This is a genomic window from Duganella sp. OV510 (assembly GCF_900100205.1).
Taxonomy (GTDB): Bacteria; Pseudomonadota; Gammaproteobacteria; order Burkholderiales; family Burkholderiaceae_D; genus Rugamonas.
Map to the genome: position 1 here is coordinate 173015 of NZ_FNEQ01000010.1, position 57671 is coordinate 230685.

The 57671-nt window shown below is 63.7% G+C and carries 44 protein-coding genes (2 of these 44 running past the window's edge); 16 read left to right on the forward strand and 28 right to left on the reverse strand.

What is annotated here, in order from left to right; genetic code table 11:
* From BLS51_RS23800 to BLS51_RS23810, 3 genes are all read left to right on the forward strand, one after another.
* Positions 1 to 1420 carry the 3' portion of a response regulator gene (locus BLS51_RS23800; protein ID WP_090190145.1) on the forward strand. The gene continues 86 nt to the left of window position 1, outside the view, so the window shows 1420 of its 1506 coding nt (coding positions 87-1506); the start codon falls outside the window, past its left edge; its stop codon occupies positions 1418 to 1420.
* A 106-nt stretch (positions 1421 to 1526) separates the two neighbouring features.
* Positions 1527 to 3977: a TonB-dependent receptor plug domain-containing protein gene (locus tag BLS51_RS23805; protein WP_090190146.1), complete on the forward strand. Its 2451-nt coding sequence runs from the start codon at positions 1527 to 1529 to the stop codon at positions 3975 to 3977.
* A gap of 13 nt (positions 3978 to 3990) precedes the next feature.
* Positions 3991 to 4896, forward strand: a complete 906-nt coding sequence (locus BLS51_RS23810) for an SAM hydrolase/SAM-dependent halogenase family protein (RefSeq protein WP_090190148.1) — start codon at positions 3991 to 3993, stop codon at positions 4894 to 4896.
* On the opposite strand, the gene BLS51_RS23815 is transcribed toward BLS51_RS23810, so the two are convergent.
* From BLS51_RS23815 to BLS51_RS23825, 3 genes are all read right to left on the reverse strand, one after another.
* Complete coding sequence (locus BLS51_RS23815) at positions 4897 to 5475, reverse strand: hypothetical protein (protein WP_139168777.1); 579 nt, start codon at positions 5473 to 5475, stop codon at positions 4897 to 4899.
* A gap of 81 nt (positions 5476 to 5556) precedes the next feature.
* A complete protein-coding gene (locus tag BLS51_RS23820; RefSeq protein WP_090190152.1) occupies positions 5557 to 7500 on the reverse strand; it encodes a GAF domain-containing sensor histidine kinase in 1944 nt (647 codons plus the stop codon).
* An 88-nt stretch (positions 7501 to 7588) separates the two neighbouring features.
* Positions 7589 to 8077 (reverse strand): hypothetical protein, encoded by a 489-nt coding sequence (locus tag BLS51_RS23825; protein ID WP_090190154.1) that lies wholly within the window; start codon positions 8075 to 8077, stop codon positions 7589 to 7591.
* Positions 8078 to 8157: 80 nt separating this feature from the next.
* On the opposite strand from BLS51_RS23825, the gene BLS51_RS23830 reads away from it, so the two are divergent.
* Positions 8158 to 9225 carry a porin gene (locus BLS51_RS23830; protein WP_090190156.1) on the forward strand — a complete coding sequence of 356 codons (1068 nt, stop codon included), beginning with the start codon at positions 8158 to 8160 and terminating at the stop codon, positions 9223 to 9225.
* 525 nt (positions 9226 to 9750) lie between these two features.
* The gene (locus BLS51_RS23835) at positions 9751 to 10143 is read left to right on the forward strand and encodes a hypothetical protein (RefSeq protein ID WP_090190386.1); all 393 of its coding nucleotides are present in this window, start codon (positions 9751 to 9753) and stop codon (positions 10141 to 10143) included.
* Between the two features lie 3 nt (positions 10144 to 10146).
* Here BLS51_RS23835 and BLS51_RS23840 read toward each other — a convergent pair whose 3' ends face one another.
* Complete coding sequence (locus tag BLS51_RS23840; protein ID WP_090190158.1) at positions 10147 to 13161, reverse strand: CHASE domain-containing protein; 3015 nt, start codon at positions 13159 to 13161, stop codon at positions 10147 to 10149.
* The gene (queC, locus tag BLS51_RS23845; protein WP_090190160.1) at positions 13162 to 13869 is read right to left on the reverse strand and encodes a 7-cyano-7-deazaguanine synthase QueC; all 708 of its coding nucleotides are present in this window, start codon (positions 13867 to 13869) and stop codon (positions 13162 to 13164) included.
* A 189-nt stretch (positions 13870 to 14058) separates the two neighbouring features.
* On the opposite strand from queC, the gene BLS51_RS23850 reads away from it, so the two are divergent.
* Both BLS51_RS23850 and BLS51_RS23855 read left to right on the forward strand, forming a co-directional pair.
* Positions 14059 to 15816 carry an autotransporter assembly complex protein TamA gene (locus BLS51_RS23850; protein ID WP_229207743.1) on the forward strand — a complete coding sequence of 586 codons (1758 nt, stop codon included), beginning with the start codon at positions 14059 to 14061 and terminating at the stop codon, positions 15814 to 15816.
* Positions 15816 to 20522 carry a translocation/assembly module TamB domain-containing protein gene (locus tag BLS51_RS23855; protein ID WP_229207737.1) on the forward strand — a complete coding sequence of 1569 codons (4707 nt, stop codon included), beginning with the start codon at positions 15816 to 15818 and terminating at the stop codon, positions 20520 to 20522. Before BLS51_RS23850 ends, BLS51_RS23855 begins: the two co-directional genes overlap by 1 nt.
* 146 nt (positions 20523 to 20668) lie before the next feature.
* On the opposite strand, the gene BLS51_RS23860 is transcribed toward BLS51_RS23855, so the two are convergent.
* Positions 20669 to 23125 (reverse strand): S9 family peptidase, encoded by a 2457-nt coding sequence (locus BLS51_RS23860; RefSeq protein ID WP_090190165.1) that lies wholly within the window; start codon positions 23123 to 23125, stop codon positions 20669 to 20671.
* A 99-nt stretch (positions 23126 to 23224) separates the two neighbouring features.
* Between BLS51_RS23860 and BLS51_RS23865 the strand changes: the two genes are divergently transcribed.
* Together BLS51_RS23865 and BLS51_RS23870 are read left to right on the forward strand one after the other, a co-directional pair.
* The gene (locus tag BLS51_RS23865; protein WP_229207738.1) at positions 23225 to 23752 is read left to right on the forward strand and encodes a CcdC protein domain-containing protein; all 528 of its coding nucleotides are present in this window, start codon (positions 23225 to 23227) and stop codon (positions 23750 to 23752) included.
* Positions 23753 to 23808: 56 nt separating this feature from the next.
* Positions 23809 to 24036, forward strand: a complete 228-nt coding sequence (locus tag BLS51_RS23870; RefSeq protein WP_139168778.1) for a hypothetical protein — start codon at positions 23809 to 23811, stop codon at positions 24034 to 24036.
* Here the strand turns inward: BLS51_RS23870 and BLS51_RS23875 are convergent.
* The 5 genes from BLS51_RS23875 to BLS51_RS23895 all read right to left on the reverse strand — a co-directional run bounded on the left by BLS51_RS23875 (position 24033) and on the right by BLS51_RS23895 (position 30929).
* The gene (locus tag BLS51_RS23875) at positions 24033 to 26864 is read right to left on the reverse strand and encodes an ATP-binding protein (RefSeq protein ID WP_090190172.1); all 2832 of its coding nucleotides are present in this window, start codon (positions 26862 to 26864) and stop codon (positions 24033 to 24035) included. The two genes, BLS51_RS23870 and BLS51_RS23875, sit on opposite strands and share 4 nt — an antisense overlap.
* Before the next feature lie 3 nt (positions 26865 to 26867).
* Positions 26868 to 27632 carry a hypothetical protein gene (locus BLS51_RS23880; RefSeq protein WP_229207739.1) on the reverse strand — a complete coding sequence of 255 codons (765 nt, stop codon included), beginning with the start codon at positions 27630 to 27632 and terminating at the stop codon, positions 26868 to 26870.
* Positions 27625 to 28986 (reverse strand): hypothetical protein, encoded by a 1362-nt coding sequence (locus BLS51_RS23885; protein ID WP_090190174.1) that lies wholly within the window; start codon positions 28984 to 28986, stop codon positions 27625 to 27627. Before BLS51_RS23885 ends, BLS51_RS23880 begins: the two co-directional genes overlap by 8 nt.
* Positions 28987 to 29067: 81 nt before the next feature.
* Positions 29068 to 29808 (reverse strand): DUF3108 domain-containing protein, encoded by a 741-nt coding sequence (locus BLS51_RS23890; RefSeq protein WP_090190177.1) that lies wholly within the window; start codon positions 29806 to 29808, stop codon positions 29068 to 29070.
* The gene (locus tag BLS51_RS23895; RefSeq protein ID WP_229207740.1) at positions 29805 to 30929 is read right to left on the reverse strand and encodes a DUF3108 domain-containing protein; all 1125 of its coding nucleotides are present in this window, start codon (positions 30927 to 30929) and stop codon (positions 29805 to 29807) included. Before BLS51_RS23895 ends, BLS51_RS23890 begins: the two co-directional genes overlap by 4 nt.
* A gap of 206 nt (positions 30930 to 31135) precedes the next feature.
* On the opposite strand from BLS51_RS23895, the gene BLS51_RS23900 reads away from it, so the two are divergent.
* Entirely contained in the window at positions 31136 to 31798 is a 663-nt protein-coding gene (locus tag BLS51_RS23900; RefSeq protein WP_229207741.1) for a PhaM family polyhydroxyalkanoate granule multifunctional regulatory protein, read from the forward strand.
* A gap of 6 nt (positions 31799 to 31804) precedes the next feature.
* Here BLS51_RS23900 and BLS51_RS23905 read toward each other — a convergent pair whose 3' ends face one another.
* From BLS51_RS23905 to BLS51_RS23915, 3 genes are all read right to left on the reverse strand, one after another.
* Positions 31805 to 32020, reverse strand: coding sequence for a hypothetical protein (locus BLS51_RS23905; RefSeq protein ID WP_090190183.1), 216 nt, complete (start codon positions 32018 to 32020; stop codon positions 31805 to 31807).
* A 126-nt stretch (positions 32021 to 32146) separates the two neighbouring features.
* Positions 32147 to 33865 (reverse strand): tetratricopeptide repeat-containing response regulator, encoded by a 1719-nt coding sequence (locus BLS51_RS23910; RefSeq protein WP_090190185.1) that lies wholly within the window; start codon positions 33863 to 33865, stop codon positions 32147 to 32149.
* A 12-nt stretch (positions 33866 to 33877) separates the two neighbouring features.
* Positions 33878 to 34588 (reverse strand): sensor histidine kinase, encoded by a 711-nt coding sequence (locus BLS51_RS23915; protein WP_090190187.1) that lies wholly within the window; start codon positions 34586 to 34588, stop codon positions 33878 to 33880.
* A gap of 156 nt (positions 34589 to 34744) precedes the next feature.
* Here BLS51_RS23915 and BLS51_RS23920 point away from each other — a divergent pair, with 156 nt between their 5' ends.
* Positions 34745 to 35029, forward strand: coding sequence for a hypothetical protein (locus BLS51_RS23920; protein WP_090190189.1), 285 nt, complete (start codon positions 34745 to 34747; stop codon positions 35027 to 35029).
* 4 nt (positions 35030 to 35033) lie between these two features.
* Positions 35034 to 35924: a hypothetical protein gene (locus BLS51_RS23925; protein WP_090190191.1), complete on the forward strand. Its 891-nt coding sequence runs from the start codon at positions 35034 to 35036 to the stop codon at positions 35922 to 35924.
* A 13-nt stretch (positions 35925 to 35937) separates the two neighbouring features.
* Here the strand turns inward: BLS51_RS23925 and mnmC are convergent, their stop codons facing one another.
* From mnmC to BLS51_RS23950, 5 genes are all read right to left on the reverse strand, one after another.
* Positions 35938 to 37713: an FAD-dependent 5-carboxymethylaminomethyl-2-thiouridine(34) oxidoreductase MnmC1 gene (gene mnmC / locus BLS51_RS23930; protein ID WP_175472676.1), complete on the reverse strand. Its 1776-nt coding sequence runs from the start codon at positions 37711 to 37713 to the stop codon at positions 35938 to 35940.
* 2 nt (positions 37714 to 37715) lie between these two features.
* Entirely contained in the window at positions 37716 to 38276 is a 561-nt protein-coding gene (locus tag BLS51_RS23935) for a DNA-3-methyladenine glycosylase I (protein ID WP_090190193.1), read from the reverse strand.
* A gap of 2 nt (positions 38277 to 38278) precedes the next feature.
* The gene (locus tag BLS51_RS23940) at positions 38279 to 41116 is read right to left on the reverse strand and encodes a diguanylate cyclase (RefSeq protein WP_090190392.1); all 2838 of its coding nucleotides are present in this window, start codon (positions 41114 to 41116) and stop codon (positions 38279 to 38281) included.
* Between the two features lie 163 nt (positions 41117 to 41279).
* A complete protein-coding gene (locus tag BLS51_RS23945; RefSeq protein ID WP_090190195.1) occupies positions 41280 to 41789 on the reverse strand; it encodes a DUF4142 domain-containing protein in 510 nt (169 codons plus the stop codon).
* A 115-nt stretch (positions 41790 to 41904) separates the two neighbouring features.
* On the reverse strand, positions 41905 to 42402 hold the full coding sequence (locus BLS51_RS23950; protein WP_090190197.1) for a winged helix-turn-helix transcriptional regulator: 498 nt from the start codon (positions 42400 to 42402) through the stop codon (positions 41905 to 41907).
* 427 nt (positions 42403 to 42829) lie between these two features.
* On the opposite strand from BLS51_RS23950, the gene BLS51_RS29820 reads away from it, so the two are divergent.
* Positions 42830 to 43144: a hypothetical protein gene (locus BLS51_RS29820; protein ID WP_090190199.1), complete on the forward strand. Its 315-nt coding sequence runs from the start codon at positions 42830 to 42832 to the stop codon at positions 43142 to 43144.
* Between the two features lie 19 nt (positions 43145 to 43163).
* On the opposite strand, the gene BLS51_RS23960 is transcribed toward BLS51_RS29820, so the two are convergent.
* The 3 genes from BLS51_RS23960 to BLS51_RS23970 are packed head-to-tail and all read right to left on the reverse strand — an operon-like array spanning position 43164 to position 47230.
* Complete coding sequence (locus BLS51_RS23960) at positions 43164 to 44183, reverse strand: Csu type fimbrial protein (RefSeq protein WP_090190201.1); 1020 nt, start codon at positions 44181 to 44183, stop codon at positions 43164 to 43166.
* The gene (locus BLS51_RS23965; RefSeq protein ID WP_090190204.1) at positions 44180 to 46498 is read right to left on the reverse strand and encodes a fimbria/pilus outer membrane usher protein; all 2319 of its coding nucleotides are present in this window, start codon (positions 46496 to 46498) and stop codon (positions 44180 to 44182) included. The genes BLS51_RS23960 and BLS51_RS23965 overlap by 4 nt, the downstream gene beginning before the upstream one ends.
* A 6-nt stretch (positions 46499 to 46504) precedes the next feature.
* Positions 46505 to 47230, reverse strand: coding sequence for a fimbrial biogenesis chaperone (locus BLS51_RS23970; protein ID WP_090190206.1), 726 nt, complete (start codon positions 47228 to 47230; stop codon positions 46505 to 46507).
* Between the two features lie 182 nt (positions 47231 to 47412).
* Between BLS51_RS23970 and BLS51_RS23975 the strand changes: the two genes are divergently transcribed.
* A complete protein-coding gene (locus tag BLS51_RS23975) occupies positions 47413 to 48198 on the forward strand; it encodes a response regulator transcription factor (RefSeq protein ID WP_090190208.1) in 786 nt (261 codons plus the stop codon).
* Here the strand turns inward: BLS51_RS23975 and pnuC are convergent, their stop codons facing one another.
* The 5 genes from pnuC to BLS51_RS24000 all read right to left on the reverse strand — a co-directional run bounded on the left by pnuC (position 48199) and on the right by BLS51_RS24000 (position 53470).
* Positions 48199 to 48759, reverse strand: coding sequence for a nicotinamide riboside transporter PnuC (pnuC, locus tag BLS51_RS23980; protein ID WP_090190210.1), 561 nt, complete (start codon positions 48757 to 48759; stop codon positions 48199 to 48201). It abuts the gene before it with no gap.
* 13 nt (positions 48760 to 48772) lie between these two features.
* Positions 48773 to 49006, reverse strand: a complete 234-nt coding sequence (locus BLS51_RS29825; RefSeq protein WP_090190212.1) for a pilin — start codon at positions 49004 to 49006, stop codon at positions 48773 to 48775.
* A gap of 31 nt (positions 49007 to 49037) precedes the next feature.
* Positions 49038 to 51020 (reverse strand): hybrid sensor histidine kinase/response regulator, encoded by a 1983-nt coding sequence (locus BLS51_RS23990; protein ID WP_090190215.1) that lies wholly within the window; start codon positions 51018 to 51020, stop codon positions 49038 to 49040.
* Between the two features lie 145 nt (positions 51021 to 51165).
* A complete protein-coding gene (locus BLS51_RS23995; protein ID WP_090190217.1) occupies positions 51166 to 52275 on the reverse strand; it encodes a catalase family protein in 1110 nt (369 codons plus the stop codon).
* 106 nt (positions 52276 to 52381) lie between these two features.
* A complete protein-coding gene (locus BLS51_RS24000) occupies positions 52382 to 53470 on the reverse strand; it encodes a hypothetical protein (protein ID WP_139168779.1) in 1089 nt (362 codons plus the stop codon).
* 138 nt (positions 53471 to 53608) lie between these two features.
* Here BLS51_RS24000 and BLS51_RS24005 point away from each other — a divergent pair, with 138 nt between their 5' ends.
* Both BLS51_RS24005 and BLS51_RS24010 read left to right on the forward strand, forming a co-directional pair.
* Complete coding sequence (locus BLS51_RS24005) at positions 53609 to 54826, forward strand: MFS transporter (RefSeq protein WP_090190221.1); 1218 nt, start codon at positions 53609 to 53611, stop codon at positions 54824 to 54826.
* Between the two features lie 111 nt (positions 54827 to 54937).
* Positions 54938 to 57088 (forward strand): YCF48-related protein, encoded by a 2151-nt coding sequence (locus BLS51_RS24010; protein ID WP_175472673.1) that lies wholly within the window; start codon positions 54938 to 54940, stop codon positions 57086 to 57088.
* A 16-nt stretch (positions 57089 to 57104) separates the two neighbouring features.
* Here the strand turns inward: BLS51_RS24010 and BLS51_RS24015 are convergent, their stop codons facing one another.
* Positions 57105 to 57671: the final stretch of a M13 family metallopeptidase gene (locus BLS51_RS24015; protein ID WP_090190226.1), read on the reverse strand. It continues 1458 nt past the right edge of the window; the window shows 567 of its 2025 coding nt (coding positions 1459-2025); the start codon falls outside the window, past its right edge; the stop codon is at positions 57105 to 57107.

Genomic DNA, 57671 nt, shown 5'->3' on the forward strand with positions numbered 1-57671 from the left:
CAAACTGACGCTGAGCCGTTTCCGCCTGGACGGCCGCGCCCTCAGCTTCGTCCACGCCTACAGCGGCGCCGAAGCCAAGGAAGTGCTGGCGCGCGAGGAGGATGTCGCGCTGGTGTTCCTCGACGTGGTGATGGAGAAGGAAGACAGCGGCCTGGAAGTCGCCCGCTGGATGCGCGAAGACCTGGACAACCAGTTCACCCGCATCGTGCTGCGCACCGGCCAGCCGGGCCAGGCGCCGGAAGAGCGCGTGATCGTCAACTACGACATCAACGACTACAAGGAAAAGACTGAGCTGGACCGCACCAAGCTGTTCACCACCACCTTTGCCGCGCTGCGCGCCTACCGCGACATCATGAAGGTGGAGGAAGCCCACCGCGCGCAGATCAACTACCGCGAAGGCCTGGAGCGTGTGATTGCCGCCTCCTCGCACATCTTCCGCCAGCGCAACCTGAAAGACTTCGCCAACGGCCTGCTGCAGCAGGTGGTGGCGCTGCTGCGCCTGGAACAGAGCATGCTGTTGCGCCTGCGCGGCGCCACCGCCATCAGCGGCGAGAACGATTACGAAATCCTGGCCAAAATCGGTGATGAGGACGGCACGCTGCTGTCGGCCGACGTACTGGCGCAGATCGACGCCGCCAAGAGCAACAAGATCTCGCGCGTTGAAGGTGACACTTACATCGGCTACTTCCCCAACGCCAGCGGCAAGGCTTCGCTGCTGGTGCTGAAGGGCGTGGAAGAAATCTCGGAGATCGATACCAAGCTGCTGGAAGTATTCTGCTCCGGCGTCGCCATCGCCTTCGACAACATCCTGCTGAGCCAGGAAATCACCGACACCCAGGCCGAGCTGATCATGCGTCTGGGCGACGTGGTCGAATCGCGCTCGAATGAAGCCGGCAACCACGTGCGCCGCATGGCCGAGGTGTGCCACCTGCTGGCCCTGGAATCCGGCCTGCCGGATGACGAAGTGGCGGTGCTACGGCATGCCGCGCCGATGCACGACATCGGCAAGATCGCCACGCCGGACGCGGTGCTGCTGAAGCCGGGCAAGCTTGATCCAGCCGAATGGGAAATCATGAAGCAGCACCCATCGGTCGGCCTGTCGATCCTGGACGGCTCGCAACGCCCTATCCTGAAGGCGGCCGCCGTGATCGCCCACCAGCACCACGAGAAATTCGACGGCAGCGGCTATCCGCAGGGCCTGAAGGGCGAAAACATCCACCTGTATGCGCGCATCGTCGCCGTCGCCGACGTGTTCGACGCGCTGATGCACAAGCGCTGCTACAAGGAAGCGTGGCCGATCCAGAAAGTCATCGACCACCTGCGCGAAGTGTCGGGCCACCATCTCGATCCGGTGTATGTCGACCTGCTGATCAAGAACATCGACAAGGCGCTGGCCATCAACGAGCGGCTGCCGGACTAAGCGGTGCGCGCCATCGCATAAGCATATTAGCAATTGTTCGTAGGAACTGGATTTCCTTGCTCGTAAGATCGTGGTCTGCCTCCTCAGACCACGCAAGGAAATCACGATGCACAAACACCTGCTCCCACCTCTGCTCGCGCTGGCCGCGCTGCCAGCCGCCATCGCGCAAGCGCAAGACACACCAGCCACCAGCGAGACCGTCGCCGCCATCGACCAGGTCACCGTGGTCGGCTCGCGCGCCCGCAACCGCACCGTATTCGATTCTGCCGTGCCAATCGACCGCTTCGGCGCGCGCGAGGTGGAGAACGCCCTGTCCAGCGGCGAAGTGGGCGCGGCCTTGCAGGCGCTGGCGCCCTCGATCAACTTCCCGCGCATTGAATCCAGCGGCGCCTCCGACTCGGTGCGCGGCGTGCAGCTGCGCGGCCTGGCGCCGGACCAGGTGCTGGTGCTGATCAACGGCAAGCGCCGCCACGCCAGCGCAGTGCTGGATACCGAAAGCAGCTTCGCCGGCACCGTGCCGGTGGACGTCAATGCGATTCCGCCGGGCGCCATCGACCACATCGAAATCCTGCGCGACGGCGCCGGCGCGCAATACGGCAGCGATGCGGTGGCTGGCGTCATCAACATCGTGCTGAAGCAGCAGCGCACCGGCGGCTCGGCCTCGGTCAGCTACGGCGCCAACCACACTGACTTCAAGCCTAGCGACGAGACCAAGACCGACGGCCAGACCAAGATCGTCAACGCCGACTACGGCGTACCGCTGGGCGACGCCGGCTTCTTCCGCTTCGGCGCCGAAAGCCGCAGCCGCAATCCGACCCAGCGCGCCGGTTTCAGCGACGCCGGCTGGACGTCGTGGAACTACACGCCGGCCGACCAGGCCCTGGACGGCAAGGTCGTATTCAAATCCGGCGACTCGCAATCGCACAATAACTACGCCTTCTACAATGCGCTGCTGCCGCTGGGCGATGGCATTGACGCCTACTCGTTCGCCACCGCCAACCAGCGCAAATCGGACGGCAGCGCCTACTTCCGCTATCCGGGCGATCCGTCGAATGTGGCAGCGGTGTACCCGAACGGCTACCGCCCGGTCACGCACGGCGACTCGACCGACGTCAGCATCGTGGCGGGCGTGCGCATCGCCAGCGGCGGCTGGAACTGGGACCTCAGCGCCCGTCACGGTAGCAACAAGTTCGACTACGACGTCAGCAACTCGCTGAACGCCTCGCTGGGCGCGCAAAGCCCGACCAGCTTCCACCTGGCCTCGTTTGATTATCGCCAGAACGCCGTCAACGCCGACCTCACGCGCAAGCTGAACTTCGGCGTGCCGGTCAACCTCGCCATCGGCGCCGAGTACATCCGCGAAACCTACACCAGCGCGCCGGGCGATGCCGCCTCCTACGCCGCCGGCGCCGTCACCGATGCGCCGCCGGGCGCGCAAGCCGGCCCCGGTCTGCGTCCGCAGGATGCGTTTGATGGCAGCCGCCATATCAGCTCAGTCTACGTTGACATCGAAAGCGACATCACCCGCCAGTTGCTGGTCGGCGCTGCCGCGCGCTACTCGGACTACAGCGATTTCGGCAGCGCCAGCACCGGCAAGCTGTCGGCGCGCTACAAGTTCACCGACCAGTTCCTGCTGCGCGGCTCGCTGTCCAACAGCTTCCGCGCGCCGGCGCTGGTACAGACCGGATTCCGCTTCTCCACGCTCAACTTCGACAGCGACGGCAGCGGCTTGCAAACGGCCTCCCTGCTGCCAGCCAGCGATCCCTTGGCGCGCGCGTTTGGTGCGCAAGACCTGAAGCCGGAGAAATCCACCAACCTGTCGCTGGGCCTGGCATGGAAGCCGGCGCGCAACACCAGCTTTACGCTGGACGGCTACCGCATCAGGATCAAGGACCGCATCACCCGCACCAGCGATCTGCAAAGCGACGCCGCCACCGCCTACCTGGCCGGCATCGGCCGCAGCGATATCCAGTCGGTGGCCTACCTGGCCAACCTGCTGGACACCACCACCACCGGCCTCGACGCGGTGCTGAACCACGACCTGTCGGTCACCGGCGGCAAGCTGAACCTGAGCGCCGCGCTGAACCTGAACAAGACGCGCATCGACAGCGTGCATCAGAGCTCGGCTGCGCTGGCGCAGATCGACCCTGACCTGACGGTGCTGACCGACACCAGCCTGTTCCGCATCCGCAATGCCTCGCCCAAAAACAAGCTGGTGCTGAGCGCCGACTGGCAGGCGGCGCAATGGGGCCTGCTGGCGCGCGCCACGCGCTTCGGCCCGCTGAAGGACTTCTCGTATGACGAAGATGCCGAAGTCGTCGACGGTGTGCACGCGCAACGCTTCGGCGCCGTCTGGACGCTGGATCTGGAAGCGCAATACAAGCTGACCAAGCAGCTGACGCTGTCGCTGGGCGCCGACAACATCCTCGACCGCTATCCGCAACGCGTGCGCGAAACCAACAACGCCACCTACGGCGGCGCCCTGCCCTACAACTTCATCAATCCGATCGGCGTGAACGGCGCATACTTCTATGCGCGCGCCCGCTACACTTTCTGACCTCAAGGACACCATGAAAAAACTGCTGATCACCCTCGCCCTGAGCGCCGCACTGAGCGCGCCAGCCTTCGCCGCCAAGAACGCGCTGGTGCTGCAAACCGACTTCGGCACCTCCGACGGCGCCGTCTCCGCCATGCGCGGCGTGGCCTACGGCGTCGACGCCAGCCTGACGGTGGCCGACCTGACCCACAACATTCCCGACTACGATATCTGGGTGGGCGGCTACCGCCTGTTCCAGACTGCGAACTACTGGCCGGAAGGCACGGTGTTTGTCTCGGTGATCGATCCGGGCGTGGGCACCGAGCGCAAGTCGGTGGTGCTGAAGACCAAGGCAGGCCGCTACTTCGTCGGCCCGGACAACGGCCAGTTCACGCTGATCGCCGAGCGCGACGGCGTGGCCGAGGTGCGCGAGATCGACGAAAGCATCAACCGCCGCGCCGGCTCGGGCGAGTCCTACACCTTCCATGGCCGCGATGTGTACGCCTATGTCGGCGCGCGCCTGGCGTCCGGCGCCATCAGCTACGAGCAGGTCGGTCCGGTGCTGGCAAGCGAGTCCGTTATCAAGATCCCTTACCAGAAGGCCGCGCTCAGCGACGGCAAGCTGCGCGGCATCATCCCGGTGCTGGACGTCAAATACGGCAACGTCTGGACGAATATTCCGAAATCGCTGTTCGAACAGCTGGGCGTGAAGGAGCACGAACTGGTGCAGGTGCGCTTCTTCCACAACAAGAAGCTGGTGAATACCGTGGTGGCGCCGTATGAACACACTTTTGGCGGCGTGGCCAAGGGCAAGCCGGTGGTGTATCTGAATAGCCTGCTGGACGTCGCGGTCGCCCTCAACCAGGGCAACTACGCGGCGAAGAACAAGATCGAGTCCGGCGTGGATTGGGAAGTGGAAGTCAGCAAGGCGAAGAAATAATCAGCGCAAGGCGTCCTGTTTTTTCACGATACGCTCAAGTGCTGAACGCAGCGACTTGAGCGCTTGGCTGGCCGCTTCCAGCTGCCGGGCGTCCTCGGCGCTTTGCGCCGATTGTGACGCGCCCAGCATCGCCAGGCTGCTGGCTTCGGCTTCGGCAGAAGCCTGTTGCTCGGCATAGGCCTGACGGCCTTCCTCGTAGCCATCGGCGGCCTCGGTATCGACAGTCGCCGACGCAGCGCCATCCTCGGCCGGCATGGCGTTGATATCAGGGATGCCGGCATCGGACGACGTCCGCAGCACGCCGGCCGCCTGCTTCAGCTGATTGGCCAGTTGTTTCAATTGTTGCAACACCGCCTTGGCATCCTTGCCACCGAACAGCGCCAGCATCTTGCGCAGCGCTTCGATCTGCTTCTTGATTTCCTCGACGCGCTGCCGGGCCAGGGATTTCTGGTCCTGATCGACACGGTTCGATATCTGGTCGATCGCTTGTGCGTTGTTGCGCGCGGTTTCCATCTGCTTCTGGAGCAGATCCATATAAGCATCGCTGCTGGCGGAGAAATTGGTGGAAATGGAAAGCATGGTGTCATCCTGCGTATAGGCTTGGTCAATCAATACAGGCGACTGCAACTGCCGTTTCGTTAAACAGCCGTTGCATCTTTGCTACTTTCGCTTGATCTTGGGGAAGCGCAGCTTGTAATGCAGCCCCATGCCGGGCGCGCTGACCACTTTCACCGTGCCACCCAGCGCACCCGTCACCAGGTTGTACAGGATGTGTGCGCCCAGGCCGCTGCCGCCGGAGCCACGCTTGGTGGTGAAGAACGGGTCGAACAGCTGTGCCAGCGTGCCGCTGTCCATGCCGACGCCATCGTCGCTGTAGTCGAATTCGACAAAGTCGCCCTCCACCTTGCCGGTGATCTTGATCTTGCCCGACTGCCCTTCCTCAAAGCCGTGCACCAGCGAGTTGACCACCATATTGGTGACAATCTGCGAAATGGCGCCGGGGAAGCTGGCCATATTGATCTGGTCGTCGCAATCGATCTGTACCTGGATCGGCTTGCCCTTCAGCTTTGGTTGCAACGACAACAACACTTCATCCAGGTATTTGCGCAGGTTGAAGCTGCGGATATCGTCCGACGACTGGTCAACCGCCACCTGCTTGAAGCTGCGCACCAGTGCGGCCGCGCGCTGGGTGTTGGTGGTCATGATCTTCAGCGACTGGTCGATGATCTCGAAGAACTGGTTCAGGCCATCCTCATCCAGCGCGCCGTTGGCGAGATCCTCGCGGGTCAGCTTCAGTTCTTCCACCAGATGGCTGGTGGCGGTCACGCAAATGCCCAGCGGCGTATTGATTTCATGCGCGACGCCAGCCACCAGCCGGCCCAGCGAGGCCAGTTTCTCTTGTCGCACCAGTTCGCCCTGCGCATCCTTCAGCGAGGTCAGCGCGCTTTCCAGCGCGGCGTTCTGCTGCTCCAGCGTTTCCTTGGCCTGGCGGATCTGGCGGTCGGCCTGCATGCGGGCGATCGCCACCGCGACGTGACTGGCCATGAAGGCCAGGATGTCGAGGTCGGCCTGGGTGTACTGCACCGTGTCGTCGTAGCTTTGCACGATGATGACGCCGTAAGCCTGGTCGCCCAGCAGCATCGGCGCGCCCATCCAGCTGGCGATTTCTACATTGCCGAGCGGGTGCTCCATCTCGCCGGTGTCGACCAGCGCCTGGAAACCGGCGCGATCCAGCAGCATCGCCTGCTTGCGCTGCAGGATGTACGAGGACATGCCAACGCCATAGTCGAAGCGCTTGACCGGCGCGTGCTCATCCTTCTCATCGACAAAATACGGAATGCTGATTTCTTGCGTGTCCGGGTGGTACAGCGCCATCAGGAAGTTCTTGGCCGGCACCAGTTCGCTGATGATCTGGTGCAGGCGCATATTGAGGCGGCTGCCGCCGGTGGCGGTGGCCGACAGATTGGCCAGCTCGTACAGCGCGCGCTGGATGTTTTCCGCGCGGCGGCGCTCGGCCACTTCGTGCTGCAACTGGGCGGTGCGCTCATGCACTGCGCGTTCCAGCCGGTCGACGCTCTGCAAGCCCTGCAAGGCGCTGGATACGTGGTGCGAGATCAGCGCAAACAGCGCCTGGTCTTCCTCGCTGAACGTATGCTGCTTGTCATAGCTCTGGATTACCACCGCGCCCAGCACCTGATGGTTCTGGTCGAGCAGCGGGCAACCCATCCAGTGCTCGGCAATGGTGCCGATGCCGAAACCGGCGTTGTCCTCGCGCTTGGAGACGTGCTCGGCCGCCGTCATGACGATGCTTTCACGCGCGCGTATCACCGCCTCGGTGGGCGACTCGCCTGGCACCAGTTCGAACAGTTCGTCGCGGCTGGGCGCGTCGTCCACTTCGTCAACGAAATAGACAAAGCGCACCAGGTTGGGCGGGCCATCCTCGTTGCTCAGCGCGACGAAGAAGTTGGCCGCATACATGATGCGGCCCAGCGCCGCATGCACGGCTTGCAGAAATTCACTGATATCAGTGCAGCTGCTGGATTTCTGCCCGATTTCGAGCAGCACGGTCTGGACGGCTTCCAGCCGGGAGAGACGACTTTCCATCGATTTTCCTATGTTTATGGCCTTGCGATACATGCGCACAGGAAATACTAGCAGGTCGTGCCCCGGCGGGAAACCGCTCAGCGCATTTTCACGGCTTTTTGTAGCTGTTTTCGATCCAGTTGCTGGCGCTGGTGGCGCTCAGCTTGAAGGTCGGGGCGACGCGTACCCGGGCCAGCTCCTCGCCGTACTGGTCGAAGGCGCTCAGCGTGGCGTACGGATCATCCTCGTCCGGCGTGATGTCCAGGCAGACTTTCACCGGGCCGTCATCAGTGCCGACGGTGACGTTCTTGTGCAACTGGGCGTGCAATTGCTGCTCGTGGCGGCGGATCACCTCGTTGGCGGTCTTGACCAGCGTGTTGAAGGCGTTCACGTCAAGCGGCTTGGGATTCTTCTTGTCGCGACCCATGGTCCACGGCCCCACCAGCGCCGGCTCCGGTTCGCCGTCCTTGATCATCGCCACCGCCCAGCCGTCGTCATCCTCGTTTTTGATGACGCGCGCGGTCCAGCCATTGCCTTGCCACAGGCGATCCTCTTGCACCAGTGCATCATCGTCTGCATCGTGGTAGTCATTACTCATACTTATGGTCGTGTCGAAAGAAAGAAGGGGATGGAATAATAAGCGGCTCGCACCGTAACAACAATAGGAACCCGGCAACCATGCGCAAGATTCTTCCCGCCCTGCTCGCAATCGCCTGCGGCAGCGCCACCGCCCAAAGCAATGTCCAGATCTATGGCCGCCTGAATGTTGGACTGGAAAGCCTGCAAAACGACGGCACGCGCGTCTCGCGCCTGAGCAACAACCGCTCGGTGCTCGGCTTTAACGGCAGCGAAGACCTGGGTGGCGGCACCAGAATCATCTTCCAGATCGAAGGCACGCTGGCACCAGATACCGGCGCCGGCAGCCCGGCCGCACGCGACACCCGCCTTGGCATCCAGGGCTCCGCCGGCACTTTATTCGCCGGCAACTGGGTGACGCCGTACAACGGTGCCACCGCCGGCCTCGATCCCTACTACCCGACCACCGCCGGCTACATGAGCATCATGGGCAACGGCGCCGGCGCCACCGTCAGCAACACCAGCGACACCTCATCTTTCGACCGCCGCCAGCAGAACAGCGTCCACTACTGGACACCGGTATGGAACGGCCTGCAACTGCGCGTGGCGCAGGGCATGAGCGAAGAACGCCCGGCCAACAGCGCCAAGCCATCGCTGACCTCAGCGGCGCTGGTTTACGAGCAAGGCCCGTGGTACGCCACCGCCGCCTACGAGCGCCATCACGCATATCAGGGACCTGGATTGAACGACAGCGCCGCCAAGCTCGGCGCCGGCTACCGTTTCGGCGACACCCGCGTGGCGCTGGTGGCCGAAAAGCTGCGCTACGAAACCGCCGCCGGCACGCTGGAGCGCAACGATACCTACGCCTCCGTCACCCACCAGGTCGGCCGTGGCGTCTTCAAGCTGGGTGTCGGCCATGCCGGCGACGGCAGCGGCAGCGCACCCACCGGCACCACCATCGGCTACGCCCGCAAGGGCGACGACACCGGTGCCACCCACATCACCGCAGGCTACGACTACAACCTGTCGAAGCGCAGCACCGTCTACGCCTACTACAGCCACCTGAACAACGACCGCAACGGCGTAGTCGACTTCGCCATCAACAGCCTCGGCGCACAGCCAGGCGCCACGCTAAAAGGCCTGGTGCTGGGGCTGCGCCATAATTTCTAAAAGGCACCACCGACACCCGCACAGCACAGGCGTCAGGGTCTGACCCCGTACGGGGTACTATCAAACTAGCAAGTCACGCAAGGAGTCCGCTCGGTGATCGGCGGTTTCGGTGGCGCGATGCGCGGGTCGATGGCCGGCTCCGGTGTCTGGTAGCTGAACGGCGTGATGATGATAGGCGGTATCGCGGGGGGTGCCGAAGGCGGGCCTTTCGGGCCTCCGCCAGACAGACGCTGGGCGCTACGCTGGCGCCTTGTACAGTGACGTACCGAAGGGATCGATTGCCCTTCGCTCATTGCAAGCCAAGCCATGTCATGCCCTCCAGGTGGAAAGTGAGATTATCAGTTTAGCCCACCATATCTTTAAATCAAGGTCCAATCTGCCTGCCGGCACGGCTTATCGCCGCTGGCACGCGTTCCATCCCGCAAATCCGCCGGTCTGTCGCAATCCGTTGGCCCGTTGCGCCTCGCATCGGTACAGTTCAACCATGCCAAACGGCATGACAATATCAACAAACGGGGTAACGCCATGAACACGAAAGCCAAAAAACTGATCTTCGCCGCCTTCATCCTGCTGCTGGCGGTTGCCGCTTGCCAATCGTTCTTTGGCGACGGCATGCATGTCAACATCGATGGCGATGAAATCGATGGTCCACTGGGCGCGATGCTGGCCCTGGTGTTCGGCGGCGCCGGCATGCTGCTGGCCGGCCTGATCATGGTCTGCGTGGCGATCTTCCTGTGTGTGCTGTTCGCCAGCCTCGGCATCCTGGCCGTGTTCGGCGTGGCGCTGGCGGCGGTGGTCGCGGTCGCGGCGGTGTCGCCCCTGCTGCTGCCGCTGCTGATCCCGATCGGCCTGTACTGGTTGTTCGTCAGCCGCCCACGCAAGCAACGCCGCGTCGCTACCATCGAACAAGCTGTGTAAGTTTCAACCGGAAGCGGCCGGGACCTGATGCCCCGGCCGATCCGCCTCGCCATCCATCAGTTCCACCCGGTTGCGGCCACCGCGCTTGGCGCAGTACAAAGCCTGATCGGCGCGGCTCAGCGCCGGATCGCCACCCGCACTCTTCCCACCCATGACGGCCACGCCGATGCTGACGGTAATGTGCAGCGTGACGCCCTCCTCCAGCAGCATCGGTTTCTGCTCCACCCGCTGCCGCAGGCGCTCGGCAAATACCGCCGCCGCTGCCAGGTCCGTCCCCGGCAGCAGGATCGCAAACTCCTCGCCGCCGACGCGGCCTGGCATGTCGATCTTGCGCTGGCTGTCGCGCATCAGCTGCGCCAGCTGGCGCAGCACGGTGTCGCCGGCCGCGTGGCCATATTCATCGTTGATGCGCTTGAAATGATCGATATCCAGCAACAGCACCGCCGCGCAGGCGCCGATGTCGCGTTGCAGGCGGCCCTGTTCATCCTCCAGCCGACCCATGAACTCGCGCCGGTTCGGCAGCCCGGTGAGGAAGTCGGTGGTAGCGAACACGCGCAACTCGTCGTCCATGCGCCGGCGTTCGGTGATGTCCAGCGTGGAGACGATGACGAAGTCCAGGCTGTGCGTATGACCCGGCATCACCAGCAAGGTCAATTCATTCAGTCGCGCCACGCCGTCGAGCCGCTCGAAGCTGCCCTCGCAGGCAAAGAAGTGCCGTCCCTGCGCCAGCGCCGTCACTGCGCGCGCGAAATTCGGCATGGCGGCGGCGTCGAAGTTTTGCGCCAGCGTCAGTTCGCCGACATTCTTGCGGCCGTGCGGCGCTGCCACCTGTTCCAGCGCGGCGGCGTTGACATCGACGATGCGCACCAGCGATGCCAATCGCCGCAGCTGACTCGGATTCGCCTGCAGGTAGGCCGCCAGGTCGTCGATGCCGGACAACTCCAGTTCAGCCAGCGCGCCACGCACCGCCGACCAGTCCTGCTCCCACAGCGCCACTGGCGCGTGATCGTACAGGCTGCGGAAGCGCGCTTCGCCGACCCGCAGCGCCACCGCCGCCTGCGCCTGCTCGATCGCAATACCGGCCAGCCGCGCGCCCTGCTCGATCAACGCGATATTCGCCAGGCTGGGCAAGCGTGCCTCGTGGTGGTAGATCGCAAATGTACCAAGCACCGCGCCGCTGGTGCTGATGATCGGATCGGACCAGCACGAACCTAGCCGCGCCTGCAAGGCCAGGTCGCGATACTCCGCCCACGATGGCGCGCTGCGGATATCTTCGACGATCACGCGGCCACGCGTCAGCACCGCCTGGCCGCACGCGCCCAGGCCGGAACAAATCGACTTGCCATGCATGGCGGCGTTGAAGAAGCCCGGCAGGCTGGGCGCGGCGCCGACCAGCAGATGTTCACCGCTTTCGTCCAGCAGCAGGATGCTGCATAACATGTCCTCGTTAGCCGCCTCCACACCCAGCACCACGCTTTCCAGGATGGTTTGCAGCGGCGCGCCCGTTGCCAGCAGTTCCAGCACATGGCGGCGCGTCTGCTCACGCTGTTCGATGTGCGTGCGTTCGGTGATGTCGCGAAACGACCAGATGCGCGCCGGCTCGCTGCCCAGCAGCAGGCCGCGCGTGTGCTTCTCGATCACCCGGCCATCCTTCAGGTGCAGCACTTCGCTCTGTTCTTCCTGCACGGCGCCCTCCAGCTGCGGACCGCAATCCGGATGGTGCAGCTGTCCGCACATATGGTTCATCAACACCGCGCCGTCGCTTTGCCAGTCGAGGTATTCCGGCACATTCCACAATTCGCGGAAGCGGCGATTCGAGTTGAGCACCGAGCCTTTCAGGTTGTCGACCAGGATGCCGTCGATGGTGGAATCCAGAATGCTGCGCAACATGGCCTGGCTGCGCTGCGCACTGTCGGCCAGTACCATCAGCGTGTTCTGGCCTTCCTTCAATTCCGCCGCCAGGGCGCGGCTGCGCTGCAAACCTTCGCGCGCACGTACGCGGCCGCGCGCCAGCAACCACGTAAGCCACGCCAGCAGCACGCTCAACGCAAACCCGGACCAGGCAATCTGCTGCGCCTTGTCGTTGCGCAGCGGCGCTCCGCCAGGCAGCAGGGAGATGCGCAGCGTCCAGCGGTGATTGGCGATGCTGATCTGTTGCCGCGTCGAGCGCAGATGATCGCCTGCATCGGGCACGCTGTCGTACATCAGCGCATCGTGCTCGATGGCGTCGCCATCGTAGATCTCCACATCCAGCGCGGCGGCGCGCGGGCCGCCCAGCCCCGCCATCAGGTCGCCGGTGCGGAACGGCGCATAGACCCAGCCACGAATGGCCGCGCGGCGCTGCGCCAGCGTGGCGATCGGTTGCGGATGGTTGAACACCGGCAGCACCACCAGGAAGCCCGCCTGCACCGGCTCTCCCGCTTCCTGCACCAGGCGGATTTTCGCGCTCATGGCCGGCTGGCCTGAATCGCGCGCCTGTTCCAGCGCGCTGCGGCGGTGCGTTTCCGACGCGGTATCGTAGCCGAAGGCGCGGCGATTGTTGTCGTTGAACGGTTCGAGGTAGACGATGGGCGCATACCATGCCCGTTCGCCATCCGGTGCAATGCGGTAGTCGGGGAAGCCCTGGCGTCGCACTGCCGCTTCATGCGCCGCGCGCTGGTCCTTGCCGACCATCTGCATGAAGCCGACGCCGTGCACGCCGGGGAAGTGACGGTTCAGGTCCTGGCCGGTGAGATAGGTGCTGAACTCGTCGCGGTCAACCAGCTGCGAACTGGCGAACAGCCCCTGCACGCCATACAGCACCTGCACATAGGTCTGCATGCGCTGATCGAGATTATTGACCAGTTCCCGCACGCGGCCTTCAAAGTCGGCCCGCACATCGTGCTCGGCGTCGACATTGGCGCCATGCCACAGGGCTGCGGTAACGCCCAGGCAGCCGGTCAACACCAGCACTGGCAGGATGCCCGGTGAGAGCAGATCCTGCAGGCGGCGCAGCCGTGCCGGGGCGCGGGCGGGCATTTACACCTCGGCGCCCACAAACTGATGGTAACCCCGCGCGCGCAGGGCGCACGCCGGGCAGGTGCCGCAGCCGTAGCCCCAATCGTGCAGCGCGCCGCGCTCGCCCAGGTAGCAGGTGTGGGTGCCGCTGCGGATCAGGTCCACCAGCACCTGGCCGCCGAGTTCCTCAGCCAGTTCCCAGGTCTGTTTTTTATCGCGCCACATCAGCGGCGTTTCCAGCTTGATGCGGGTGTCCATGCCGAGATTGAGCGCCACCTGCAGCGCCTTCATGGTGTCGTCGCGGCAGTCCGGATAACCAGAGAAATCGGTTTCACACATGCCGCCCACCAGCACCGTCAGGCCACGGCGATAAGCCACGGTGGCGGCCACCGTCATGAACAGCAGGTTGCGGCCGGGGACAAAGGTGTTCGGCAGGCCGTTGGCTTGCGTTTCAATCGCAATGTCATGGGTCATCGCGGTTTGCGAAATGGCCGAGATCAGCGACAGGTCGATCATGTGGTCTTCGCCCAGCCTGGCGTCCCACCCGGCGGAATGGGCGCGCAGGCTTTGCAGCAGTTGCGGCCGCACCGTCAGCTCGACGGCGTGGCGCTGGCCGTAATCGAAACCAATGGTTTCAACCCGTGCGTAGTTTTTCAGCGCCCAGGCGAGGCAGGTAGTGGAGTCCTGGCCTCCGCTAAACAGGACCAGGGCGGAATCGGTAGGCAGCATAGTTCTTTCCAGATGAAGCAATATTATAAGTACGCCATGTTTCAGGGCAATCCGGTAACATGCGGTATAGCGCAAACCTTATGGAGTCTCATGTTACCGGCATCGCCAGCAAAAAAACGGACAGGATCACGAATTTTGGCACAAGTTGTGACAAAAGGGTCCGTCGGCCTCGTTGCGGCCGTGTTGACCATGGTGGCGCAGGCGGCGGAAGGTCTGAAATACGAGGTACGCATCGATGCGCCAAACGATGTGCGCGAGCTGTTGCAGGATAATCTGGACCTGGTGCGTTTTCGCGGCAATGACCGCATCGACCGCGAGCAGCTGCAACGGCTGGTGCGCGTAGCGCCGGAACAGATCCGCACGCTGGTCGCTACCGATGGTTACTATTCGCCGCAGGTCAGCGCCACGCTGGATCGCGAGTCGTCGGACACGCCGGTGGTGCAGGTCAAGGTGACGCCGGGCGACCCTGTGCGCGTCGGTGAGATCGACCTGTCCTTGCAAGGCTTCGCGCCCAATCCCGAACAGCCGGCGGACAAGCAGTTCGATGTCAACACACTCAAGGCTGGATGGCCGCTGAAGAAGGGCGAGGTATTCCGCCAGAACGAATGGGAATCGGCCAAGCGCTCGATCCTGCGCTCGGTGGTGCAGACGCGCTATCCGCGCGCACAGCTGGTGGAGAGTCAGGCGACCGTCGATCCGGAGCAGCACCTGGCTCAGCTGCGGGTGGTGATCGACAGCGGCCCGGAGATGCGCTTCGGCGAGCTGCGCATCGAGGGGCTGAAGCGCTATCCGGATAAGGTGGTGCGCAACCTGAACCAGATCCATCCTGGCGATTACTACAGCGAGGCGGCGCTGCAATCCTATCAATCGCGCCTGCAGGACACCGGCTACTTCGCCAGCGTGGAAGTCAGCGCCGACACCAGCGCCATCCTCAACGAACAACTGGACGCCGCCGCCATGACGCCGGAGCAGAACGCCGCCGCGTCGATGGCGCCACTGCCCTTGCTGGTGCGCGTGGTGGAAAACAAGCGCAAGAACGTCAGCGCCGGTGTCGGTTATTCAACCAATACCGGCAACCGCGCCTCGCTGACGTATGACGACCTGTCGGTGTTCGGCCTGCGCATGAAGAGCGCGCTGACGCTGGAAACCAAGAAGCAGACCGCCACCAGCAATTTCTATTTCCCGATCACGCCGGAAGGCTACAACGACAGCGTTGGTGCCTCGTTTGAGCGCAGCGATATTTCGGGCGAGGTGACCAGCGTGGCCAGCCTGGCCGCCAAGCGCGCCTGGGGCACACCGCTGCTGGAACGTAACCTGACGCTGGAGCTGCTGACCGAGACCAAGACGGTGGGCGGCATTCCGTCCAGCCAGAGCAAGAGTTTGCCGCTGACTTATGGCGTCACCTGGCGCAAGCTGGATAACCTGCTGTTCCCGACCAAAGGCTATGCGCTGAACGCGCAGCTGGGCGGCGCGCTGCTGCCGGTACTGACCGATGAAAAATTCATCCGTGGCTACACGCGCGGCGTGCTGTATATGCCGCTTGGGACGCGCTCCAACGCCATCTTCCGCGGCGAGTTTGGCGCTCTGGCGTCGGGCAGCAAGAACGGCGTGCCAGCGGTGTATCTGTTCCGCGCCGGTGGCGACCAGTCGGTGCGTGGCTACGGCTATCAGGAGCTGGGCGTTCCGCTGGATGGCGCAATCACCGGCGGCCGCTATGTGGCGACAGCCAGCGCAGAATATCAGTACTGGTTCAAGCCGCAATATGGCGCGGCGGTTTTCTATGACGCGGGTAATGCGGGCGATACGATCAGTGCCTTGCATCCCAAGTCCGGTTATGGCGTCGGCGGGCGCTGGAAGAGTCCTGTGGGACCGATCAATGTCGACGTGGCGTACGGCCACGCGGTCCGCAAATATCGTATGCACTTCTCGCTGGGATTCACTTTCTGATGGCTGACCAACAAGACACTCCTCAAGAAACCGTTGTTGCGCCACGCCGCCGCTGGCCGCGCCGGGTGGCGATCGGATTCGGCGTGCTGGTGGCGCTGCTGGTCGGCGCCTTCTGGCTGCTGGGCCGCGAGTCAACCTTGCAGCAGCTGGTGCAGCGTTTGTCGGCGGCCAGTGGCGGGCAGATTACGGTGACGGGCGTGAGCGGTTCGCTGTACCACCGCATGCATATCGATAAGCTGGTATATCGCTCGAAAGATAGCGTGGTGACGGCGGAGCAGATCGATATCAACTGGTCGCCGTTGCAGTATTTTTCGGAGGGGCTGACCATCAGCGAGCTGCATGCGCGCAGCCTGCTGGTGCAGAGCACCGGGCCTTCCGAGCCAGCCAGGATGCCGGAGTCGCTGGCCTCGCCGATCAAATTGAGCATCTCCGACGGCCGGCTGGACAAGCTGACCTTGGCCAGCGAGGCTGGCAGCGATGTGATCGAAAGCCTGCGCTTCCAGCTCAATGGCGATCGCAAGGAATGGCGACTGCAAAATGCGTCGGCACGCACCGCGTTCGGCGATATCAAGGCCGATGCGACCATCGCCGGCAGCAAACCGTTTGCGCTGAACGGCAAGGCGACGCTGACGTATGGCGCGACCGCTGCGCGCGACGGCGCGGCGGCGAATGATCGCGGCGCGATGAGCGCTTCGGCAGCGGGTGCGGACGGACACGGCGCTGCAACGAGCAAGCCTGGCGCAGTGACCGGCGGGCACGCCGAGGTGGCTCCGGGCGGCGCGCGGTTGGCGGTGCAGGTGGCTGGCGATTTGTCGCTGTTGTCGCTGAAGCTGCAAGGCGCGGCGAATGGCGCGAGTGGCGAGGCGGCGTTGTCGCTGGCGCCGTTCGACAAGATCATCCTGCGCGCCATCGACCTGACCGGCCGCGATCTCGATCCCGCCGGCTTCGACGCCACGTGGCCGGAAGCAAAGTTCAGTCTGAAACTGACCGCTGCCATCGCCGCCAACCAGAAACTCTCCGGCCAGTTCGCCCTGCTCAACCAGGGCAAGGCCGCGCCGCTGGACCAGAGTGGCCTGCCGCTGCAAGCCTTTAGCGGCCGTCTGGACGGCACCCTCACCTCCTCCGTGCTGGACAACGTGCTGCTGGACCTCGGTCCGGCCGGAAAATTCACCGGCGGCGGCAAGGTAGACCGCAGCGGCCCCGAAGCCGGCATCGACGCCGCCCAGTTCAAGCTGCGCACCGAACGCCTGGACCTGAAGAACATCCACACCAGCATCAACAAGACCGCCATCGCCGGCGACATCAGCGCCACCAGCACGCCGAAAAAACAAACGTTGGCTGCGGCGCTGGTGGACAAAGGCATGCGCCTCGACCTGCAAGCTACGCTGGCCGACGCCTTGCTGCAACTGCACCAGCTTCGCCTGCAGGCCAAGAAAGGCAGCATCACCGCCACCGGCCAAGCCAGTCTGAAAGACAAACAGGAATTCAGCGCCAAAGTCAGCGCCGATCATTTCGATCCGTCCGCGCTGGGCACCGGCTATCCGATCGCCGACCTGAATGCCGACATCAACGCCAAAGGCGCTTTGACGCCAGCATGGCAAGTGGCGGCTGACTTCAACATCAAGGCCAGCAAGCTGATAGGCCAGGCGCTAACCGGCAAGGGAAAACTGAATGCGGATGCCCGACATATCAGCGGCGTCGACGCACACCTGTCGCTGGCACAGAACACCGCCGATATCAGCGGCAATTTCGGCGCACCCGGCGAACAACTGAAATGGAAGATCGATGCGCGCCAGCTCTCGGCAGTAAGCAGCGACCTGCTGGGCGCGATCACGGCCAGCGGCATCGTCACCGGCGCCATGGACGCGCCGCGCAGCAGCTTCGAGGCTGACGCGCGAGGCCTGGCGTTTGCTTCGGCCAAGCGGCCGGCTGACAGTGTGATACACGCTTCCGGCGACGTGGCCATGGTCAAGGGCACGCCGGAGCTGAAGCTGACCGGCAGCATCCAGCGCCTGAATCCCGCCAGCTTCGGCGCCGCGCAAGCGGGCGCCATCAATGCCACCTTCAGCGGCGATGCCCGCTTGGCCGGTGACTGGCGTGCGGCGTTGAACCTGGCCTTGCAGCCGTCCACGTTTGCCAATGCGCCGCTATCGGGCTACGCGAAGCTGACAGCCTCCAAGGGCGCGATCAGCAATGCGGATATCGACTTGCATCTGGCGTCCAACAGCTTGCAGGCCAAGGGCAGCTTCGGCAGCGCGGCGGACAAGCTGGAGTGGCGTCTCGATGCACCGCAGCTTGGCGCGCTCGGCCCGCAGTTCGGCGGCGCGCTGCGCGCCAGCGGCACCGCATCCGGCACCAGCGCCCGCCCCGCCATCGCACTGACGCTCGACGGCAGCAATCTGCGCGCGCCCGGCCAGCAACAAGTCGCCACGATACGCGGCAGCGCCACGCTGGGCAACACCATCGCCATGGCCAGCGGCTCGACGTTCGGCGGCGGTGCGACGTTCGCCAGCGGCGCGACCACCAGCGTGGGCAATAGCGCGGCGCGTGGCACCACCAGCGGCGCGGCAGAAAACGGCCGCCAGACGCGCGGACCGGGCAGCGGCGCCACGGCTAGTGCGCGTGGCACGGGGCGCGGCAACGCGGCTGTGGAAGCGACGGCGGATGTGCCGCTGGTTAGCGACATCGAAATCACGCGCTATGTATCGCCATCGATCTCGCTCGACCGCGTGCGGCTGCAAACCAGCGGCACGCGCTCCGCCCACATCATCCAGCTGAGCGCCGCCAATCCCGACTTCGACGCCGCGCTGCGCGTCAAAGGCAGCTGGGCCGACGACACCTGGACCGGCGCCATCGACACCCTGCAAAACAAAGGCCGCTTCGCATTGACGCTGGCCGCGCCAGCGCCACTGAAACTCAGCGCCCCGCAAGACACCGGCGTCGCCGGCCTGCTCAAGCCGGAACAGATCGCCCTGGGCAGCACCGTCATCAACCTGCCAGCCGGCAGCATCCGCATCGACAATCTGGAAAAAACCGGCGCCACCTGGCGCAGCAACGGCCGCGCCGCCGGTGTGCCAGTCAACTATCTGGCGCAATTGTCCGACGCCTGGCGCGACAACGTCCGCAGCAACATGACCATCGGCGCCGAATGGGGCGTCAACCTGCAAGCCGCCACGCGCACGCTGGCTGGCATGGTCCACGTCTACCGCGAACAGGGCGACCTGACCATCATCGGCGCCGACCTGCCGCAAGCGCTCGGCCTGCGCACGCTGGATGCCCGTGCCGACGTCAACGACGGCACGCTGCGCGTGCAGCTCAGCGTCGACGGCACCCGCGCCGGCCAGGCAAAGCTGGACGGCAGCGCCCAGCTGCACGATGGCCGCCTGGCCGACGACAGCACCTTCACGCTCACCGGCAGCGCCAATATGGGCTCCCTGGCCTGGCTCGCACCACTGGCCGGTCAACCGGGCCTGGAAATCGACGGCACCTTCAAGATGGACGTCAACGGCAGCGGCACCATCGCCGCGCCACAACTGAGCGGCGACATCACCGGCGACAAACTGGTGGTCAACTGGCTCGACCAAGGCATCAAGCTGCGCAACGGCCAGTTGCAGGCACGCCTGAGCGGCGACCAGCTGCAACTGCAAAAGCTGGCCTTCGACGGCGCCCAGGGCCGCGCCCAGGCCGACGGCTGGATACGTTATGCGGCCAACGAAGCGACCATGCAACTCAAGCTTACCGCCGACAAGCTGGAAGTGCTGTCGCGCCCCGACCGCATCCTGGTCATCAGCGGCAGCAGCAGCCTGGTGCGCGACGCCAAACACTTCCAGCTGGACGGCAAGGTACGCGCCGACCGCGCCCGCATCGAACTGGCCGGCGCCAACACGCCAACGCTGAGCGACGACGTGGTGATCGTCGGCAAAGGTGCGCCACAAGTGAAAGCGCCGCAAGGCATGCCGCTGAACGTCGACATCGAAGCGGACCTCGGCAACGACTTCAACCTGAGCGGCAAAGGGCTGGATGCGCAACTGGCCGGCGCTCTGCGCATCCGCGTTGCCGATCGCCGCCCGCCGCGCGTCAACGGCAGCATCCGCGTGGTCAACGGCACCTATGCGGCCTATGGCCAGAAGCTGGCGATCGACCGCGGCGTCATCAACTTCACCGGCGCCTATGACAACCCAGGCCTGAACATCCTCGCGGTGCGGCGCCGTCCGGAAGGCGAAGCGCTGAGCGAAACCAATGTGGAAGCTGGCGTTGAAGTGCGCGGCACCGCGCTGGCACCGCAGGCCAAGCTGGTATCCACGCCAACCGTGTCGGACAGCGACAAGCTGGCGTGGCTGGTGCTGGGTCACGGCATCGAGAACACGCAGGGCAACGACATGGCGCTGCTGAGCACCGCCGCCGGCGCGTTGTTTGGCGGCGGTGGCGGACAAGGCAAGCTGGCAAGCGCGCTGGGCGTAGATGAACTGGGCGTGGGACAGGCAGCCGGCACCTCGACCGCCGGCGCGGCCACCGGCTTGCAAAACACCGTAGTCACGGTCGGCAAGCGCATTTCGTCGCGCGCCTACCTGAGCTTCGAACAAGGCGCCAGCAGCGCGACCAGCCTGGTCAAGCTGAAGTACAAGCTGAACCCGCGCATCACGCTGCAGTTCCAGACCGGCACCAACAACGCGCTGGACGTGCTCTACACCTGGGCGTTCGACTAGCGCGGATGATGGTCCGGCACCGGATCGTCCTGCGGCACCGGATGCGGTACATTCGGCGGCGCAGGATCATCCACAGGGACGGGATCCGGGGCGCGATGGAATAATTTCATGGCTGTCTCTCCTGGCGAAAAGTACAGCATCCCATTTTACGCCGTCGCGTGGCGCACGTATTTCTCCAGCCATGCATTGGTCTCGTACAGCATGTGCAGGATGGATTCGCGCGCGCGGTAAGCGTGCGATTCGTTCGGCAGCATCACCAGCCGCGCGGTGCCGCCCAGGCCCTTGATGGCCTGGAACATGCGCTCGCTCTGCAAGGGAAAAGTACCGGAGTTGCTGTCCTCGGCGCCGTGGATCAGCAGCATCGCATCCTTGATCTTGTCGGCGTTATTAAACGGTGACATCGCCTGATACACCGCCGGCGCCTGCCAGAACGGGCGTTCTTCCGACTGGAAGCCGAACGGCGTCAGCGTGCGATTGTAGGCGCCGCTGCGCGCGATCCCGGCCTTGAACAAGCGCGTATGCGCCAGCAGATTACCGGTCATGAAAGCGCCATACGAATGCCCGCCGATGGCGATGCGATGGCGGTCGGCGACACCACGCCGCACTACTTCCTCGACTGCCGCTTCGGCCGACGCCACCAGCTGCGGCAGATAGGTATCGTTAGGTTCCTCGTCACCGCTGCCGACAATCGGGAACGACGGATTGTCCAGCACCGCATAGCCCATCGCCAGGAAAGCCGCCGGCCCCCAATAGCTGACGGCGTTGAAGCGGTACGGCGAGCCGGTGGTCTGGCTGGCTGCGCCGGCAGACTTGAACTCCTGCGGATACGCCCACATCAGCATCGGCAGCGGGCCATCGCGCGCCGCATCATAGGCCGGCGGCAGCATCAGCGTCGCAGTCAGCTCCACGCCATCCTCGCGTGGATAGCGGATCTGCTCCTTCGCCACATCCTTCAGTTGCGGCGTGGGATGCGGGTAGTGCGTCAGCGCGGTCAGTTGCTGGCCTTCCTGCTTGCTCAGGTCACGCAGATAATAATTCGGCCGTTCGGTGGGCGATTCGCGCGTGGTGAGCAGCAGCGTGCCGTCATCATTCAGCACCGCCGCCACGTTTTCGAAATAGGGCGCAGCGCTCTGGAACAGGCGTTCCTTCTGCCGCGTGGTGAGGCTCAGACGGTCGATGAACGGGCGGTCGCCTTCGGGCGTCGCTCCCGCTCCATCCAGCAGCACCGTCGTGCCGGGGCCGATCAGCAGGCGCGGAAAGCCGTTGGCGTCGGCGCGCATCACCGGCGAGCCGGGGCTGTTGTAACGGTCCTCGTAGGAGCCGGAATGGATCAGCTCCGGCGGCGTTGAAAGATGGCCAGGCTCGATCATCCACTGCTTGTAGGCGCGCGTCTTGTGCCAGCGCTCATTAATCAGCGCGACGTCGTCGCGGCCCCAGGCGATGCCGGCATAGCGCATCGTCAGCCGCGCCAGCACCAGCGGCGGTTCGCGGAATGGCGCCGCTTGCAGCATCACCAGGTCGCGTATGCCATCGATCACCTCGCGCGCCGGATCGCCGCCGTCCTGCGCCTCCGCCCACGCCAGACTGGCCGGCGCGTCGGCGCGCCAAGATACATGGCGCACGCCTTCGGACACCGCGTCATTCCCCTGCGGCAGCCCCTCCTCCAGCGGCAGGTTGGCCACCGTGTGCACCACATCGCCGTGCAGGTCGCGCACCTCCACCCGCTCGCCAAAACTGGACACTGGCACGATGTAGGAATATGGGCGCGTAATGCTCTGCGTCAGGATGTATGCACCGTTCGGCGAAATCGACGTGCGCGAGTATTGTCCCGGCGCGCCCACCAGCTGCGTCTTGCCGTGCAGGTCGACGATCGCCATCTGCACCGTGATGTAGTATTCGAACAGGCGTGCGTCGTCCTCGTTTTTCAGCAGGTCCTGATAGGTGCGCAGTTGCCGCACATGGCCGTCCGAGGTGGAGTCCTGCTCGATCGGCCCGGACGGAATGCCGCTGCCCGCCGGCGCCTTGCCAATGCCGCCCGGACGCCAATGCACCAGCAAGCCGCTGCTGTCCGGCAGCCAGTTGAAACCGCGCGTCAGCACCGCCGACAAGGGCTGCGGCGACAGCTTGCGTGCCTTGCGCTCGGCGATATCGACCACCCACAGCTCCACCGATCCCCGTTCGCCCCTCAGTGCCACATGCGAGAACGCCAGGTAGCGCTGGTCCGGCGACCAGCTCAGGTCCGACAGGCGCAAGCCGCGCGGCAGACCGCGTATGCGGCTCTCCTTGCGTGTCGCCACATCGAGGAAAGACAAATCGGTGCCGAACGAAAAACGCGACGAAGAAAAGGTGCGTGGATTGATCCGCAAGCCGGCCAGCTTCAATTCCGGCTGCGCCACTTCGGCGATGCCGGGCAGCGCCGGCGTCTGCACCACGGCGATGAGATCGCGCTGCGGGCTAAGGCTCAGCGCCGGTGCGCGCGCAGCATCGACAATCGCCTGCAAGGCAGCGGGAGGCAGGCGGTAGCCGCCCTCCTGGGCGCCGGTTTGCGGCGAGGCGGCCATCAGGCCAAGGTTCAACGGCAGCACGGATAAAGGTTTGTTCATGGATGTCCTTTCGGTCCAGTTTGCTTATGCTAGCCTTGATTGTCAATCCGTGCCGTACAATCACAGTTTTCAGATTTCGCATCCGGACACATTATGGAAATGACCACAATCGTATTGCTGTTGCTCGTGCCACTGGCAGTCTGGCGCATCTATTCGCGCCTGAAGGTCGTGCTGGGCCGCACCAAGTCCGAGCTGTGGCGCCACTACGCCACGCTGGCGGTGATGGTGGTGATGCTGCTGGTCGTGGCGGTCAACACCCTCGGCAACTGGACCGCACTGGCGGCGTTGCTGGCGGGCGCTGTGGTGGGCGGCCTGCTGGGCCAGATGAGCATGAAGAAAAGCCGCCTGGAGAACCGTGCCGAAGGCTTCTTCTATACCCAGGAACGCCGCCTTGGCCTGCTGGTCATCATGCTGTTCGTCAGCCGCCTGATCTACCGCCTGTTCGAGGCCTACCTGCACATGCACAATGGCTTGGCGCTTGATCCGGACTTCCTCGGCCAGCCGCTCACCGCCTGGCTGTTTGGCCTGCTGGCCGGCTTCTATGGCGTCTACGCCACACTGCTGATTCAATGGCGCCGCACACAGAAACCGGTGCCGCGTCCGATTGATATTTTCGACATCAAGTAAGCGACAAGTGCTATCTTTGAATCTGCCGCATGCGGCAGATTTATGAGGGTATTGTCATGAGCACGACGCAGCAACAGCTTGCGGTTTACGACTTTTACACCAAAACCATCAAGAGCACCATCGGCCTGCGGGGTTTCACCTTGCAACTCAAGGTGGAAAAAGCCGCCACGCTGGACGAGCTGCGCCAGCTGCGCGATCCCTATGTCGAAGCCGTGCAAAAAGCAAAGGGCCGCGACAAGGCGGCCCTTCTGGCGGAACAGCTGGATCAGCTGCTCGATAATTAGGCAGCCTTCGCGTCCTCTTTCTGACGGCGTTGCAGCACGAAGATAGGCTGCGCCCACTCCGTATCCTTCTTCTTTTTGCTCGTGATGAGCGTCAGTTCCGAAGGATCGTAGACGTCGGTATTGTGCGTCAGCGGTGTCGTCATCAGGTACTGCGCGTCGGTATTCTTCAGGAACTCGCCGACCAGCTGGATGTTGCGGATATCCAGGTGGGCGAACGGTTCGTCGATGAACACGAAGCCGCCGGAGCCTTCTTCCGACTTCAGCAAGCCAATCAGCAGCACCAGCGATTTCATCACCTGCTGGCCACCCGACGCTTCACCATCGTTCATGCCGATCACACCCTTGCCGTCGAACTTGAAGCGCACATGCAGACCGGCTTGCGCCAGTTGCACATCGTCGTTCTCCAGTCGCACCGGATCGGCGCTGACCTCGATGCCGGCCAGCTGGCCCAGCTCCTTGATGTTGGCGGCGTAGGTCTTGATGGTGTAGCGCAGACGCTCCATGTAGGCGCCGCGCGCATTGCCGGTGGCCTCGATGGCGCGATTGTTCTGATAGCGGCGCTCCTCGGTTTCCGACTGGCGCGAATGCAGCTGGTCGTTGAGGCGCTGGTACTGGTCGATCACCGTGGCGTCCAGTTCCCAGTCGCTGCGCGACAGGCTGGCTTCGAGGCTGTGGATACGCAGATTGACCTGGTGGGCATTCTGGTGTTCCTTGACCAGTGCGGCGCGGCGCGCGGGACGGCGCCAGCCTTGCGGCAGGTGGCGCCACGCCTTGCGCAGCGCGGCCAGCACTTGGGCATGGTCGGCACGCTGCTCCAGCGCGCGCTTGTGATTCAGGCGCATGCCGGCTTCCGCTTCCGACAGCGCGAAGCGGGCGTTCTGCCAGGTGGTGTCGGCGCGGGTGCGCGTGACCACGGCAGTCTTGATCAGGTTTTGCAGCTCACCCAGTCGCGCGCCCACTTCGCCGCGCTCGGAGCGCAGCGGCACGGCGTTGCGCGAAGCATCATCGAATTCCTCTGCGCGCGCGCCCAGTTCCTTGGCGGCGTCAACGCCGGCCAGGCGGGTTTTCAGCGAGCTGATTTCCGTCGCCAGCTTGGACACTTGCAGCGTCAGCTGATCTTCCTGCGCTTCCAGCGCCGGCAGCGAACGCTGGATCGCTTCCATCCGCTGCGAGCGGCCAGCGGAGCCGAAGCGGTAGCGCGAAGCTTCCACAAACAGCGAGCGGCCACCGCGACGTTCGCGGTGATAGGCTTCCGGCGTGATCCACTCTTCGTGGCTGCCCAGCTTGGCGCCGAGATCCACGCTGTCCACCTTGGTGATGCGCGACAGCTGTTCCACCAGCCACGCCGGCACCTTGGCCGAGAAATTCACCACCGACATCAGCGAGTTGTCCTTGATGGTCGGCGCGTGCACCAGATCCGGCACGATGAAGTGGCGATAGCGCTCCTTCTCCGCCAGGCGGTAGGCGGCAGCGGCGTCGGACGATTTATCCAGCAGCACCACCGAGGCATAGCCGGACAGCACGCCCTCAACGGCGCCCTGCCACTTCGGATCGGTGACTTCGACGATATCCGACAGCATGGCGTGGCCGATGCCGGCGTCGTTCAGCACTTTGCGCATGGCGCGCTGCGCTTCCGGTTCCGGCATCGCGGTCTTGCCTTGCAAGGCGGAGATGGTCGACAGCTCGCCGGCGATTTTCGAGGCGATGGCGTCGCGCGCGGTACGCTGGCGCGCCAGTTCGATTTCTTTTTCCTGCAGCGTCTTCGCCACTTCGGCCAGGTCCGAACCGGAATCCGAGGCCAGCTTCTCCAGGCGCAGCTTCTGTTCCAACAGACTTTCCAGCGGTTTCAGCTTGGTGTTGATCTGCGTCAGGCGCGATTGCAGCGCGGTCGATTCCTGCTCCAGCACCGTCTCATGCGCTTGCGCATCCGACAGCGCTTTGGCCTGTGCGGCCAGCATCGAGCGCTTGTCGGCCAGTTGCGCGTCGGCCTGCATCAGCGGCTTGCGCGCTTCGCGCAGCTGGCGGCTGATGTTGGCGTTCTTCTCGCGCACCTCGTGATATTCCAGCGACGGCAGCACTTCCTCTTGCAGGTTGCGGCGCTCCTTGTTCAGGTCTTCCCACTGGTGGTAGTTGGCGACGCGCAGGCGCAGGCCTTCCAGATTGGTCTTGGAAGCTTCCAGTTCCGCTTCAAAGCGTTTCAGTTCCGTCTCGGTGTCACGCTGGTGGCGCTTGGCTTCATCGTACGCGTCCAGCACTTCCTTGTCGCCGAACACCTGGAACACCAGGTCCAGCAACTGGCGCGGCGCGTATTCGCACAGCTTGTCGGTTTCGCCCTGCTCCAGCGCCAGAACTTTGGCCATGGCCGGCGACAGGCCGGCGTTCGCCAGGCGCTTGCGATAGTTCTCCACACCGAGCCACTCGTTGCCTGCTTCACCGATGTCTTCGATCTGCACGTTACCAGGACGCATCAGGTACTGGCGCTTCCAGTCGCCGCCGTTCTTCTGGATCTGGCAGAACAGCGTGACTTCGTCGTCGCTGAAGAAACCGGAGCTGCGGAACGGACGGTTGGACAACTGGCGGCCCATCGGCTTGTTGTCCACCACGGCGCGCAGCCAGGCGGTCTGCTGGCCGCTGTGGCGCGCATAATGTTTATACGTGCGGCCCATCGAGCAATCGAGGCCGAACAGCGTGCGCAGCGCATCCAGTAAGGTGGTCTTGCCGGAGCCGTTCTGGCCGGCGATGGTGATGATCTTGGCGTCCAGCGGGATATTCTTGATGCGTTGCCAGTAATCCCAGTGGACCAGTTCTAGCGATTTGATATGAAACATGGCTTAGTCCTTGGCTGGAGTGTCGTCAATGGGAGCAGGCGGCGGCGCGTCGAAGGCTGGCAGGATGTCTTCTTCGTCGTCGTTGGCGGCAGGCGCATCCACCGCAATCGGCGGCTCGCTGCGCGGCACGGCGACAATGGTCGGCGGCGAGCGCTTGAACACGTCGGCCAGCGCGCCGTTGACGATGCGCTCTTTCAGCAGATCGGTATCCATCAACAGGTCGAGCAGCGGGCCTTCGACGATGACGTCGCCACGGCGCTCGATGAAGCCCAGCTTGGACAGGATGCCGAGGTTCATGTCGAGACGCGTCTTCTTGCCCAGCTTGTCGCCGAAGTCGGCCAGCAGCGCCTTGTAGGCGATGCCGATCGACGTATCTTCCGCGCGCGGCAGCGGCTTCTCGTTGCCGAACATATCGTTCTGGTTGTCTTCCGCGTGCTGGTGGGTTTCCTGGCGTTCGCGTTTCGGCAGAATGATTTGCGCCCACAGCACCACCAGCAGCGCCACGCCATCGCGCGACAGACCGAAGTTGTTGTTCTGCCAGACGTCCTTGGCGCCGAAAATCTTCGGTTCGATATTGCGGTGCAGGGCAAGCGTCACGTGGTCGGCGTAGACGTTATCGAGCAGCTTGAGGCCAACGGCCAACAGGCGTGCGTCAACTTCGGTGCGGAACTGCTCGTCCGACAGCACACGCTTGACCAGTTTGTCGTCACGGCGCAGCGTCTGGTGCGACAGCAGGCGCGCAATCAGGATTTGTGCATCATCATTCATCAGACTTGTCGCCTTCCGGATTCAAAGACAGGGTGAGGGAGGCCAGGGAGATCGCCGCGACTTCGAGGTCGGGCAACTGCACCATTTCATCTTGCGGCGAGAACTTCACCGGCAGGCGCGCCAGTGCGGCGGTGGCGCCTTGCAGGCGTGCTTCGTCGGCATCACCCAGCAGCGGCAGCAGCGAGGCGCGATATGAGGCCACGGCGAAGCTCGCCGGCAGCAGCGACTCGTGCGCCTGGATGGCTTTCGGCGCTTCCTCGGCGATACTCGGGAAATTGCCCAGCGCCGCGAAGTCGGACAGGCGCGCCAGCCAGTCGTCCAGCTCCTGCTGCATCGCAGGGCCGTCGCTGACGGTGGTGGGCGCGTCCTCGCCGGACGGCAGGCCATTGGATACGTTGGTGTTTACACGGTCGGCCATTAATTCAGTTTCTGCTACGTCTATCATTTCAGCGGGCGTCATGAACAGCGGGACTACCGGCTGGTCGATGGCGTCGGTGGCCAGCGAGGCCAGGTCTTCATGCTCCAGCAGCCAGCGCTTGATGTCGGTGGTGGACAGGCCGGACTGGCCCAGGTGCACGCGCTGGCGCTCGATCTGGTTCAGCGCGCGCGAGAACATGCCCTGCATGTTGAGCAGCGCCGATTGCGCGCGGCCGATGGCTTGCGCCGCCTTGTGCGTGGCGCTGTCGGCGTTTTCGTCGGTGGTGATGGCGCGCAGGATCTCCGAGCCCTTCTCCACCCAGTCGCACGCCATATGCCACTTGGCCTGCGAGGCGCGCAGGCGAAATTCCGAACCCGAGGCGATGGCGTCCGAGAACTCCTCGGTCAGCTCGACCAGGCGGCCCAGCAGGTGGTTCAGTTGGTCGACGGTGACGCCGCCCATCACCTGGGCGCCGGCCACCTGCGACAGCAGGAAGCCCATGTCCGAGCTGTCTTCTTCCTTGCCCAGCGCCAGCAGCGCGTCGATCGCCGACAGCACGTTGCGCGCCATCGGCGTGACGCGGTACACGGCCTGCTGCGCGTCCCACGCCAGCAGCTGGTTGGAGCGCAGGCGCATCAGCACCGTCTCCAGCGATTCCGGCAACAGGTAGCCCAGGCGCGTGTTGATGTCGGCGCGGGTGAAACTCGGGGACGAGGTGTCGCCGGCCAGTTCGCGCAACACCAGCAGGCGTACCAGCACGCCATCGAAGCCGCCGTGGAACAGCGCCGTAAACACCTGTAGCAGCGGCTGCGCGCGCTTCAGGTGGTAGACCTGCTCGATCTCGTCGGCGGAAATGTGCGGCTGGAAGTGGGCCTGCAGGCTATCGGGTACTTGCTGCTGGTCCGGCGCGGCGTCACTTGTTGTAGGTTCAATCATTCTTTGCCATTCTGTGCTCCCCGTTATTGTATTTTTTACAAACAATTCTAGTTATCGCGGGGGCGTCAGTATAGCAGGAGCCTACTTCTTCACGACCTTTTCCAGTACCTGATCGACGAAGTCGCCGTCCGGGTCATTGAAGCGCACACGCACCGGATACCAGTCCATCGATGGCGCCAGCCACAGGTCGACCTGCTGGCCGGGCGACTTGGCCGGTGGTTCCTTCACCAGGTGCACGGCACTGACCTCGCCGGTGCCGATCTGGATGGTCTCGATTTTGATGACCTTGAAGTTCCACGCTTCGGCATCGCGGCGGCCGGCCACGAACATGCTGAATTCGCTGCCCGGCTTGAATTTGTCGGGCGTGGCGCGCGCGATCGCGGCCAGTTGCCACTGCGCGCTCAGGCGATCCTGCTCGCCCCCGATGATCGGGTAAGTGGTGTCGCTTTCAGTAAACGCAATGGTCTTGGTATCGCGCTTGAAGCTGGTGGTGTACGGGTCCTTGCGCAGGCGCTTCTCGTGGAAGGTCACCGGCGCCAAGCCGTAATCGTCGATTGCGCCGTCACTGTGGTTCTCCACCACCTTGCCGAAGATGGCGGCGCGGCTTTCGGCGGCGATCGAGTACTTGCCGTCGCCGGCGCGCCACTGCACGGTGGCCACGCCGTTCAGCGACAGGCCGCTTTGCTTGACCTTCAGGTTGTAGCTCAGGTCCGCCGACGGCGGCGGATTGGTCGGGCGCCTGGTGCTTGGATGTTCGGTGTCGGCGGCGTGTGCCGCAAAAGCCAGCAACAGCGTGGCGTACAGAATGCTTGTTTTCTTCATTTGTCTGTCATCTTCATGTTGGAGACGGTCTGCGTGGTCAACGCGCCGCTCGCCTCCGTGTTACGTATCTGGACCGGATACCAGTTCAGGCCCGGCGCCAGCCAGATGTCCAGCCGCGACGAGTAACTGCCCGGCTTCGGTGGGCGGCTCAGGTGCCAAGTCACCAGCTTGCCCATTTTGGTGTCGATTTCTTCCTCGCCCACCAGCTGGAAGCGGAACATGGTGGCTTCCTTGTCCTCACCCACCTGGATGTCGACGTCGCTGCCGAATTGATTGATGTCGGCACGGCCGATGCCGCCCAGCTGGAACGGCACGGTCGCCTTGTCCTGCGCGCCCGGCAGCAGCGGGTAGCTGCGCTCGGACGCCGAGAAGCTGATGGTGCCGGCGTCGCGGTTGAAATGGGTCGCGGTTTCGGCGCGGCGGGTGCGCTTTTCCGTCACCTTGACCGGGGCGATACCGGCATCGTCTATCGTGCCTTCGCTGCGCAGCACCAGCAGGTTGATGCGCGTGATCAGCAGGCTGACTCCCGCCTCCACCGACGCCTGATAGTGGCTACCGTCAGTATGCCACGTCATCGTCGCGGCCCCCGTCCATTTGGTGCCGTCGGCGTCCACCCGGTCGACCGCCAGCTCGAACGTGGCCGATGGCGGCAGGTTGACCTTGTAGCGGCGACCGCCCTGGCGCGGGCCGGCGTCCGGCGTTGCTGCCGCCGGCGTCTCGCCCTGCGCCACTTCCGGCGGCGGCGTGCCAGTCTGCGCCTGCGCGGCGCCAGCCTGCTGGCCGCTCGCCACGGCGACATCGGCCAGATCACTCGCCGCCGCCAGCACCGCCGCGCTGGACGCCATCTCCTGCGCCATCTCTGGCGCCATCGACGCCGGCGTCATCGCCGCCACGCTCGGCGCCGGCGGCTTCGGTCTGGCGAGCGGCTTGCGAGGCGCTTCAGCCAGCGGCTTGATCTCTTCCACCGGCGCGCTCTCCACCCGCTTCGGCAATGACAGCTTGAGCTGCGCTGTCATCAACGACGGCGGCAGCTCCGACGGCCGATGCGTCTGCGCGGCCAGGCGTCCGCCCACCCAATCGATGGCCGCATAGTGCAGCGCGAGCGTGGCCGCGCATAACATCCAGACGCGCCGGTGTCGGGAAAGGGAAGAAGCAATCGTCATGGCCGCTAGTTTAAACGGGATCGCGAATCTCGGCGCTGCAGTAGCAGAAATGTTGTCAAAACCTTTTGAATGGCAAACGAATATCTGCTACGCTCATTGTTCGATCCCACAGGAGTTTTCTCATGGCCCATCCGCAAATGCCAAATATTCCCGGCGTAGGAGTAATGAACGACACCCTGGACTTCGTCAAGAACCTGTGGGGCAGCATGAGTGTGCCAGGTCTGACCGCACCCACGCTATCGGTCGAGGAACTGGACAAAAAGATCAACGACCTGAAGGCCGTCGAGTCCTGGCTCAACCTCAACATGAGCATGCTGCGCGGGACCATCCAGGCACTGGAAGTCCAGCGCGGCACCATCGCCACGCTGAAATCGGTGGGCGCCAGCCTGGCCTCGGGCGTCAGCGACAAATCCTTCTTCGACGCCAATCCCTACGCCTCGGCCTTCTTCCACCACGCGCGCGAAGCCGATACGGCACGCGCCAGCGCGCCAACGCCTACGCCTGCCCCTAGCGCCACACCGGCACCCGAAGCCAGGCCGGATGAGCCGCAGCAGGAAGCAGCCGCCGGCCAGCCCAACGTCTGGTGGAACCTGCTGCAGGAACAATTCAAGCAAGCCGTATCGACCGCGATGGCATCAGAATCGATGATGACCGACGCTGCGGTCAAGTTCGCGGCCGCAGCCGCCGGTACACCGGCCAAGCCAGCAGAAGCCGGGCCAGCTGCAACAGCGCAGCCGTCAGTGAAAAAACCGGCGGCCAAAAAACCCGCCGCGAAAAAAGCCGCAGCCAAGCCGGCGGCGCCGAAGCCGCCAGCCGACAAACCATAACGGGAACTACGCCAGCCGCTGGATGCGGATGGCGTCAACCAGGCCATCGGCCTGGCGCTGCACTTTCTCGATATCGATCAGGCCCTCTTGTTCAAGCTGGAGGGCGCTGTCGTGCGCTGACTGGAAACTATCCAGGGTATCGCCTTTGGCAGTGATCGGACGTATCCACGCCACACTGCCCACCTTCATTTTTTTGTACACTTCTTTTGCGAGATCGCGCATATTTTTATTGCCCTTTAATTTGCCCTCAATATTGACAGCGAATCAAGCGCAGGCAGGGCTGCGCCGAATTCAGTGTAATCATTTGAGGTAGTCGAAACAAGCGCGTTGTTGCGTGGCGCCGTCAGATCAGTTACTTGTAAACCGCGTGCTTTCCGGCACCGGGCCATTCGCTGCTTCATACTCGCTAGCCGCTGCGGCGGCCACCACGCCCGCCACCGGCGCCAGCATCGCCAGTTGTTCCATCAGCTGTGCAAAGCGCTGCTGTCCCGGCGCGATGGCGTCGACATGCATCAACACTCCGATCGCCTCATCGGCAATACCACGTTGATAGCCATTCTGCTGTAGCTCGGAGATCAGGATCTGTGCGGAGTTGAACAGTATGCGCATATTGTGCGGCAGCGCGCGGCGCGCGGTGCGCATCCATTCGATGGCCTCGGTGAGCTTGCCGGTCTTCCACAGCAGCACGCCCCGGTTCATCATCTCCGCCGCTTCCAGGCGGGCGTTCTTGATCAGCTCCACGCCTTCGTCCGTCATGCGCGCCTTGTCGAAGATCTTCTGCACATCATCCAGCAGCGGTGCGTTGTCGTGGTTATTGCGCGTAACGTAGCACAGCAGATTGACCGGCGCGTCCTTGACACCGACCGCAAACAGCAGCGTTGCCATATCCAGGCAGCTTTCGGTATCGGGACGCTGGCGGTTGCCGTCGGCCAGCATGGCTTCCAGCTCGTCGCCAGACTTGCGTGCGCGCCGGTAGTCACCACTCTCGTGATACACCAGGCCCTCAGTGATCTTGGCGCGCAGCGTCACCTGGTCGCCGCCGAACTGGTGGACCGCCGCGTTGAGCAGGCGGATGGCTTCCTTGGTGTCGTTCTTCTGGCCGCACACGCGCGCCAGGCCCAGATAGGCATCCACGGTTTTTCGCACCGAGAATTCGCCGATCTCGATGCACTTGCGGAAGGCCTTTTCCGCCACCGGGATATTCTCCAGCTTCAGCGCAGTCTGACCCAGCGCGCGCTGGCGTGGCACCGAATTCGGCGACAGCTTGGCGGCTTTTTGCAGCACGTCGAAGGCTTCCTCGGTCTTGCCCTGCAACAGGAATGACTGCGCCAACTGGTCGAAGGCGTCGATGTAGAAGCGGTTATCGGTGATCACCGACTGAAACATCATGCGCGCCTCTTCCAGCTCGCCATTCGCCAGGCGGATCTTGCCCAGGCCGCAGCGGGCCCAGTTGTATTCGCGCTCCCGCAGCACCTGTTCATACACCGCGCCGGCCTGCTCCACCTCGCCGGCTTTGAGCAGCAGCGTGGCTTTCAAGCGCAGCAGGTCGATAGCGTGCAGCGGATTGTGCGCCACCTGCTCTTCGCACAGCTTGGCGGCGCGCAGGTAATCCTTGTCGGCAAAGGCGTGGTCGATGTCGTGGAAGATCTGCTTCTTGACCCACACGCGGTTCAGCCGTGTCAGCAGCACGCCTTCGGTGATCGGCTTGATGATGTAGGCGTCCGGCTGATGCTCGGCGGCGCCCATCACCGACTCCACGCTCTTTTCAGCGGAGACCATCAGCCACACGCCGGACGGCAGCATCAGGTTGCGAATGCGCGCTTCCTCCAGCACCTGCTGGCCGTTCTTGCCATCACCCAGGTTGTAATCGCACAGCACCACGTCGTAACGGACTTTCGACAGCAGCACCATCGCTTCACCGCCGCTGGACGCCTGGTCGATATGCTTGGCGCCCAGATTGCGCAGCGACTCGCGCAGCAGCTGGCGGATGCCGACAAAATCGTCGATGATCAGGTAGCGCTTCTCGCCCCAGTCGATGCCGCTTTCGGCAGGATTCGTGGAAGTCATCACGTCTCCCCGTTACGGCAGGCGCAGCACGAAGCAGCCGCCACCCAGCGTGCCGCCGTTTTCCAGCGCGATGCTGCCGCTGCGCTGACGGTGCTTGTGCATCCGCGCGACTTCGCTGGAGAAGTACAGTCCGAGGCCGCTGCTGTTGTTGAGGAAGTTGATCGCGGCCTTGGGGCTGGCGCCGCTTTCCAGCATGGCATCAGGGAAGCCGCTGCCGTTGTCTTCGACCCGCAGTTCAAGATAGTCGCCATCGACGGCGATCGACAGGCGGATGCGGTCGCGCGTATAGCGCACAGCGTTGTTGATGGCGTGGACCAGCACACCGATGACCAGGTCTTCGTCCAGCGTCCAGATGCCGTCCGGCGGATAGTCGGTTTCAAACGCGATGCCACCCGATTGCAGCAGCACGTGCGCCTGCCCCGCCACCAGCTCCACCAGTTCGCGCATGCTGCGCGGTGCCGGATCGAACGGATAGCCCGGCTTGCCGACATCCTTGTACAGCGCCAGCAGCTGGATCAGGTTGTCGTTGAGGCGCTTTGTCTGATACAGCATCTGCGCCATCTGCCCGTATTCGGGTGCGGCGTTGGATGGGTGGGCAGACAACAGGTTCTCCAGCGTGCCGCTGACGACGCTGATCGAGTTTTTCATATCATGCACGGTGGACGCGAGGAACATGAACAGTTCCGGTGAGCCTTCATTCGGCTGCGCTTCTTGTTCATCCATTTGCAAGTTTCTCCATGGACGGCGGTGTTCAGGCACGCATTATAGCTTGTCAGCATGGGCTAACAGAAAAAGCACTATGATTTGGGTTTGTGTCACAATGACTGTTCCCAGATAGATTCGGATCACCATCCGCCAAGCGAGCCAAGGAGAACCGAAATGAAACTGCACGATATCGATTCGTCCCGCCTTCCCGAGATAGCAGACTCTGTTAAGGAATGCATCAATATGGGTGAGTGGCTGCTTTTTAAAACAGAATCCCAGGACAGTGCCGGTGAAGCAGCATTTTTCCTCAAAACCCCTACTAGCGTCTTTAAGTTAAGCGATAGGGGCGGAGTGTTACACGAGGTCGATGATGGATTCGACAGGCTCGAAATCGATGAGCTGTTTTACTTCTCCGACGTTAGCAAGCCCGTTTCTTTGAGCAATATACGTCCGAGATAAAGTGATGAGCCTGATTAAAGGCCACACGCGATGGGTATTATTTCTGCCTGCGCAGACAGATGCTGAAGTGCGTCACATTCAAGACTTGGCGTTCGGTGTCATGTGCCTGGAGCGGGCAGGAGTAAACATGGCCAGCATCTATATCTACATTGATGGTGCGGATCGCATCTCAATCGAGAACTTCATTAAAAGTGGCTCATCGTCACCTCTGACAGTCAAACAATCAATAGATTTCTTCACCGACCAAGCCAATAACACACATGAGAACCTCGTTATGTTCGTTACCGGGCATGGCGGCCTTGCGGGACTTGATTCGGCGCCCCCGATTACCCCTTATCGACTGCTGGACTGCATAAAATCCTCACCTGACTTGAAACAGGCCGTCGTATACCTTGGGCAATGCTATGCGGGAATTTTTAATTACATTGGTGCAGGTAGCAAGCAAGCGCCAAACGGCGAGAACGATCCGAACGTCATCTTTATCGGTGCAACAAATCTTCACGAAAGCCTTAGTCACTCAACATCCGAAATGCTGATTACCGGTCCCCAAAGCTGGCCGGCCAATCTTTTCTTATTATTCGCATTCAAATGGTTTCTTACACCGATGGACATCGATGGAGATGGAAAACATACCATCATTGATTCATACAAATTTGCAGGCGCAATTTCGAATATGGTGAACAAGGGCTTAAAAGCAGAGGCGTTCCCCAGGACGCACCAATTGCAGCAGAGATGGGAATCCGCGAAGGCGGCACATGAACAACAACCCTCCTTAACAACGCTTGCGAATCTTGAGGCGGCAGCCACTCTGTACAGGAAGCACCTGGAAATCATGTATGTGCATCAGGAATGCTGGATTCTGAATGCGATCCCGTCTCAAAAAATTGAAAGGTGATCAGATACCAGAGCTATTGTTCGCGGCGGCGTTGCTTGAGCAGGAAGCGGCCAGGATCGAGGGCATCCACCAGCGCGGCTTCCAGTGGCGGCGGCGTGTGTTCCAGTTGGGAGACCAGCAGTTCTGCCATCAGCGGGGCCCAAATCAGACCGCGCGAGGCGTAGCCCAGCAGGCAATGCAGGCCGGCGTGGCGCGGCACTTCGGGCAGGAATTCAATGCGGCCTGAGTTCAGATAGTCGGGCAAGGCGCCGGCCAGCGGCAGGCGGTCTGGCGCGGCGCAGCGGAAGCCTACGCGGCCGGCCAGCGGCGCGCTGTGCGCCAGCGCGGCGACTTCCTCGCCGGGGATGATTTCGGCCAAACGGGTGAGGTTTTCCAGCTGGCTGCTGGCGCGCAGCGCGGGATCGTCGTCGTTGTCGTAGGTGGCGCCTGCGCAGACGATGCCGCCCGACGGCGGCGTCACATACGCTTCGCGGCAGACTACCAGCGGCAGTACAGGCGGACGTGGAGCAGGCGACGCACGCGGCACGCTCACGGCTGGTGCTATGGTTGCCGGCAGCACCTCGGCGGCAGGTGTGGCAGGTACTGCGGCGGCAGGTGCGGCCGGGTCGACCGGCAGGTGCGTGACCTGGCCGCGCAGCCTGGATAGCGGTAGCTCGGCGGCCTGCGCGATGTTGCCGGCGCTGGCGCCGCTGGCGAGGATGACGGTCGGCGCGGCAGCGAGGATGGCGCCGTCCGGGCCGTGCACCTGCCACTCGTCGCCCACGCGCTGCAATTCCTGCGCTTCGTTGCAGAACAGGCGCTGCAAACGCTCGCCGCAAGCGGCCAGCATCGCTTCGCACAGCGACGACGGACGCGCCCAGCCGCCTTGCGCGAACAGCCAGCCGCCATGTGGCGTCGCTGCGCCGATCAGGGCGCTGGCTTCCTGCGCGTCGGCCCAGCGTGCGTACTCCTGCGGGTAAGCCCATTGCGCCAGCACGTCCTGCTGTATTTTGGCGTGCTTCGCGTCACGCGCCAGTTGCAGAACGCCGCAGTCGTCGCCCATGAACACTTTGCCGGCACCGCCCATGCGTCGCCATTCGCGCAAGGCGAACAGGTAGGCGGCGCGACTCAGGCGTGTGGGAATGTTGTCGTCTTTCGACAGCAGCGGCATGAAGATGCCGGCCAGGTTGCCGGATGCTTCCTGCGCCGGTTGCGCGTGGCGCTCGATCAGCGTCACCTGCCAGCCGCGCGCACACAGGCGATGCGCAGCAGAGGAGCCGGCCACGCCGGCACCAATTATCACCGCGCGCCGCACCGGCTCGGGCGGCGCCACTTGCGGCTTGCGGCTGCGGTAGACGGCAATGATGTCGGGCGCGAAGTCCTCTGCCAGCACAGAACCGGCGGCGCTACCGAGCCGGCATGCGAAGCCTGCTGCGGTCAGCGCCCACACCAGCGCTTCGTCGGGCGCGCGTGCATGCAGCGTCGCGCCTTGCACGGCCAGCCTGGCCAGCGTGCGCGCCAGCGGCGGCGTAACGGCGGTGTGCAGGTGGAATGCGTCAACGCGGGCGCTGAGCTGCGGCAGCACGGCATCCAGCGCGCCAACCAGCAGGTCCAGCGTCACCGCATCATCGAGGATCACGCGATGGAAGCCGGGAACATTCAACGGCCAGGCGGCGCGCAGGCTGGCGTCGACAAGCGTGTCCGCCACAGGCAGCGCGGTCGCCGCCGCGATGTAATGCAGCCGGCCACCTTGCGCACGCGCCGCCGCAAACCGCTCTTCACTGAACTCCGTGTCGAGCACCACACGCATGGTCACTTGCGCGCCTTTCGGCAAAAGCAATCCGGCGCATGGTCATCCACCATGCCGATACCCTGCATGTAGGCATAGATAATCGTCGAGCCAACAAATTTGAAGCCCAGCTTCGCCAGATCCTTGGAGATGCGGTCTGACAGCTCGGTCTTGGCCGGACGCGGCCCCTTGCCACTCACCAGCGGCTTGCCGCCGACGTAAGACCACAACAGTTTATCCAGGCTGCTGCCGCTCTCCAGCAGCCGCAGGTAGGCCTGCGCGTTGGTGATCGCCGCCGCCACCTTCAGCCGGTTGCGCACGATGCCGGCATTGGCCAGCAGCTCCGCCACCTTGTCCGGACCATACTTTGCGATCTTCCTGGCATCCCAGTGATCAAAAGCCTGGCGATAATTCTCCCGCTTGTTGAGAATAGTCTCCCAGCTCAGGCCCGCCTGCGCGCCTTCCAGATTCAGCATCTCGAACAGGCGGCGCTCGTCGTGACAAGGCACGCCCCACTCCGTGTCGTGATATTCCAGATACAGGGGATTGGCCGGATTGGCCCAGCTACAGCGTTGTTTATCCATGATTAATTCGTTTCCAGGTCGCTCGACAAACCGATGCGGCGACGCTCGCCGGCCAGCACCAGCGGACCGGTCAGGTTGGACACCAGCCGCACCTCGCCATCGGCCACCGCGTGATCCAGCTGCTGCATCACGCGCGCGAACACACCGTCGGCACGCGTCGCCTCGGTGCTGTATAGCGCCGCCCAGCCATTGCGCCCCGAACGCTTGGCGATGTACAGGCCCTGGTCGGCCAACTCCACCACCTGCGACCACGACAACAGGCGCGGCTGCTCCGGCAGGAAGGGGAAGCAGGCAAAGCCGATCGAGCAGGTCTTCGACAGCCGCACGCCATCCGGCAATTCGAAATCGCGTTCCGCCACCGCGCGGCGCATGCGCTCCGCCACGCCCGGCGCCTCATCGCGATGCGTGGCGCGCGCCAGCACCAGGAATTCCTCGCCGCCCCAGCGGATCACATAGTCAGACTCGCGGAACACCTCGCGCAGGCGCTCCTGCATCTGCACCAGGATCGAATCGCCGGCCGCATGACCATAACGGTCGTTGACTTCCTTGAAGTGATCCAGATCCACCATGAAGAACACCAGGTCCTTGGCGGCCAACAGGTCACGCTCGTTCAACTCGCGATGCAGGCCGGCATCGTAGCCGCGCAAGCTCATCGCCACGTCGGCATCGACGTTCTGCAGGAAGAAGCGGCGGTTGCGCAAGCCGGTCAGCTGGTCGGTCAGGCTGACCTCTTCCAGCGCCCTGTAGGCCTGCTCCAGCTCCAGATTTTTCTCCAGCAGCTGCTCCTGTGTCGCCGCCACCTGGCGATAGGCGCTGGCGTTGTCCAGCGCGATGCCGCCATACGCGCACAAGGTGCGGAAGATCAGCCGCTCACGCTCACCGTAGGAATGCGCCAGCAGCGACTGCACCGTCATCACGCCCAGCACGCGCTCGCCGACGCGCAGCGGCGCAAACAGCAGGCTCAGTGTCGGCAGCGTGCCGGGAATCAGGTTCGGCGTCGTGCCCTCCTCGTCCAGCTCGACCAGGATCTCGCGCCGCTCGCGCAGGCAGCGCGCCGTATTCGCATTTGGATCGGCAGCGTCGATGCGCACGCGCGGCAAAGGCTTGCCGGCCTCGATGCCGAATTCGCACACCAGCGATTCGCCGTCCGGCTGCAACAGGAAGATCGAAAAGTGCGTGGCATCCAGCAGGCCGTGCACGTGACGGTCCAGCGCGCGGAACACCGCCGCCACATCCAGATGCGCGGTGATTTCCTGGCCGATGGCGCTCAGGTGTTCAAGCGTGGCGCTGGTCTGTTGCAGCACTTCGGCGCGCTGCGCTTCAGCGGCCGCCAGCTGGCGATGGTGCTCGCCCTCGGTCTGTGCGCGCTCGGTCTGGTACTGCACCTGCATGGCGATGGCGCGGTTGGTGGCTTCCTTGCTGTGTGTCTGGTCGCGCGCGGTGTTGGCGCGCAGCGCGATGTTGTACGCACGCTCGTAATCGCCAATGGCCGCATACTCGCGCGCCGCCGCATCCAGCAGCGTGCCAGGCACGGTATAGCCATCAATGGTGGCAGCGATTTCCAGCGCCAGCTGCAGATAGTGCAGCACGGCGTTGGGCGCCACCATCAGCTCGGGGACGGGCAAGTCGTGGCGGGCGTGGATATCGGCCAGTACATTCAGCGCGGCGATCTGGCTGGACGCATCGCCATGTTCGCGCGCCAGCGCCAGCGCGGCCTGGGCGGCGGTCAGCGCATCGTCGGCGCGCGCCAGGTGCGACAGCGCGTGCGCCTGGCCGCGCCGCGCGCTGCTCTGGAAATCGTTCTGCCGCAGTGCGTCGCCGCGCACCGCCAGGCGGGTGAAGCTGTCCAGCGCCGCCGCATGGTTGCCCAGGTCCAGCGCCAGGTCGCCCTGGTACTCCAGCGCCACGGCATAGGCGCGCGAGCCGGACAACGGCGCCAGCGTGGTCAGCGCCTCGCGCAACAGGCTTTGCGCCGCTTCGCGCTGGCCCAGCTGGCGCAGTGTTTCAGCGGTCTGCATCAGGCACATGCCGATGCTCAGCGGCCAGCCGCTCGGACGCGCCAGGTCAAGGCCGCGCTGCATCCAGTCCAGCGCCGCTTCGTGCGCATTCAGGCTGGTGAAGCCGTTGCCGATATTGGTGGCGACGATGATGGCGCGGCGGATCTGGCCAGTGGCCAGCGCGGTTTCAAAGCTCAGCATCAGGTGGCCGATGGCGCGCCCGTATTCACTGCGCTGGAAGGCGCAGGTGCCGAAGAAGTCGCTGACCCAGCCGGCGGCGATCGGCGGCAGGCGGTCGAGGTCGTTGCTGAAACGGCCGTTCCAGCGCTGCTGGGCGGCGCGGCCATCGCCAAAGGCGTCGCAAATGCCGGAGGCGGCGTCGATGATATCGATGCGCACCGGATCGGCCGCCACGCGGGCGGCAGCAGCGGCCTGACGCAGCCAGTTGTCGCCCTCAACGCTGAGACCGCGATCATTGCAAGCCCACGCCATGATCCAGCAGGCGTCGGCACGGCAGGCGGCGGCCGAGGCGGGCAAGGTGTCGGCCGCCTGTTCGCACAACAGCAGGGCCTGTTCTGCGTGGTAGTGGGCCATGTCGAGTTCGCCGCGCAGCCAGGCCGGCTCGGCGGAGATCAGATGGAGACGCGCGCGCTGCACCATGACAGCGTCGGGCGCCAGCAAGGACAGCAATGGGACCAGCTCGGCGGACAATTGCTGCGCACGTGCTGGATCGCGCTGGCGCAAATGCCAGGCGAGCGCCATCAACAGCTTCAACCGTTCCGAACCTTGCACTAAAGGCAATGCCGCATCCCAGCGCGACAGCTCGTCGTCGAGCGCAAACATGTCCACCAAATTGACTTTCCTCTACTGTGTTGCGACAGCGCGCCGTTGCGCTGTTACCGCATTATTCCACAGTTTGCACGGTGCCCCGAGGTCACCCGCTAAGTGCCTGATAACACAGCACTTTCAGTACCGCAAGGAAACTATTTTGGTGGAAGCAACACGATCAACGTTTGCTGGAGTTCAACTCTTTAGCGGTTTTCAAATGCTCGGCGATAACGGGTTCCAGCTTGGACGCCAGCGCCTTGACGTCGGCATCCTGGGCGGTTTTCCTGGCATTGCTGACTTTGGCGTGCGCCTCATTGTGATCCTTGACGCCAGCATTGGCGAGGTAAGCCTTGTCGAACGCAGCGCCCGACAGTTTCTGTAGTGTATCTGCGGCCTTTTTGTGCGCAGCATTGGGCTCGGTCGGCAATTTGACACCCTTGGCGGTGGCCACCTTGGTCACGTCCTGCAAGCCTTGGGTATGTTCCTCCCTCATCTGCTGGGCAAAGATGGTGACTTCCCGCGTGTGCGACTTCTGCAAGGCCATCGTCGCCGTGGCCACCTCCGCAATATTGGCTTCCGCCAGATCGATCAGGATTTGCTGATCGCCCTTGGACAACGATTGCGCGTGAACCAGGCCGGCGGCCAGCAGCGCCAGCGCGGCGCCGCCCAATTGAAGAGCTTTGTTCATGGTTCCTCCGTGAGTGAGTTTTCATTCTATGGAGAATTGCAAACGGCAGCCGCACCTTACCAAAGGGAAAAAAAGCGGCGCCGCAGCGCCGCCGTGGTCATGCCTGGCTGGCAGGCTAGGCGCGTGCCGGCTGGTTGATCTGGATCAGGCGCGAACGCATGACATCGGTGGCCGCCGGGCCGGGCGCGAACATATAGTCCTCATCATTGATGGCCAGGCCGCTGTTGGCGTCCACCAGCACCTGGTCGGCTGGCTTGCCGGTTTCACGGCTGACCACCAGCAGGCTGGCCCCTTCCGGCGCCAGGTGGTCGTTGCCCCAGGCGACGAAGGCCAGCAGCACCGGCTTGAAGTCGCGGCCGGCCTTGGTCAGCACGTACTCGTAGCGCGGCGGACGGGTGCTGTATTGGCGCCGTTCCATCAGGCCGCCCTCGACCAGGCCGGCCAGGCGGCGGGTCAGCATGTTCGGGGCAATCTTCAGGCTCTTTTCAAATTCGTCGAAGCGGGTCAGCCCGTAGAAGGCATCGCGCAAGATCAGGATACTCCACCACTCTCCCACTTTTCCCAGGCTGCGGGCGATCGGGCAAGGCATGCTGCCAAAGTCGGTATGTTTCATTTTGCTACTCCTCTATGTCAGATTATCAACAAAATCGTCAGATCGCCATGGCTTCAGACTGAGTGACTTGCATGTTGGACGCAAGAAAGTGTGACTTTTTTAAGTGATGGAACCGTTGTGACAATGTGTGTATTTTCAGCCTTCAATTTCGTCTCCTTTTCTACCCTGTGTTTTTACTACTTCCCTCTATGAAAAACGTGGCTTTCCTTCCGGTTTTTATCCCTCCACCTTAGGCTAAAAAACCACGGCAAAAACTCTCCAAAAATCACTTTATTTCCACACATAAATTTCTGTGTAGAATGTGAACATTCGAGAGATTGTTTCCACAGGATAAAATTCTTCCTATAGATCAACTTCTTGAATTGGTTGGCTACCTGGACAATGTAGCCGCCCACCCGAAGGCTACGCACCTCAACAACGTGTGAAGATGAAAACTTTTACTAAAGCATTCGCCATCGTTCTGTTTAGCCTGCCACTGATCGCCAGCGCAGCCGGCAAAACCGCGTCCGCCTCGATGCAGGTGACGTTTGAGGTCAAAGAGTCCTGCAACGTGCAAATCTCTGCCGCAGCGGCCGAAACCGCCACCAACACCGGCAAAACCGCACCAGCGGTGGCCTGCCAGCTCAAAACCCCTTACCAGATGACCCGCAACGCCGACCAGGCAGCCAACACCAGCCGCGACGCGCAAGCCACCGCCCTGCGCCAGCAAGCCGCCACCGGCGAGTGGACCATCACCTTCTGAACCGTATCCCCGGCGACGCTCAGAACGACACCGTCGCCGTCACCGAATCCTTGTAATTTCCCGGCGCCGGCGTCTGCTGCGGCGGCACCAGCCCATACACCGTGCGCGCCTGCGTGGCGCCAGTCCCGGTGCCACTGAAGACCGTGGTGCCACCGTTGCCATCACCCAGACCGGCGCCGTCGAGCGTATTCGAAATCGTGTAGGTCACCAATTCATTGGACGGCCCGCCGATCATTTTTCGCAGCGCGTAGGTATTGCCGGCCGTATTGCCGGCGTCAAACGTGACTGTGTATGCAGTGTTCAGGCTGCAGCGGGTGGTCAGCGTCGCCGTGCTGCGCACCGCGCTGCTCAGCAGCGAACTATCGGGGAACACCAACGTGCCGACATTGATGGTGCAATCGTTGATCACCGGCGCGCTGACGGTGAACGGCATCGACACCGAGGTGCCCAGCACGCAATTGGCGGTGCCGGTCAGGAAGAACATATAGCGCATCAGCACATTGGTCGAGCCAAAGTTCGAGCTGAAGGTCAGGTTGCCCGAACTCACGTCCATCGACGACAGCGTGGCGTCGGCGTTCAGCTTGCCATACAGGTTGACGTTCTGTACCAGCGAGCCGATCACATTGTCGCTTTTGGTCAGCGTAAAAGTAATGACGTTGGCCGCCGTGTCGGTGCCGCTCCAGCCGCCCCACACCTTGGCTGGCGCATAACTGGTATCGGTGTACAGGTTGTAGTTGATCCGCTTGCTGCCATTGGCCAGCTGGCGTGGAATCGTCGCATTGGCATTGCTGTTGCCATCGCCGCCGCCGAGGTACAGGCACACGGTGGCGTTGGGGAACAGCAGGCCGGCGAGGAAGCTGCTCCAGGTGCAGGTGACCTTGAAATTGGCGTTGGCGTAGACGTCGGTGGTGCTGATCGAGCTGACCGACGGGAACACGATATTGGTCTGCGCCACCGTGCAGGCATCGGCGCGCGCCTGGCCGCAGGCCAGCATCAGCAGCATCCCCAGCAGCAGCAGGCAACGGCGTGCGCGCATCATTGCACCGCCTTGCAGGCCAGCGGCCCGACGGTGGCCATCGCATTGCCCGGCTGCGGCTGATAACTGAACTCGACCACGCACGGCACGCCCTCCACGCTAGCCCGCAGATGGTTGAGCGGCTGCAGGCGGTCGACAAAGGCCACGCCGTCAAAGCCGACCACGGTGGTGTTGCCGCTCTCAACGTGCAGCACCTGGGTGCCGGCCGCCAGCGGCTTGCCGCTTGCATCGTGCAGGATCACGCTGACCGCCTCATATTTCTCCACCGGGAAGCGCACCAGCACACCGGACATGCGCGCCGGCACCACGCTCTGGCTGCTGCTGGCAATGCGCGCGTCCAGCGGCAGTCGCGAGATGTCGATGCCCACCTGGTTCTGCAAATACGGCGTCAGATTAGGCACCAGCATGTAGCCACTGCTGCTGGTGTGGCCGATCACCTGGTTTTCCTGCATCACCGGCACGCCCGCCACGCCATCGGTCGACACCAGGCCGAAGCCGGCGCCAACCTGGCGTGCCGCGTGCACGCTGCCATCCATCACCACCAGCGAGCCAGCGATATCCACCGACGAGTTGCGCACGCCGTTGCTGTCCATGCTGTAGCCGGTGATCTGCCCGTAATTGCCAAGATAGGTCAGCTGCGCCTGGCGCTGCGGGTTGCCATTGGTATCCGACGATTGCAGGCCCCAGCCGAAGCCGCCGCTGTAGTCGGCGGAGCGTGTCACCGTGTAAGTGGTGGTGCGGGCGTCATTCTGGCGGTTGCGGCTGGCGGTGGCCGAGATGCGGTCGCCGAAGCTGGCGCTGAGGCTGAAAAATACGCCGCGCGCCTTGTCGTCGCGGTAGTCGCGGAAGGCGCTGACGCTCAGGTACAAGCCCAGTCCCAGCGAGGCCGAATAGTTGAGCGCCACCACCCGCGCCGGCGGCAGCAACGGTGCACGCAGGCTGACCGCGCTGACGCTGATGCCCTGACCGCCAGGCAACGAGACGCCGATATTCAGGCGGTCGCTGGCGCGCACCACCGGCGAGCCTTCCGCCGTGCCCATGTCGCTGTAGTTGGCCGTGGCCCGCTGCGATTGCAGGTCCAGGCTGACGCGTGAACTCAGGTATTGATAGCCCAGCGTGGCCTGGCCACCGCTGGCTTTGGCGCCATTCGCCTTGCCGCCACTGCCGGCCAGCGAGCCGCTGATGACGCCGCCCTGCCCCAGCCGCCACAGCAGGCCGCCGCCACCGTTGAGCACGCCATTGCCGGCCTCGCCGTGCGCTTCCAGCGTCAGGCTGTTGCTGATGCCGCGCCGCAGCGAAGCGCTGAGCGCTGGCGAGCGTGCATAGCCAAACGAATCGCTGGTGTAGCGGCGCCGCAACGCGCCCAGCTCAACCGAATAATCGACCAGCCCTTCAGCCAGCATGCGCGTGTCAACATACAGCGGCACGCTGGTGCTGATCGCCCGTCCGGCGGCGTCGCGCGTGACCAGCGTGGCCTGGCCGGCGCCGTTGATGCCGGCCACCTGGTTGATGACAAACGGGCCGGACGGCACTGCCGTGTCGACCTGCCGCACGCCATTGATATACAGGCTGACCGCGCTCGGCACCACCGCCGAGCCGCCCAGCGAGGCGGTCGGGAAAGTCAGCAAGTCCGGCCGCAGGTCGAAGCTGCGGCGCCATTGCACGCCGCCCATGCGCAGCGAACGCGACCAGGTGAGCGACGACGAAATCAGGTCGCCGAACTGCCAGGTTTCCAGCGTCTCCGGATCGGAGTGCACCCAGGCGGTATCGAAGCGCACGTATTCGCGCAACTGGCTGCTGTAGTTGAACACGCCGGTGCTGGTCAGCACGCCGCTGTTGTTGAAGTAGCGGATTTCATTGGCCACCGAGGTGCTGCGGTCCTTGCCCAGCCGGCTGAAAGCGTCGTAGTTGATCACCGCGCCGGGCGTCACGCTGGCCACGCCAGGCTTGCGCACGGTGCGCGCCGATACCGCGATCGGCGCCCGCAGCGCATCGTCCACGCGCAGCGCGATCGCCTGGCGCGCCGCATCATAGGTGTAGCTCAGGCCCTTGACCCGGTCGAGGTCGAACTCTTCCACGCTGCTGACGCCAAACAGCTGGGGATCGAGCTCCAGCTCGCGCAGGTTCTGCACGCTGCTGCGCAGGCCAGATTGCTGGCCACGGGTGAAACGCAGTATCAGGCCGGTCGCTTCGCCGTTCAAGGTTACCTCCAGAAATAACTCTTCATCCTGCGGTGGCGGCGACGGCGGCGTCTGCGCCAGCGCGCCACACATCAGCCACCATGTCAGCAAGCACCACCAGGCCAGCCGGCGCCGCATCCCGGGTCAGTCCACCCTGGCCACGGTACTGGCGCTGGTCGGGCGGGCGTTGATATTGGCCTTGACCGCCACAGTCCCGTTCAGATCGGCTTCGCCAGACGTGGGCAAGCGCCACTCGCGCACCCTGCCCGCCAGCACATAGCCAAACAGGCCGGTCGCAATCTCGAATTGCTGGCCGGCGGCATTGCTCAGCTGTAGCGCGCCGATCTGTGCGCGCTGGGTGCCGCTGTTGCGGACTCGCAACATCCAAATTCCCTCTTTCTTGAACACGCTCCAGGCCAGCGCCGGCGCCGCGCGCTCATCGGCCGGCAGCACAAACAGCGGCACCGAATAGCGCAGGCGGATGTCGACGCCGCTAGCCGGGCCATCGTCCTTGGGTATCTCGTCGATCAGAATGCGGTAAGTCAGCTCGCTGGCTGGCAATTGCTCGTTGCGCCGGACCAGCCGTATCATCTGGCTGCTTTTTGGTCCGATCTGGATGATGGGCGGGCTGGCCACCACATCGGTCGTTGGCGTCAGCACGTCGTCGCCGTCTTTTTGTTCCCACTGGTAGACGCGCACCTGGCCGTACACCGCCACCTCGCCGAGATTCTGCAGCGTGATGCCGCTGGCGCCTTGGCCGGCGCGCAGGTTGATCATCACCGGCGAAATCTGCAGATTGGCCGCCATTGCCGGCAACGCCAGCGACGCCGCTGCTATCAGTCCTAATATTCGTGTGCGCACCCCAGTCATCCACCCTCCGGTTGCTTATGATCAACACTCGATTCCATTATTAATGATCTAAAAAAACCATGCTTTTGCAGGAGGAGACAACTGTTTTGCAAGCGTAGAAAACTATCAAAAATATTTAAAAGATAGGCATAATACGCAACAGGGAGTGATAAAACTTTATCAACCAAATTTCTGGGGACGCCATGCCTACCACCCTTGAAAGCACCCGTTCGAAAATCCTCATCGTGGACGACTCCGCGTTTGAGCAGCGCATGCTGGTGGATTTGCTGAGCGAACTGCCGTACAAGGTGTCGGTAGCCTTTAACGGACTGCAGGGCTACCAGCTGGCGCTGGCGCAGCGGCCCGATCTGATCCTGCTGGACGTGCGCATGCCGAATATGGACGGCTACACCGCCTGCCGCCTGCTCAAGGCCAATCCGGTCACACAGGATATTCCAGTGATTTTCCTCAGCGGCGCCGACGCCGATGACGACCGCATCCTCGGCCTGTCGATCGGCGGCGTCGATTACGTCTCCAAGCCGTTCTCGCCGGGCGAACTGGCGGCGCGCATCCAGGTGCACCTGAACCTGGCCAAGCGCCAGCATGCGGCGCCGCCGGCCGAGGGCGATGAGACGCCGGAGCCGGAAGCGGAAAACGATCCGGACGCGGTGCTGGTCAACGCGGTGAAACGGCTGATCGCCGACAACCTGGCGGCGCTGCCGGGGCTGGCCGAGATCGCTCGCAGCGTCGGCACCTACCGCGAAAAGCTGTCGCAGGTATTCCGCGAGCAGACCGGCATGACGGTGTTCGGCTTTATCCGCGAGGAACGCATCCGCCGCGGCGAGGAATTATTGAAGGACACCGACATCGACGTGCAGGACATCGCCCTGCTGATCGGCTTCAACAACGCCGGCAATTTCGCCACCGCCTTTCGCGAACGCATGGGTGTTACGCCCACCGCCTATCGCCAGGCGATCCACAAGAAGTAATCAGGCAGCCCGCATCTTGCGGCGCCAGAAGAACCACGAAGCCAGCGCGTTGATCCAGTAGCCGGCATACAGCACGGCGGTCAGGACCAGGCCACGGCTGGCGTACAGCGGCACCGAGATGGTGTTGACCAGCAGCCAGAACGGCCAGGTGTCGATGCGCCGCCCCATCAGCAGCAGCTGGGCGATGACGGAAAACATCAGCACGGCGGAATCGATGAAGGGCGCGTAGGCATTCGTATACGCCTGCAGCATCAGGCCGTAGCCGGCGGTGGCGGCCAGGCCGACGGCGCTCATCCAGGCCAGCGTCCGCGCCCGCACGCTGGTGATCGGCAACGGCGCGCCACCGGCGCCGCGCCGCCATTGCAGCCAGCCGATCACGCAGCTAACGATAAAGAAAATTTGCAGCGCCACATCGGCGTACAGGTTGACGCTGTAGAACAGCGCGGCAAACAAGGCGCAGCCGGCAATGCCCAGCCACCACGAGTGAATACTGTTGCGCCCCGCAAGCACGATGGAAATGGCCATGACGGCATTGGCGGCGATTTCCAGCGGTGAGGTCAACGGCGGTCCTTTTTCAGTTGCGGCACTCCGGCGGCAAGATGGCTTGCGGAATGTCCTCGCTGGCGCACTGCCAGGCGACGCGCTTATTCTCGTCCACGCGCGGCGTGAACGCAATAGCCTTGCCGCGATAGTTAAGGTCGGCGGGGAAGACGTACACCGTGCCGCCAGCACACCCAGCAGCGCCGACCAGCGCAAGTGCTGCTGGCGGATTGGCCGATCTCGCGGCGGATGTAGAAGTTGATCGCATCAAGCCGGTCTTTCAGCGCAAAGGCAACTATTTATGACAACGATAGCTGCAGGTCGTTGATGTTGATCGGCTTCACCAGATGCGCGGCAAAACCGGCCTCGCGGCTGCGCGTCTTGTCATGCTCCTGGCCATAACCGGACAAGGCCACCAGCTTCAGCGCCGCGCCGCCCGGCAACTGGCGCAGGCGGCCGGCCAGCTCGAAGCCGTCCATGCCCGGCAGACCGATGTCGAGAATGGCCAGCTCCGGCATGCCGGCCGTGGCCAGCGCCAGCGCGTGCGCCGGATCGTAGGCAACCACCGCACGGTAACCCAGTGCACCGAGCAGTTCGCCGAGCGAATCGGCGGCGTCCTGGTTGTCGTCCACCACCAGCACGAGGGTGCCGCTGGCCTGCTCCGGCGCCGCCACCTTGTCATCGGCCGCCACCGCCGGCTCGGCCTCGCTGATCACCGACTCCGGCAGCGTGATGGTGAACGTGCTGCCGCGCCCTTCGCCGGCGCTGTAGGCGCTGGCTTCGCCGCCATGCATCCGTACCAGGTTGCGCACCAGCGCCAGCCCGATGCCAAGGCCGCCCTTGGCGCGGTCCAGCTGGCGGTTGCCCTGTACGAACAGGTCGAAGATGTGCGGCAGCAGTTGCGGCGAAATGCCGTTGCCATCGTCGGTGACCTGGATCTGCACCGTCGCGCCCTTGATGCGCGTGGCCAGCGTGACATGGCCGCCAGCCGGCGTATAGCGCGCCGCATTGCTCAGCAGGTTGGACACCACCTGCGCCAGCCGCGCCGGATCGCCGTGCCAGCGCACCGTCGGCACGTCGACCAGCAAGCGGTGCTGTTTTTGCTCCAGCAGCGGGCTGGCCATTTCGATCGCCTTGTTCAGCACATCAGCCAGCGGCACGGTTTCCTTGCGCAGCTCGACCTTGCCGCTGGCGATGCGCGACACGTCCAGCAAGTCGTCCACCAGCCGCACCAGGTGATCGACCTGGCGCTGTATCACCTCCTGCTCGTGCGCAGTATCGCTATCCGGCTTGCGCAACTTCATCAGCTTCAGCGCGGTGACGATGGGCGCCAGCGGATTGCGCAGCTCGTGGCCCAGCATGGCGAGGAATTCATCCTTGATGCGCGAACTCAGGTGCAAGTCAGTGTTCAGGCGGTCGCTCTCGGCCATCGCCTGCGCCAGTGCATGATCGCTCTGCAAGCGGCTCAGCGTGGCGCACACGGTGGCGGTGAACTGTTCCAGGAACTGGCGGTAGGCGCCATCCAGCGGCAGCCGTGGCGACAGGCCGAACGCCAGCGCCAGCTCGGCGCACAACTGCAGATCGGCGCCGCGTATCACCAGCAGGTCGGCGCCGGGACGGGCCGCCTCTTCGCCGCCGCTGAGCAGCGTCACTTCCAGCAGGTCGCGCGGGTTGTCGCTGGTCGACTGGGCAATCGCGGCACGCACCTCGGCTTCGTCATGGCAACGCAGCAGGCGTCGCGCCAGCAGATCCAGCGTGTGGCGGCGGCGCTCGGCCAGCACCTGCGCTGTGGTTTCGGTGCACACCACCAGCACGCCGCCCACCTGATCCTGCTCGTCGAACACCGGCGTGTAGGTATAGCTCCAGTAGACATCCTCAATGCGGCCGTTGCGCCAGATCGGCACCAGATTATCGGCATACCAGCGCGCCTCACGGCCGGTGCGCACCGCCTCGATCTGCGGGCCGATGATGGCCCAGGTCTCCGGCCAGCACCGGCGGCCGCCCTGGCCCAGCGCGGCCGGATGCTTGCCGACGCCAAAACATGGCACATAGGCATCGTTGTAAATCTGGATCAGGTCCTCGCCCCACCACAGGAACATCGGATGCACCGAGTGCAGGACGATGCTGGCCACCGTGCGCAGCGAGCTTGGCCAGCTTGCTATCGGCCCCAGCGGCGTGTCTTCCCAGCGATGCGCCTGCACCAGGTCGCGCATCGGCGTGCCGGCGCCGATGAAGCGCGGCTGCTGCGGAACAGGAAACGGCGTAAAGGATTGAGCCAGCATGATGAAATCCAGGTAAGAAACCCAGATCTTAGCAACTGTACTGTACGGCGGCGCACAATACGCCGCCGCCCCGCTGCGCTTGACAATACTGTCATACCTGGCAAGCCATCCTCAGGGAAGCCGCGCACGCTACGGCGAAATGTAATCAGCCATGCTCGCGCCACTGGTCGAGGTTGTGCGGCTCGACCAGTGGCGCGCCGTTACGCTCGGCGCGGAAACGGGCTGACGCCGCATACACGGCGCGGCGCACGCGCATGATGGAACCGATCGGCCGGTGCTCGGCGATGCAATGCCATGGGTTGAACTGCATGCCGTCATCCACCAGCACCGACAGTCCGTGCGTCCAGCCGGCCTGCGGCTCGGTGCGGACGCGCGCCACCGCCACCCAGGGCGCTTCCCATTCGACCGATGCGTCTTCGATCGGCATGGTCGCCAGGTCGGTGCACAGTTGCACGCGCAGCTCCCATTCGGCCGGATGCTCGGTGATGAAGTCCACCACGGCGGCGCGCAGGCCGTTGGGCTTGTGCTCCAGGTCGACCGGCTGGTCTTTCAGCGCCAGCAGTTCCGGCGACACCGGCACCAGCGACAGTTTGGCCATGTAGCGTCCGTACAGGATCGGCGCGGCAGTGAAGAAAGTCTCGCCGAGGATATGGGTTTCCGGATGGCCGCCCAGCCCTTTCAGCGTCGCGCTCTCGCCACCGACCGCTTCCACCACTTTCTCGACACCGCGCAGCGCGGTCGACAGCGCTTTCTTCAGCGTCGGCGCCTTGTCGGTGGTGGCCAGCAGCTTCAGGCTGCCATGGAATTGCTTGGCGGTCGGCGCCAGGAAAGTCGGGCCGTTGACCATGACAAAGTCCTGCGTGACGTCGCCGACGCCATCCGGCAGGCGCGCGCCGGGCACGCCGATGACCTTGATCGCCATGCCGCGCGGCGTGGAGACCTTGTCGTCCAGCAGGTCGCCAGGCGTGGTCGACAGGCGCAGCACCACCGGCCAGGCACCGCCGGGATGGCTGAACAGGCCCTGCGCGTAGTCCGGCGGCAAGTTGGGCAGCACGCGCAGCTCGCCGCGCAGCAGGCCGTGGCTCTTGGCGTGCACGCCGCGCCGGGCGTGGCCGGTGTCCTGGTCGACCGTGTTGGCAATCTCGCGGATCGACTCGGTCAGGCCGGCAATGGTGTCCGCCTCGCCCTCTTCCGGCACTTCATAGGACGGATCGTAGGGCAATGGCTGGGTCAGGTGTCTGGTAGGGAAATCCATGATGCTCCTCGGCGGTTGGCTATCCCTATCTTGGCTGCTGCGGTGGCTTGCGTCTGTGTTATCACGCACGAAGGAGTGCTACCGACTGCGTGGGCGCATCCTCGCGTCAATCCAGACTTGGCTTATCGCTGCAACCTGCCTGCTCCATCAGGCGCGCGTGAACATTTTCAATCGGTAGGCTCAATTTCAGCGAGCGGCCGCTGCCAACGTCATAGTGCATTTCGGCAGTAGGACGCGTGACGATCGCGTGTGACTGCGCGCTGAAGGCATCGCCAAACTGCTCTTTAGCGGCATCGGCAAACCGTTTCAACTCGGTCTCGCTGGTATTGGGCGGCAACTTGCGATCAATCGATGTCAGCACCACCACCCCTTTGCCGCTGCGTATCACCGGACGAAAAACCAGATGAATGGGCTGACCATCACTGGCTTTCATCTTTGCGCTGGCGAAGTTGAAGCGGCAGATGGTATCGACCGTGACGGCAAACTGCTTCATCGACTTGCTGTCGAAGTCACCCATGTCAGAAAAGCTGATGCGCTTGCCTGCACGGTCCAGCCCGTACCCACTGTCATTTTTTCCGCCCAGCCGGAACTGCATCATGCCAGCCGGCTGCAGATTCAGCGTGGCCACCTCGGCCGGCGTCATGCCCAGACACGCGCCGGCCAGGCACAGTTTGCGGTCCGGGGCGGACGAAGCCACCGCTGGGGCCGGCCTGCTGGCGACCGCCGTCGGCGCCGGTTTGCCAGAAAGCTCGCCTTGCAGCGCCACGCCTATCTTGTTGAATTCCGCGCGCACGGCTGCCGCTGGAGAATTGACGCCAGGCGGATTGCTATACATCAGCGCAAGATTAAGACCGCCGGCCACCGGCGCCAGCGAGGCGCCTAACGAGCCTGTCTTGCCACTCGCGGTCACCTGGCCGTTTTGCGCCAGCAGCGCATAGCTGGCTGGCTCGGCGTGAGAAATCTTCCATCCATTGCGCTCCAGATTGCGACGCAGCGCGGCGTATGCTTCTGCGATGTCGGTGGTGGCCAGCTTCACCGAAGCACTGTATTCCGTGCCCTGCCCCGGTGATCCACCGGTCTGGAAAGACGACACAGCATCCTGCGCCGAGGCGGTGACGGCATATCCCCCTGCCGTCCCAACTATCAGTGCAGCGAAGATCGGCGCCAGTCGCAGCCGTGAGTTCTGATATGCCATAGATGATGTTCCATTGTTGTTGAAGCAGAAATATTATCAGAAGTGCCGCAAGCGGCCGAGACGTTTGGCAACCTCAGCGGCAATCCGTCAAACATGCTATCGTTGACCCTTTTTTCTCGCAGTTTTTGCCCTTCTCCGATGCATCACGAACCGATTTCCAACACTCCCCTCATCACCGCGCCACGTGGCGCCGGCATGGCCAGCCTGGCCCTGGCACTCGGCGGCCTCGCCATCGGCACCGGCGAATTTGCCTCGATGAGCATCCTTCCCGTGGTGGCGGGCGACCTCAACGCAAGTCTGCCCGACATGGGTCACATGATCAGCGCCTATGCGCTGGGCGTAGTGTTCGGCGCGCCGCTGATCACCATCTTCCTGGCACGCATGCCGCGCAAGGCGATGCTGATCATGCTGATGTCGCTGTACGCGGTGGGCAATCTGCTGAGCGCTGCCGCGCCGGGCTACGCTTCGCTGCTGCTGGCGCGCTTCATCGCCGGTATTCCACACGGCGCCTACTTCGGCGTGGCAGCGCTGGTGGCGGCCGCGATGGCGGAACCGGACAAGCGCGGACAAGCGGTATCGCGCGTGCTGCTCGGCCTGACCATTGCCAACATCTTCGGCGTGCCGCTGGCGACCTGGTTAAGCCAGGGCTTCGGCTGGCGCTCGACCTTCCTGGTGGTTGGCGTGCTGGGCACGATCACCGCGCTGATGGTGCGCCGCTACGTGCCGCAGATCGCCGCCGGCGACGCCAGCCCGCGCCGCGAACTGGGCGTGTTCCGCCGCCTGCAAGTGTGGGTGACGCTGCTGATGGTGTCGATCGGCTTTGGCGGCCTGTTCGCCGTCTACACCTATGTCACGCCGACGCTGCTGGAAGTGACCAAGGTATCGCCGGCCACGGTGCCGGTGCTGCTGGCGATGATGGGTGTCGGCATGACGGTTGGTAATCTGGTCGGCGGCTGGTTTGCCGACCGCTCGCGCCTGTGGACCATCTTCGGCGCGCTGGTGTGGAACGCATTGGCGCTGACGGCGTTCTACTACACCAGTTCGAATTTGTGGGCAGTGGGCCTGAACCTGTTCGCCATCGGCTGCGGCATCGCCGTCTGCCCAGCCGTGCAGACCCGTTTGATGGACGTGGCCGGCGATGCGCAGACGGTGGCGGCGGCGCTGAACCACTCCGCCTTCAACCTGGCCAACGCCGCCGGCGCCTGGTGCGGCGGCCTGGCGATCGCGCACGGCGCCAGCCTGCAATCGACCGGCCCGGTCGGCGCGCTGCTGGCGGTCGGCGGCATCGTGGTGCTGGGCGTGTCGGTGCTGCTAGAGCAGCGCCAGCCTGTGCAAACCGCACCGGCATTCCAATAAAATATTTCCCAAAAGAACTTGAATAAAATACAAGTATGACTTAGCATTGCATTTTTTACTGCTGCCTGCTTGCATATGCTTCGATTTCTGCCACGCCAGCCTGCTTGGCTGTTGACCATCGCATTTTGTCTCCTGACCGCCTGTGGCGGCGGGTCAGGCAGCACCACGCCAACGCCGCCGCCTGCGCCACAGCCGCTGCAGGTTCAGATCACGGCAGCCAGCCAAAATGAACTGTCGGCGCCGGTCCAGTTTGCGCCGACCGTGAGCAACGGCGCCGGCCAGTCCCTTCAATACGCATGGAATTTCGGCGACGGCCAGACCAGCACCAGCGAGCGCCCCGAACACCGCTATACAGCAGGCGGTAACTATCAAGTCACCCTGACGGTGAGCAACACCACAGGCAGCGCCAGCAGCACATTGCCCATTCAGGTCGGCTATTTCGCCGGCGTGGCGGGACAGGACTGCACCGGCGCAAAACCCGGACAAGGCTGGTGCCGCCAAAGCCCGCAGCCCACCGCCAAGGATTTCATCTCGATCAAGATGACCACTAACAAGGTGATCTGGGCGCTTGCGAACCAGAACACCGTTGTGCGCAGCACCGATGGCGGCGCCTCCTGGTTCAGCAAGCGCGTGCCCACCAGCGCGAAGTTGAGTGCCATTACGGCGATTGACGCGAATACCGCCTGGGTAGTGGGCAGCAACGGCTTCGAGAGCCACACCAAAGACGGCGGCACGACCTGGGTACGCGGCAACATGCCGGCCAACACGCCGGACTTAATGGCGATCGGCGCCATCCGTGATGGCTCCACCTTGTGGGCCACAGGCTCGAGCAGCGCCGTCCTGAAGAGCACCGACGGCGGCGCCAGCTGGACCGGACAATCGCTGGACACCGACGCCAACTGCACGCTGTGGTCGGTTTCCGCAGTTGATGCAGGCAATGCCTGGCTCGCCGGCCCCGACTGCATAGCGCGCACCACGAACGGCGGCGCGCACTGGACACGCTCGGACGGCTTCAACGTGCGCTCGATCAGCGCGGTGGACGCCAACACAGCCTGGGTCGCCAAGCTGGCGTCGATTGAAAAGACTACCGACGGCGGCAAGACATGGGTGAGCCAGGTCAGCCGCACGCTGAACGGCACCGGTATCGGCGCGCAATACACCTCCATTGCGGCGGTCGACCTGAACACCGTCTTTGCGGCCGACTTTTCCGGCTTCATCATCAAGACCACCGACGGCGGCAACAGCTGGAAAGACCAATCGCCGCCGGAAGCCTTCACCTGCTGCCAGAACCCGCACTTCAGCGTCCTTTCCGCATTTGATGCCAGCAGCGCCGTGGTGGGCGGACGCGAAGGCGTCATCTACGCCAGCACCGACGGCCAGTCCTGGGCCAGCAAAAACAGAAGCATCTTCAGTCCGGCCAACACCGATATCCGATCCATCGCCGTGTTCGACGCCAACCACGCCGTGGTGCCGATTGGCGGCTATGGCATGGTCCATTACACCGAAAATGGCGGCGTCGACTGGCAACGTCAGGCAAGTCCGCGCGCCCTCGACTGCGCCCACGCCATTACCCGGCTGAACGCCACCACGGCGCTGGGTCTGGGTTGCGGCACCCTGCTGAAAAGTACCGACCAAGGCAAGAACTGGCAATCGACCTTCATCGGCAGCGGGCAATTGAACGCGCTCTCGGTGGTCAATGAAAACACCTACTGGGCGGCCGGAGAATATGGCACGATCACGCGCACCAGCGACGGCGGTGCCACCTGGACTGCGGCGGCCGGCACGCTGCCGCGCATTACCTTCCGCGACATCTATGCAGTGGATGAACAAAACGTCTGGGCAGTGGGTGACTACGAGACGCTGGTCCACACCACCGACGGCGGCAAGACCTGGGCCATCAAAACGGCCAATACCATTCTGAACGGCTACTCCGCGGTCATCGCTCTGAACGCCAATACGGCCTGGGTAACCCACTCGTCGCAATCGCTGATGGTCACCAATGACGCCGGCGCCACCTGGAGCAAGGTGAACACAGGCGTCGACGATCTGCTGCTGACGCTCGCCACGCTGGATGGCAAAGTGCTGTGGGCTGCGGGCGTCAACGGCAGGATCGTCCGCAGCGAAGACAGCGGCAAAACCTGGAGCGTTCAGGATTCCGGCACCAACGACTATCTGTTCGCCATCCGTCTGATTGACAATAACACGGCATGGGTGACCGGCGCCAACGGCACCATCCTCAAGACGGCAACGGCGGGCAAGTAAGCCGCCGTCTAGCGGCTTACCACATGATGACGCGCTGCTCCGGCGGCAGGTACATCGGGTCGCCCGGCTTGATGTCGAAGGCTTCGTAGAAGCCAGGCTGATTCATCACCGTGCCTTTCGCGCGGAACTCGCCCGGCGAATGCGGATCGCTCTTGATCTGCGCGATCGCCGCTTCCGGGCGCAGTTTCGCGCGCCATTTCTGCGCGAAGCCGATGTACAGGCGCTGCTCTCCGGTCAGGCCATCGATCACCGGCGACGGCTTGCCGCCCAGCGAACGCTGGTAGGCGTTGTAGGTGATCGACAGGCCGGAGTTGTCGCCGATGTTTTCGCCCAGCGTCAATTCGCCATTGATGTGATAGCCCGGCACCGGGCTATAGGCGCCGTACTGTTTGACCAGGCCGGCGGCGCGCGCCTTGAAGGCGGTGCGGTCTTCGGCTGTCCACCAGTTGCGCAGACGGCCGTGCGCATCGTACTGGCTGCCCGAATCGTCGAAGGCGTGGCTGATCTCATGGCCGAAGGTGATGCCCAGCAGACCGTAGTTGACCGCGTCTTCCGCTTTCACGTTGAAGAACGGCGGCTGCAG

Excerpts from the sequence above, each read along its gene's own strand:
- BLS51_RS23805 (WP_090190146.1), top strand. The coding sequence starts at position 1,527 with ATGCACAAACACCTGCTCCCACCTCTGCTCGCGCTGGCCGCGCTGCCA.
- BLS51_RS23810 (WP_090190148.1), top strand. The coding sequence starts at position 3,991 with ATGAAAAAACTGCTGATCACCCTCGCCCTGAGCGCCGCACTGAGCGCG.
- BLS51_RS23815 (WP_139168777.1), bottom strand. The coding sequence starts at position 5,475 with ATGCTTTCCATTTCCACCAATTTCTCCGCCAGCAGCGATGCTTATATG.
- BLS51_RS23820 (WP_090190152.1), bottom strand. The coding sequence starts at position 7,500 with ATGGAAAGTCGTCTCTCCCGGCTGGAAGCCGTCCAGACCGTGCTGCTC.
- BLS51_RS23825 (WP_090190154.1), bottom strand. The coding sequence starts at position 8,077 with ATGAGTAATGACTACCACGATGCAGACGATGATGCACTGGTGCAAGAG.
- BLS51_RS23830 (WP_090190156.1), top strand. The coding sequence starts at position 8,158 with ATGCGCAAGATTCTTCCCGCCCTGCTCGCAATCGCCTGCGGCAGCGCC.
- BLS51_RS23835 (WP_090190386.1), top strand. The coding sequence starts at position 9,751 with ATGAACACGAAAGCCAAAAAACTGATCTTCGCCGCCTTCATCCTGCTG.
- BLS51_RS23840 (WP_090190158.1), bottom strand. The coding sequence starts at position 13,161 with ATGCCCGCCCGCGCCCCGGCACGGCTGCGCCGCCTGCAGGATCTGCTC.
- queC (WP_090190160.1), bottom strand. The coding sequence starts at position 13,869 with ATGCTGCCTACCGATTCCGCCCTGGTCCTGTTTAGCGGAGGCCAGGAC.
- BLS51_RS23850 (WP_229207743.1), top strand. The coding sequence starts at position 14,059 with ATGGTGGCGCAGGCGGCGGAAGGTCTGAAATACGAGGTACGCATCGAT.
- BLS51_RS23855 (WP_229207737.1), top strand. The coding sequence starts at position 15,816 with ATGGCTGACCAACAAGACACTCCTCAAGAAACCGTTGTTGCGCCACGC.
- BLS51_RS23860 (WP_090190165.1), bottom strand. The coding sequence starts at position 23,125 with ATGAACAAACCTTTATCCGTGCTGCCGTTGAACCTTGGCCTGATGGCC.
- BLS51_RS23865 (WP_229207738.1), top strand. The coding sequence starts at position 23,225 with ATGACCACAATCGTATTGCTGTTGCTCGTGCCACTGGCAGTCTGGCGC.
- BLS51_RS23870 (WP_139168778.1), top strand. The coding sequence starts at position 23,809 with ATGAGCACGACGCAGCAACAGCTTGCGGTTTACGACTTTTACACCAAA.
- BLS51_RS23875 (WP_090190172.1), bottom strand. The coding sequence starts at position 26,864 with ATGTTTCATATCAAATCGCTAGAACTGGTCCACTGGGATTACTGGCAA.
- BLS51_RS23880 (WP_229207739.1), bottom strand. The coding sequence starts at position 27,632 with ATGAATGATGATGCACAAATCCTGATTGCGCGCCTGCTGTCGCACCAG.
- BLS51_RS23885 (WP_090190174.1), bottom strand. The coding sequence starts at position 28,986 with ATGATTGAACCTACAACAAGTGACGCCGCGCCGGACCAGCAGCAAGTA.
- BLS51_RS23890 (WP_090190177.1), bottom strand. The coding sequence starts at position 29,808 with ATGAAGAAAACAAGCATTCTGTACGCCACGCTGTTGCTGGCTTTTGCG.
- BLS51_RS23895 (WP_229207740.1), bottom strand. The coding sequence starts at position 30,929 with ATGTTATGCGCGGCCACGCTCGCGCTGCACTATGCGGCCATCGATTGG.
- BLS51_RS23900 (WP_229207741.1), top strand. The coding sequence starts at position 31,136 with ATGAACGACACCCTGGACTTCGTCAAGAACCTGTGGGGCAGCATGAGT.
- BLS51_RS23905 (WP_090190183.1), bottom strand. The coding sequence starts at position 32,020 with ATGCGCGATCTCGCAAAAGAAGTGTACAAAAAAATGAAGGTGGGCAGT.
- BLS51_RS23910 (WP_090190185.1), bottom strand. The coding sequence starts at position 33,865 with ATGACTTCCACGAATCCTGCCGAAAGCGGCATCGACTGGGGCGAGAAG.
- BLS51_RS23915 (WP_090190187.1), bottom strand. The coding sequence starts at position 34,588 with ATGGATGAACAAGAAGCGCAGCCGAATGAAGGCTCACCGGAACTGTTC.
- BLS51_RS23920 (WP_090190189.1), top strand. The coding sequence starts at position 34,745 with ATGAAACTGCACGATATCGATTCGTCCCGCCTTCCCGAGATAGCAGAC.
- BLS51_RS23925 (WP_090190191.1), top strand. The coding sequence starts at position 35,034 with ATGAGCCTGATTAAAGGCCACACGCGATGGGTATTATTTCTGCCTGCG.
- mnmC (WP_175472676.1), bottom strand. The coding sequence starts at position 37,713 with ATGCGTGTGGTGCTCGACACGGAGTTCAGTGAAGAGCGGTTTGCGGCG.
- BLS51_RS23935 (WP_090190193.1), bottom strand. The coding sequence starts at position 38,276 with ATGGATAAACAACGCTGTAGCTGGGCCAATCCGGCCAATCCCCTGTAT.
- BLS51_RS23940 (WP_090190392.1), bottom strand. The coding sequence starts at position 41,116 with ATGTTTGCGCTCGACGACGAGCTGTCGCGCTGGGATGCGGCATTGCCT.
- BLS51_RS23945 (WP_090190195.1), bottom strand. The coding sequence starts at position 41,789 with ATGAACAAAGCTCTTCAATTGGGCGGCGCCGCGCTGGCGCTGCTGGCC.
- BLS51_RS23950 (WP_090190197.1), bottom strand. The coding sequence starts at position 42,402 with ATGAAACATACCGACTTTGGCAGCATGCCTTGCCCGATCGCCCGCAGC.
- BLS51_RS29820 (WP_090190199.1), top strand. The coding sequence starts at position 42,830 with ATGAAAACTTTTACTAAAGCATTCGCCATCGTTCTGTTTAGCCTGCCA.
- BLS51_RS23960 (WP_090190201.1), bottom strand. The coding sequence starts at position 44,183 with ATGATGCGCGCACGCCGTTGCCTGCTGCTGCTGGGGATGCTGCTGATG.
- BLS51_RS23965 (WP_090190204.1), bottom strand. The coding sequence starts at position 46,498 with ATGCGGCGCCGGCTGGCCTGGTGGTGCTTGCTGACATGGTGGCTGATG.
- BLS51_RS23970 (WP_090190206.1), bottom strand. The coding sequence starts at position 47,230 with ATGACTGGGGTGCGCACACGAATATTAGGACTGATAGCAGCGGCGTCG.
- BLS51_RS23975 (WP_090190208.1), top strand. The coding sequence starts at position 47,413 with ATGCCTACCACCCTTGAAAGCACCCGTTCGAAAATCCTCATCGTGGAC.
- BLS51_RS29825 (WP_090190212.1), bottom strand. The coding sequence starts at position 49,006 with ATGCGATCAACTTCTACATCCGCCGCGAGATCGGCCAATCCGCCAGCA.
- BLS51_RS23990 (WP_090190215.1), bottom strand. The coding sequence starts at position 51,020 with ATGCTGGCTCAATCCTTTACGCCGTTTCCTGTTCCGCAGCAGCCGCGC.
- BLS51_RS23995 (WP_090190217.1), bottom strand. The coding sequence starts at position 52,275 with ATGGATTTCCCTACCAGACACCTGACCCAGCCATTGCCCTACGATCCG.
- BLS51_RS24000 (WP_139168779.1), bottom strand. The coding sequence starts at position 53,470 with ATGGCATATCAGAACTCACGGCTGCGACTGGCGCCGATCTTCGCTGCA.
- BLS51_RS24005 (WP_090190221.1), top strand. The coding sequence starts at position 53,609 with ATGCATCACGAACCGATTTCCAACACTCCCCTCATCACCGCGCCACGT.